Origin of the sequence: Terrabacter terrae, from assembly GCF_039529575.1 — a bacterium.
Lineage (GTDB): Bacteria > Actinomycetota > Actinomycetes > Actinomycetales > Dermatophilaceae > Terrabacter > Terrabacter terrae.
On the sequence record NZ_BAAANB010000021.1, the window covers coordinates 205,834 to 262,055 of the forward strand.

Genomic DNA, 56,222 nt, shown 5'->3' on the forward strand with positions numbered 1-56,222 from the left:
TCTCCACGCGGCATCTTCGCGAGGAATGTGACTGCTCCGGGTCGTCCTCCACGCCATCTGGATGGTCCTCGCCGGTGCCTTCCTCGAGCCACTGGTGATCCGACGCCTGCGGCGGTGGGGCCCAACTGCTTGTCCACGACGAGATGCCCGCGCGCGAGGGCCGGCAACGTGCGTGGTGGTGTAGACGTTGTTGTGTCCGGCGGCGTCCCGGATCCTCACAGAACGGGACCGTGGAGGCATCCTGCAGGGCGACGACGCCCATGCGTGGCGGTCTGACCCAACCCATTTCGGGAGAGCATCTCCCCTGTTGGGGCGGCGGACTAGTCGACCGCGAGCAGGATCAGCGGGCTGTGGCGCAGCATCTCCGGGACATCCGTGCGACGCCAGCGCCTAGCGGCCGCCTCGATGAACGGTCGACGCTCGTCGGGGTCGGTCACCACTCGTGCCGTCGCGGGCACGTCGTCAACCACTGAGTGCTTCAGATGGATCACGACGCGGGGATCGGCCTCGATGTTGTAGATCCAGTCACGCGTCTTGTCTGATCGGGGCATACCTGTGATGAACAGCTGGTCACCGTCGTGGTGCAAGAAGATCTCGATGCGCCGAGGGCGACCGGTCCGCCGCCCAGTAGTCGTGAGGTCGATGATCTGGCTATGGTTCAACGCGGCTCGGGTCGCTTCACTGATACCGCTGGCACGGTCCATATCCGGTTCCTCTCCACTGGAGCCGACCCACGAAGCCTACGGCGAGCCGCGACCCCAGCGCCCTGACGCGGCGGAAAGACTCATCTCCGCGGGCATCGGGATCAGGGCCGGAAAGGACGGGGTGGGGATCGGCGCGCAGTCGTCCGGGCTGCGCCCTACAGTCGGCCTATGCGGAAGGCGGGGAGCATGCACCGGCTGGCCGATGCCGCAGCCGCCTTCACCAGCAATGCCCGCAACCCCGACCTGCGCCGCGCCCAGTTGAGTTTCCTGGGGGCATGGACGGCCGAGTGGGCCTTCACGGTGGCGCTGGGCATCGTGGCCTACCGCGACGGCGGGGCAACGGCCCTCGGCCTGGTTGGGCTGCTGCGGATGGTCCCCTCCGCGATCTGCGCGCCACTGCTCTCGCCGCTCGCCGACCGCGGACGCCGCGAACGCGTCCTGGTGGTGGTGTCCAGCCTGCGCGGCGTCGTGACGGCGGCCGCCGCCGTAGTGGCCGCCAGGGGCGGTGCGCCGGCAGCTATCTACGCGCTCGCCGTGCTCTCGACGATGGCAGCCACGCTCTTCCGTCCGGCGCACTCGGCCCTGCTTCCTTCCTTGTGCCACACCGGGCACGAGCTGGCCAGCGCCAACGTTGTCCGCGGCATGCTGGACTCTGCCTCCACGGTGGTTGGACCGCTCGTCGCGGCGGTGCTGCTCGAGGTGGCCGACGTCGCAATGGTGTTCACGGTCGCCGCCGCGGCTTCGCTGTGGTCCGCCGGGCTGCTGCTGGGGCTGCGGTACGAGGCCCCACCGCGCCCGTCGGCGCCGGTCCGGCCCCGCCTCGTTCGGGAGGCCGCTGAAGGGCTGAGCGTGGTCGTCCACAACCGCGACTTGGCCCTTGTGCTGGGTCTGGCGGCCGCGCAATCCTTCACGCGCGGGGGACTCACCGTCCTCTCCGTGGTGACGTCAATCGAGCTTCTCGGCCGGGGTGAACCGGGCGCCGGCACCCTCATGACGGCTGTTGGCGTGGGGGCCGTCCTAGGGTCTCTGGCGGCGTCGCTCCTCGTCGGCACTCGACGGCTCGGCGCCTGGTTCTCGGTCGGAGTCACGCTGTGGGGCCTGCCGATCGCGCTCGTCGGTGTGGCGCCCCGGGATCCCGCGGCGCTCGGCCTCTTGGCCCTTGTGGGAGTCGGCAACGCGCTGATCGACGTCGCGGGGTTCACCCTGCTGGGGCGGATGGCCCCCGACCAGGTGCTGGCCCGCGTCTTTGGGGTGCTGGAGAGCCTGGTCGCCGTGTCCATCGGGATCGGGGCCGTTGCGGCGTCGTGGGCGGTCGAGGCTTGGGGTCCACGTCCCGCGCTGGTCGCCATCGGTCTCCTGTGCCCCGTGCTGGCCGCCGCGTCGTGGTAGCGGCTGCGTGCACTCGATCGCGCCGTCGGCGTGCACGACCAGGACGTCGCCCTGCTCCAGAGGATCCCCATGCTGCGGACCCTCCCGCTGCCCTCCGTCGAGCAGCTCGCGCGCGGGCTGGAGCCGGTCAATCTTGCTGCGGGTGAAGTGGTTTTTCGTCAGGGCGACGTCGGCGACCGCTACTACGTGATCGAGTCCGGTGACGTCGAGGTCGTCGGCGACGGGCGGGTGGTCGCCACAATCGGCCCGGGCGAGGGCTTCGGCGAGATCGCTCTGCTGCGGCGTACCCCCCGGACGGCGACGGTGGTGGCCCTCAGCGACGTGCGGCTGCGCGCGTTGCTCTCGAATCGGTTCCTCCCGGTCGTCCTTGGGTTCACCCCGAGCGCGCGCGAGGCCGCGCTGGGTGTCGAGGAGATGCTCGGCCGCTTCGACCCCGGGCAACCGCCCATCGACCCGCCGGCCCCCCACGCTTGAGGGTCCCCCCGGACTCTGTCATCGTGAGTCATGGCCGCCGTCCGGGGACTCCTCCTCATCGCTGACATGGGTGGCTACACCGAGTACATGAGCACCCACCGGATGAGCCTCGCCCACGCCCAGGTGAACACAAGTCGACTCCTCGAGCGGATCATCGACGCCGTGCCGAAACTCGAGCTGATCGAGGTGGAGGGCGACGCCGCGTTCCTCTACCGCCAAGCCGACTCGGAGGACCACGAAGACCTCGTCGGCGAAGTCGTCCGCTCCGCCGTCGCCATGCACCGGGCGTTCCACCTCGAGCGGGAACACGTCGCGAAGAACCTGTGCCCCTGCGCGGGGTGCAAGCAAGCCGCTAACCTCACGCTCAAGTTCGTGGCGCACGTGGGCGAGGTCGCCACCCAGACCATCCGACATCGGCTCAAGCTGGTGGGCATCGATGTCATCGTGGTGCACCGGCTGCTGAAGACCCCGGTCCCGGTGCGCGAGTACGTGCTGCTGACCGAGGACCTCATCCGGACCGGCTCGTCCACCCTCCCAAAGCCCATGCACGAGATCGAGCCCGAGCTCGACGGCATCGGCCCGGTCCGCGCCTTGTACGTCGAGGTGGCCAACCTGGAAGGGACTGACATACCGTTACCAGCCCCGACTTGGCCGGCCCGCTTGAAGCGCACGGCGTACGCCGCTGGCGCGGGGCTCCCGTACATGCTTGGCCGACGACGCCGTCACCCCGCCGCAGTGGCAGGGGCGTAGCGTCGGATGCGCCCCGGGCGAGGATCGTCGGTCCTTTGGCTCCCCGGACCGCGCGCCTTCCGCCGTCGGATCACCGTGTGCAACGTGCGAGCGTCTCGAGCCGGCCGATGGACGGCATCCTGAGCGGAACGGATCAATATGCACGCAAGATCGACCTCGCGAAGTCTCCACGTCCCTGCAGGCCGAGGGGCATCGGCTCATCGAAAGGTCCTCGGAGCCATGTGCTTAACAAGTAGATCCGCACGCCGAGAGGCGGCGAAGTGACACACCGCCTGGCCGCTGGCGGCACCCTCTAAGCCGGTCTGGGAGGCGGCACGGGGGCTGCCGCTTGGGCCACCGCCGCTGAGAGCGCAACCTTCCGCGGATGCGTCGTAGCAGCCGCCGTCCGACGTAGCGGTGCGTATCCCCAGGAGTCGCGCCGAAGCCTGTGCCCGCGCGTCTTTTGCGGCACAACCGCCGGAGTCCAACCTGCTTGCACTGGAGTCGCCGGACCGCTACCGACGGCTCGGAACCGCTGCGGCTGGAGAACCAGATGGGGGACAGTCGTCGCATGACAGACCGGGACTTCACCGGCCTCAAGGCCACCTTCGTCAACTGCACGCTCAAGAAGAGCCCTGAGCTGAGCCACACGCAAGGCCTCGTCGACGCGAGCGCGGCCATCATGCGCCAGCACGGAGTCTCGGTCGACGAGGTCCGCTTCGTCGACCACGACGTCGCCACCGGCGTCCATCCCGACATGCGCGAGCACGGCTGGCCGACCGACGCCTGGCCGGAGATCTACCCGGGCATCCTCGAGAGCCAGATCCTCGTGGTGGCCGGGCCGATCTGGCTCGGCGACAACTCAAGCGTCACCAAACGCTTCATCGAGCGGATGTACTCCCTGAGCAGCCTTCTCAACGACAAGGGCCAGTACCTCTTCTACGGGCGCGTCGCCGGGTGCCTCATCACCGGCAACGAGGACGGCATCAAGCACTGCGCCCAAAACGTCCTGTACAGCCTGCAGCACATCGGTTACACCATCCCGCCGAACGCCGACGCCGGCTGGATCGGCGAGGCCGGCCCGGGACCGAGCTACCTCGATCCGGGTAGCGGCGGCCCGGAGAACGACTTCACCAACCGCAACACCACCTTCATGACATGGAACCTCATGCACCTCGGGCGAATGTTGCAGGCCGCCGGCGGAGTGCCGGCCTATGGCAACCAGCGGTCTGCCTGGAACCAGGGCGAACACTTCGGCTGGCACAACCCCGAGTACCGCTGACGGGTATCCACAGTCCAAGTTCGTTGGCCGACGGCGGGTTGAACTAAGACTGCGCTACGCGGCGGTAGGCCGTAACTCGTGCGGCAGTGCAGAGAGGGGTTCCGGCTGCGATGCCCGGCCTGACTTCGCTGGCGTGAGCCACCAGCAGCGTCACTTGTGAGGGCGCCGGTTCAGGAGCCGCCGGCCCGTTGGAGGCCGGCTCGCATCGTCTCGAGCGTGAGCCGGAAGTGTGCCTGCGCGCACCGGTTCGCCGCGTCCGCCTCGCCCTGAACCACGTGCCCGACGAGCTCGACGTGCTGCGCCAGCGCCTCGTCGTAGAACTCCTGTGTGTACGGCTCGACGCCGAAGCCCAGGGTGGCGGCCGCCGTCAGGTGGGCGCTCAGTGACGTGAGGTGCGGGTTGCGCGCAGCCGCCGTGATGAGCCCGTGCAGCCGCCGGTCGGCGTTGCGCGCCTCGGTCATCGACGTCGCGGCCCCGAACTCCTGAAGCGCCTGCTCCAGGGCCGCGACGTCTTCCGCCGTGCGGCGCTCGGCGGCGGCGCGCGCGATCATCCCCTCCACCATGCACCGGTAGTCGTAGAGGTCGAGCAGACGCGGTATCTCCGTCTCGAGCGTGCGCCGCGCGACCTCCGGCGCGACGTCCTCCCACGACGCCGAGGCGACGAAGGCGCCCCCCGCCCGCCCCCGTCGGATCTCGATGAGGCCGAGCTCGGTCACGTGCTGCAGCGCCTGGCGCACCGTGGCCCGGCTGACACCGAGCGAGGCGGCCAGGTCGCGCTCGGGCGGGAGGCGCTCACCGGGGGAGTACTCGCCCACCGCGATGGCCGTGATGAGCCGGTCGGTGAGCGACGTCGCCTTCGTGCGGGGCTCGCCGAGGAGGGCGACGGAGTCCCCGTCCTCCCACTCCGAATGGCTCTGCACGCACGCAGTCTAGGTCCGGTCCGCCTAAAGGTCTTGTCACCGGACCATTTGCGTGGTCCACTTTGGTCCGGTTCCCCCGAGGAGGATGCATGGCAACGACGCGCGACGCGCGCTTTCCCGACCCGACCACCGAGGGTGAGGTCGACTTCCGTGGTCACCGCACCTGGTACCGCGTCACCGGCGAGCTCGACCCGGACGCCGAGCAGGCGCCCCTCGTCGTGCTCCACGGAGGCCCCGGCGCGGCCCACAACTACACGCTGACGATCGCCAACCTTGCGCTGCAGGGACGCTCGGTCATCCACTACGACCAGCTGGGCTGCGGCGGCAGCACCCACCTGCCCGACGCCCCCGCTGACTTCTGGACGCCGCAGCTCTTCGTCGACGAGCTGCGCAACCTCGTGCGGGCGCTCGGCATCGACCGGCGCTTCCACCTGCTGGGCCAGTCGTGGGGCGGGATGCTGGGTCCCGAGGTCGTCCTCGCCGACGACTCGGGCATCCGCAGCCTGACCATCTGCGACTCGCCGGCGTCCATGGAGCTGTGGCTCAAGGCGGCCAACACCCTGCGTGGCGAGCTCCCCGACGACGTGCAGCAGACCCTCCTGGAGCACGAGCAGGCCGGCACCACCGACTCCAAGGAGTACGCCGACGCGGAGAAGGTGTTCTACGACCGGCACGTATGTCGGGTGGTGCCCAACCCGCCGGAGGTGGCCGACTCCTTCGCCCAGATCGAGGCCGAGCCCACCGTCTACCACACCATGAACGGCCCCTCGGAGTTCCACGTGGTCGGTTCGCTCAAGGACTGGTCGGTCGTGGACCGACTGGACGGCATACGCGTCCCGACACTCGTCATCGCGGGCGCGCACGATGAGGCGATGCCCCTGGTGTGGGAGCCGTTCGTCGAGCGCATCCCCGACGTGCGCTCGCACGTCTTCCCCGAGTCGAGCCACATGCCGCACGTCGAGGAGCCCGAGGCCTTCCTCGACGTCGTCGAGTCCTTCCTCGCCCAGCACGACTGACCCTGCGCCCACCTGACGCCCCCAGCGCCCACCTGACCCGGAGGTCACGCATGTCCAACTTCGACAGTCACACGCTCGGCGAGGGAGACCTCACCGAGTTCGGCTACAAGCAGGAGCTGAACCGTGGCCTCTCCACGACCGACCTGCTCATCTACGGCCTCGTCTTCATGGTGCCGATCGCGCCGTGGGCCATCTACGGCACGGTCTACAACGAGGCGAAGGGCATGGTGCCCCTCGTCTACCTGATCGGCCTCGTCGCGATGATCTTCACCGCGCTGTCCTACGCCCAGATGAGCCGGGCGTTCCCGATCGCCGGCTCCGTCTACGCCTACGTCGGACGGGGGATGCACCCGAAGCTCGGCTTCATCGCCGGCTGGACGATCCTGCTCGACTACCTCCTCGTGCCGACGCTGCTCTACGTCTTCGCCGCGGAGTCGATGTCGGGCATCTTCCCGGCCGTGCCGAAGTGGGCGTGGATCCTGGTCTTCCTGGCCATGAACACCGCCATCAACTACGTCGGCATCTCCTTCACCGCCATCGTGAACCGGCTCTTCCTCACGGCCGAGGTGCTCTTCATCGTCATCTTCGCCGTCATGGCCATCGTCGCCATCGCCCACGGGACCGGCGGCGCCCACGTCACGACGAAGCCGATCTTCGACTCCGCCAACTTCTCGGCGCCCCTCGTCGGCACGGCCCTGTCGATCGCCGTGCTCTCGTTCCTCGGCTTCGACGGCATCGCCACCCTGGCGGAGGAGAGCAAGGGCGGCCACCGCTCGGCCGGGAAGGCCATGATCGGCGGCCTCTTCCTCGTCGCCTTCTTCTTCATCAGCCAGACCTGGCTCGCCGGCATGCTCATCCCCAACACCACGTCCTTCCCGGAGGCGGAGGCTGGCAACGCGTTCTTCGACATCGTCGGCAAGATCAGCAACAACGGGTGGCAGATCGCGTTCCTCGCCATGAATGCCCTCGCCGTCGGCATCGCGAATGCCGTTGCGGCACAGAGCGCCACCTCGCGCCTGCTCTTCTCGATGAGCCGCGACGGCCAGCTGCCCCGCTTCCTCGCCCACGTCAACACCCGCAGCAAGGTGCCGGAGCGGGCCATCCTGCTCGTCGCCGGCATCACCCTCGTGCTCGGCCTCTTCTTCGTCGGCCAGATCGGGCTCATCACCTCGCTGGTGAACTTCGGCGCGCTCACCTCGTTCCTGCTGCTGCACCTGTCGGTCATGACGTACTACGGCGTGCGCCGCAAGTCGCGCAACGTCGTCCTGCACTGGGTCGGCCCGGTCATCGGCTTCCTCATCATCGGCTTCGTGCTCTGGAACGCCGAGCCGGCCGCCAAGATCGGCGGCCTCGCCTGGCTGGTCATCGGCATCGGTGTGCTGGCCTACTACAGCCGCAAGGGGATCGGCATCCTGCCCGAGCACCGGGCCGACGCCGCCGACACCGCCGACGCCGCCGAAGCCGCCGACACGTCGCAGGTCGCCACCGCCGGTTTCCGCACCGCCGCCGACCGGAAGGGCTGAGACATGACCACCACGCACCTCATCACCAAGGACCACGCCCACGCCGGCTACTCCGCGGACCACGAGCCGGTGCTGACCGTCGAGCCCGGCACGGGCGAGCGCATCACGTTCGAGACGGACGATGCGGCATACGCCCAGATGGAGGAGCTGCGCGACCTGTCGAAGATCACGGCGACGCTCAACCCCGTCACGGGCCCCGTGCACGTCACGGGCGCCGAGCCCGGCGACGCGCTCGCCGTGACGATCCACGACATCCAGATGGCGGATTTCGGCTGGTCCGTCTACATCCCGGGCGCCGGAGCGCTGGCCGCGCCGATGGGGGACGAGTGGTACGTGCGGCGCGTCCCCGTTCGGGACGGGACGGCCCAGCTCACCGACCGGGTCAGCTGCCCCGTCGCTCCGATGATCGGCTGCATCGGCGTCGCGCCCGCGCAGGGTGAGATGTCCACGGTCATGCCCTCGTATCCCACCGGGGGCAACATGGACCTGACCGACGCCCGCCCGGGATCCACCGTCTACCTGCCGGTCGAGGTCGAGGGGGCACGGCTCGCCGTCGGCGACCTGCACGCCGTGATGAGCCGGGGCGAGAGCTCCTTCGTCGCCATCGAGATCGCCGGCCGTGCGACCGTCAGCGTCGACCTCCTCAAGGGCATGGACCTGCGCGCGCCGAGGATCGACACCGGTGACGAGCTCGTCTGCGTGGGTCTCGGCAACCCCGTCCAGGAGTCCATCGACAACGCCTACGTCGACCTCTTCGCCGTGCTGACCGGCGAGCACGGCTACAGCCGGGAAGACGCCTTCACGGTCATGAGCGCCCTGGCGCACACCGAGCTCGGCGGTCCGACGGGATCGGTGGCACCGGACCCCCTGCACCCCTTCCGGGCCATCGGCCAGGTGACGCTCGCCCGCATCGGGAAGCGCTACCTCGACCTCGCCTGACCCCGCCACACCTCTGACACCCCGCGGTCCGACCGGCCGCTGGGCTGCTCGACCGCCACCCCTCCGACGGACATCGCCGCGGAGGGGTGGCGCCTGTCAGGGTGCAAAAAGGGACGGCCTTCGCGAGTCACCCACCAGCCGCCGGAACACGTCACAAAAATCGTTCATTCAGGCGGCATGGAGATTTCACCGATGTGACACTCAAAAAAGCCGAACTCACCTCAACGGACCGGGGGACGGAGCCGTGGGACTGGTCGGCGGCGAGTCAGGGGGGTCTCGTGAAACTCGTACTGGTCACCGGTGCGGCGGGCTTCATCGGAAGCCACGTCGCGGAGCTGTTGCTGAGCGAGGGCTGGCAGGTCCGGGGGGTCGATGCTCTCACGGACGGCTACGCCCCTGCGGCGAAGCTGCGCAACATCTCGACCTTGGCCCACCACCCGTCGTTCACCCTGGTCCGGGAGGACCTGGCGACGGCGCCGCTCGGGCCCATCGTCGACGGCGTGGAGGCCGTCGTCCACCTGGCGGCGGAGCCGGGCGTCAGCACCTCGTGGGGGGACTCGTTCCCGACGTACGTCGAGCGCAACGTCGTCGCCACCCAGCGCCTGCTCGAGGCGGCCGCGCGCGGGCACGCCCCCCGCGTCGTCTACGCGTCGAGCTCGTCGGTGTACGCGCCGACGCTCGAGGCGATGCGCGAGTCGAGCCCGCTGGCGCCGCTCAGCCCGTACGGCGTCAGCAAGCTCGCCGGCGAGTGCCTGGTCGGCGCGTATGCCCACGAGCGGGGGGTGCCCACCGTGTCGTTGCGGTTCTTCTCCGTCTACGGCCCGCGCCAGCGCCCCGACATGGCCATCCACCGCTTCACCGAGGCGCTGCTCGACGGGCGCGCGGTCTCGGTGTACGGAGACCGGACGCAGCGGCGGGACTTCACCTTCGTCGGTGACGTCGCGCGCGCGGTGGTGTCCGCCGTGACCGCGCCGGTTCCCTCGGGCACGATCCTCAACATCGCGCGCGGCGCCCCGGTGGCCATCCCGGACGTCCTCCGGATGCTCGAGGAGGAGGTGCGGGGAGAGGCGACCGTCGCCCCGATGCCGCACCGTCCGGGAGACACGGAGCAGACCTTCGGCGACAGTCGGGCGGCCGCGGCGGCCCTGGGCTGGCGTGCGACGACGGACCTGCGGCTCGGGCTCAAGCACCAGGTGGCGTGGCACCGCGCGCTGCGCGAGTCGCCACGGGACGGGGTGCCGCCGGTGGTGCCGGCCGAGGGCCCTCCCACCTCTGTGCAGGGTGGGTGGGCGCGGTGAGGCGCCACGAGCCGAGGCTGCTCATCTACTCCCAGGACGGCCTGGGGCTCGGCCACATGCGCCGCACCTCGTTGCTCGCCGCCGAGTTCCTGCGTCAGGTGCCCGGGGCCAGCGCGCTCACCCTCTCCGACTCGCCGCTGGGACAGTACTTCTCCACCGCCCCCGGCCATGACTTCCTCAAGCTGCCGAGCATCCGCAAGTCGGGCCCGGGGGAGTGGGAGGCCGTGTCGCTGTCGGCATCGTTCCGGGACGTCCTCGGCCTGCGTCGGCGACTCATCGCCACCGCCGTGCGTGAGTTCGACCCGGACATCCTCCTGGTCGACCACATGCCGCACGGGGCGATGGGTGAGCTGGTCCCCGCCCTGCGCAAGCTGCGCGGTCACCGGGCACACGTCGTGCTCGGCCTGCGGGACATCATCGACGACCCCGGGGTCGTGCGGCGTCGCTGGACGGCCGAGGGAGCCTACGAGGCGCTCGAGGAGTTCTACGACGAGGTGCTCGTCTACGGCTCCAGCGACGTCCTCGACGTGGCCAGCGAGTACGCCTGGCCGCAGGGCCCGTCGCAGCGGCTGGCGTACGCCGGCTACGTGTGCGGCAGACCGCACCCTCGCGCTCGGCGCCTGGCGGTCGTGTCCGACGGCTGTGCGGAGGGGAACGGACGAGCCCGGCAGGACCCGATGCGGCCACCGACCGTCGTCGTCGTGGCCGGCGGAGGGGCCGACGCGCACCCGATGATGGCCGGGGTCCTCGACGCCGCAGAGGCCGTGCACGAGGAGACGGGGGCGCGGTTCGAGCTCGTCACCGGCCCCTTCATGCCGCGGGAGAAGGTGGCGGAGCTGCGGCGGCGCTCGAAGCAGCTGCCGATGACCGACCTGCGGCGCCGCGTCCACGGCCGTGGTCGGGTCGCGCGGGCCGACCTCGTCGTCTCGATGGCGGGCTACAACACCACGATCGAGCTGCTCAACGACGGCACCCCGGCCCTGCTCGTGCCCCGCAGCGGACCCAGCGCCGAGCAGCGCATCCGGGCGAGCCTCTTCGCGCAGCGCGGCTGGGTGCACTGGCTCGATCCCGACCTGCTCGGGTCCTCGGCCGTGGCCGACGCGATCGTGGGCGCCCTCTCGACCCCGCTGTCCCCGGCGGTCGGGACCGACCTTGGTGGCCGCACGACCGCGGTGGCCCGGCTGACGAGCCATCTCGAGAGCTGGCCCAAGCTCGAGCTGGAGCCGGTCGGCACATGACGGGCACCCCGGCGGTGACGGCAGGCCCGAGGCGCCCGCACGTCGACGCACACGACGTGCTGGCGGGTCGCAGCAGTCCCGAGGACGTATGCCGCTTCCTGACCGAGGCGGTGCCGGTGACCGTCGCCACGGCGCTCGCCCCGCTCCTGCCGGAGGGAGCAGGAAAGCTGCGTGCCGTCGTGACGCGCACCACGCTGAGGCTCGGTCGCAAGCTCACCGTCGGTGTCGCGCTCTCCGGCGGGGCCGTCGGCACACGACAAGCCGTCCTGACGTGGCAGTCGGGCTCGGCGCCCGCTCCGGTCCCGGCTGACCTGCGGTCACGGGTGAGTCCCTCGCTGCGCTCACCGTTCTCCACCCTGGTGCCGCCTCCCGGCCCGGGGGGCCTGACCGTCCTGCTCGCCCCCGTCGACCCCGCGTTCCCGCACCTCGTCGACGTCCACGACCCCGCACGGGTCGCGCGCCTGCTCCGCGGCGCTGGGGTGCCCGGCTTCGAGGACGGGCTTCGCGTCACCGCCCTGCGCTACCGGCCCGGACAGCGCCACGTGCTGAGGCTCGAGAGCACCGACCGGCAGCACCGGCTGTTCGCCAAGTGCTATCGGGACGACTCGGGTCGACGCGCCCTCGACGCCAGTAGCGCTGTGGCGCAGGCGCTCTCGGACCGCTCGGCGCCTGCGGGCACCGCCCGTGCGGCCGGCTACATCCCGTCGCACCGGCTGGTGCTCTGGGCGGGCCACGACGGGATCCCGCTCTCCCGCGTCCTCTGCGCGGAGAGCCCCGGCAGGGACGAGCGGCGGGCGCAGATCGGCCGTGCGGGTGCCGCGCTCCGCGCGATCCACGACGGCGAGGTCCACAGCGGCGGGGGACGGGACGGCGCGGTCCGAGACGGTCCCGTCCGAGACGGCGGGCACCGGCCGGCCTGGTTCCTCGGCAGCGGTCGGGCGGACCCGGCGGCGGAGGCTGCCGCCACACGACGGGCCACCGAGCACGTGAGGGCCCTCGCCCCTGGGGCGGGCGCACGGCTGGACGCCCTCCTCGCCGAGGCGGTCGCCGGGCTGGAGGCGCTGCCCTCCGAGTCCGGTCACCTGGTCCACGGCGACTACAAGGGCGACAACCTCCTCGTCGACGGCGAGCGTCTCGTCGTGCTCGACTTCGACCGCGTCTCGGTGGGGGACCCTGCCGCCGACCTCGGGAAGCTCCTCGCGGACCTCCGCTGGTGGGCGCAGGAGGCGGGGCAGGAGGCGGCACCCTTCGTGGAGGCCGCGCTGGACGGCTACGGCCTGTGCCCGCCCGTGCGGGTCGCGCGGGCGCTGCACTACGGCGTCGTCTTCCAGCTGCGGGCGGTGGGGCGGCGGATCCCGCTGCACCGGCCCGGGTGGGCCCAAGCCGTCGAGGCCTGCCTCGAGACCACTCGAGCAGCGGCGCGTGAGTCGGCGCCCGAGGCGGTGCACGCGAGTGCGCGGCAGACGGGGAGGGGCCCCCGGGGGAGGTCGCGATGACCACCACGTGGCCCACGGCTCCCTCGGGTTGCCTCTGGACCGACGTGGACCGCCTGGTCGGGCTCGTCCAGCCACTCGTCGAGACGGAGGGCAGGCCGGGCGGTGTGCACCAGATCCGCTGGGAGCCCGAGCTCACCACCAGGGTCGCCTTCGAGGCCGGGAACGGCGAGGTGCGCGTGTGCGAGGCGACGCCGACCGGCGTGAGCCGCACCAGCCTGTCCGAGGACCCGTCACTCTGCGGTGCGGCCGCGGTCCTCGACCCGGTCCAGGTTCGACCCCGGCTCGAGCACCTCCTGAGGAGACCGGTCCGCAGCTGCACCACCACGCCGGTCAGCTACCGGCCGGGATCGAGCTGCGTCGTCCGCTGCGATGTCGGGATGCCGACGGGTCGGCGCATCCTCTTCGTCAAGCTGCTCGCCGGCGGGTGCGACGACTATGCTGTGAACCTCCGAGCGCTCTCGTCCCGCCGGAGCGGGACGGCCGCACTCGTCCCCGCGCTCGTGGGGTGCTGGCCGGACCTCGGCGCGGTCGTCACCGCCGGGGTGCGAGGAGCGAGCGCGTCGAGGCTGCTGTCCGACGTGTCCTCACCCGTGCGCGGCCGGCTCCGCCTCGCCGCGCGCCTCGGGCACCTGCTGGCGGACGTCCACCGCGCCGTCCCCGTCCCGGGAGCCCCGGTGCAGGGACGCGGGGTCGTCGACGCGCTCGACGAGCTCACGGCATACCTCCCTGCGGCCTGGCACGCCGACCCGCCGACGGCGCTCTCCCTCGGCTGGGCCCTGGACCGGCTGCGGGACCGGCTGCCGGTGCAGGACGCGCTCGTCTTCGGCCACGGCTCGTTCCGTGCCGGTCAGGTCGTGGTGGGCGACGAGCGCCTCACCGTGCTCGATCTCGACGGGGCCGGCCCGGCCGACCCCGGCCGAGACCTCGGCAACGCCATGGCGTACCTCGAGTGGGAGCGCCTCCGTGCCGGCACCACTCGAGCTCCCGATCTCGGCGGCGCCCTGCTGCAGGGCTACGCCGACGCGGGAGGCCGGGCCGACCCGGACTCCGTCGGCTGGTGGCAGGCCCTGGCCCTGCTGAAGATCGCGGGCCGCCGCTACCGCAGCCTCGACACCGCCCACTGGGAGGCCGTGCCCTCCCTCGTCGCCACCGCCTCCGAGGTGCTCGAGCGCCGCCGGCGCCGCACGCGCGGGTCCGGGAACGGCCGACTGGCCCGGTGGTCGCCGGAGCTCACCGACCCGCGTGCGATGACCGCGCTGCTCAAGGAGCAGCTGCGCGCCGGCGGCCTCGGGAAGGGCCGCATCGTCTCGGCGGAGACGCTTCGGCTCTCGCCCGGCAGGAGGGTGGTGGTCCGCTACCGGGTCACGGGCGGCTCGGAACGGCCGGTGGAGGTCATCGCCAAGGCGTACGCCGAACCGGTGCGGGCGGTCGTGGCGCACGAGAACCTCGTGCTCTTCGACCGGGTGCGTGAGCCGGCCCTGCAGTGCGGCACCCAGACGCCGATCGGGGTGAGCCCGCCCCTCGGCATCGTGCTGTGCCGGTCGGCCCCCGGGCATCCCGTGGTGCCCCTGCCGGCCGGCCCCCGGCGCGGGCCACCGCGCACCCTCGCGCCGTCACAGGATGGCGAATCCCCTTCGAGCGCAGACGTCGTCATCGCAGCCGGGCACCTGGGTCGCTGGCTGCGCACCGTCCACACCACGGGAAGCGGCGCAGGCAGGCGGCTCGACCTGGGCCACGAGGCCGACAACTGCGCGGTGTGGGCAGAGCGCGTCGGCTCGGCCGATGCGACGCTCCTGGCACCCGCGCGCGAGCTGGCGGCCCTGCTGCAGGCGCGCGCGACGACGCTTCCCGTGGTGCTGGACGCCCTCATCCACAAGGACCTGCACCTGGCCCACGTCATCGTCGACGAAGGTGGGGCCGCCACGGTGATCGACCTGGACGAGGCCCGGATGGGAGACCCCGCGTTCGACGTGGCCCACCTGTGCACATACGCCGAGGAGACCGGCTCCGCGCCGGCCGAGCTGGCCCTGCGGGCCTTCCTGGACGCGTACGGCCAGGTCGGCGGCCCGGACCCCGAGCGCCGGCTCGCCTTCTTCCGGGCCTACGCGCTGCTGAAGTTCACCCGTCAGGCGCTGGCGGCCCAGGCCGGCGACGAGGTCGTGCGGGCGAGCCGGCGCCGTCTCGCCGAGGGGGTGGCATGGCTGCGCGAGTGATGTACCTGACGCGCAGCTGGCCACGGCTGTCGCAGACCTTCATCGTCAACGAGGTGCTCGCCCTCGAGCGCCTCGGGGTGGGTCTCGACATCTGGGCGATGACGCCGTCGGGCGAGCAGGTGCGCCAGCCACAGGTGCACCGGGTCCGGGCGCCGGTCAGCTTCGCCGCGGCGGCGGCGCGTCCGGAGGACCACGCCCTGGTCGCGGAGCTCGGGGCCCAGCGGTATGCCGACACCGCCCGGTTCGCGAGCAGCCACCCCGAGCTGTCCACGGGCTACGCGAACGCGAGCACGACCGAGTGCTTCGAGGTGGCGGTCCAGCTCGCTGCGCGGCGGGCGCGCCTCGAGCCGGAGGGCGCACCGGTCACGCACCTGCACGCGCACTTCGCCCACGACCCGGCGCTCGTCGCCCTGCTGGCCCACCTGCTCACCGGGCTCACCTACAGCGTGACCGCGCACGCCCGCGACCTCTACCAGATCCCCCGCGCCAGCCTCCGCGCTCGCGCCGAAGCGGCCACGAGCGTGCTGACCTGCTGCGGGGCGAACGTGGACTTCCTTGCGGCGCAGCTCGGTCCGCAGGCCATGACGAAGGTACGCGTCATCCACCACGGCATCGACCTGCGGCAGTTCACGCCCGGTCAGACCCGTGACGACGGGATCGTCCGGATCGTGTCGGTGGGCCGGCTCGTGGAGAAGAAGGGCTTCCCCGACCTCCTCCGTGCGTGCGCCTGCCTGGTCGGTGTCGGGCCCTTCCACCTGACTGTGTTCGGCGACGGCCCGATGCGCGGCGAGCTGGAGGCGGACCGGCGCGCCCTGGGCCTCGACGACGTGGTGACGTTCGCGGGGGAGCAGGACAGCACCGTCATCGTGGAGGCGATGCGCGATGCGGACGTCTTCGCGATGACGCCGTTCGTCACCACCGACGGCGACCGCGACGGCGTGCCGAACGCCATCGTCGAGGCCCTCGCGTCGGGGCTCCCCGTGGTCTCCACGGCCGTCGGTGGCGTGGCCGAAGCGGTCCAGCACGGGCACAACGGGCTGCTGGCCCCGGCGCGTGACGTCATGGCCGTGTCAGACCACCTCGAGAGCCTGCTGCGCGACCCGGTCCGGCGTCGGATGATGGGGAGGAGAGCACGGCAGACCGCCGAGCGGGCCTTCGACGTCGACCGTGCGGCCGAGCAGCTGGCGCACGTCTTCGGTGTGGCGGAGGTGACCTCATGACCGGCTGGACCGGAACCAGGACCGCCGCACCCGATGCCCCGCACGTCCGCGCCGCCCTGCAGGCCCAGCATGCCGCAGTGCTCGAGGCCCTGGACCCCGACCGCAGCGGCCCGCTGCTGGCGCGGGCCCTCGGGGAGGACCCGTCGACGCCTTGCGTCGTCGTCGACGCGAAGTACGAGCCGGGTCGGCGCGCGACGGTGCTGTACCGGTTCGGCGCCGGGCTCGTGCTGGCCACCGTGCCGGCGCCGGGTCAGCGGGCACCCGGCGAGCTGCTGCCGGACGGCACGGGCGTCAGCAGGTTCCCGGCAGACCCGGGCCTGCCCACCCTGGCCCACGTCCTCACACCCGGTGTCCTCGGTGCAGCACTGCACGACGAGCTGGACGGCGAGCCGGATTCTGAGCTCGACCGTGAGCTCGACCGTGAGCTGGACCGCGAGCCGGACGGCGGGCTCGACGACGCGCTGGACCTCCGACTGCTGCGCTACCGGCCCGGCCGCAGAGCCACCCTCCTCGTCACCGTGCCGGTGGCGCCGAGCCGGATGCGGACCTACGTCGCGAAGGTCTACCACGACAGGGCCAAGGCGGCGGCCGTGGCGAGCGAGGGCCGGGCCCTGCAGGCCCAACCCCTACGGCCGCCGCTGGTCCTCGCACCCGTGGTGGCGCACCTGCCGAGTCTCGCCGTCGTCGTGCAGGGTCGCCTGCCGGGCCACGAGCTCGTCGTCGGCCTCCGCGACCCGGACGTGGTGGTGCGTCGGGGGCCGGACGTCGCGCGCGCGGCGCAGGCGCTCGCCGCCTTCCACCGCGCCGCCGTGCCCAGCGGCCGGCCCCGGCCGCTGAACCGGGAGCTGCACCGCTTCGTCGCCAGGAGCACGGCCATCCGGGCCGTCGACCCGGCCAACGGCGAGCCCCTCCTCGCGCTGGCCCACGAGCTCCTTGACCGGCAGCCGGTGCCCGGACCGGTCTCCCTCGTGCACGGTGACTGCCGGCCGAGCCAGTTCCTCCTCGACGACGACCGGGTCGCCCTGCTCGACCTCGACCACTGCGGGATCGCCGAGCCGGCCTGCGACGTGGGCAACGTCGTGTCCTCACTGCTCCAGTCGGCGGTGCGGGCCTCGGAGGTCGGCCCGACGCGGGACGGTGCGGCGGCGAGCGCGGCCGAGGCGCTGGGTGAGATCTTCGTGACGGCATACCTCTCCCGGGCGCGGGCGGCGGCGCGCGGGGAGAACGGTGGGGTCGATGAGCCCACCGATCCCACCCAGAGGATCCGCTTCCACGTGGCGGTCTCGCTCCTGCGCAAGGCGCTGCGCGCCTGGGCGAGGTCGCCGGTCGCGTCGCTCGCCGAGCAGTACGTGGCCGAGGCGCGGCGAGCTGTTGCCGAGCCGGAGGGGAGGCCCTGTGGTCGCCGTTGACACGAGGGTGGAGACCCCGAGCGAGCAGACGCGACGGCCGTCGCCGCGCCACGCGAAGCAGTCCGACACGTCTCGGGCCTTCGCCCTCATCCGGCGTTACCACGGCGCCAACCGGCCCTTCGTGGTCGGCCTGCTCCTGCTCGTGCTCGAGGCCGTGACGGCCGTCCTCGAGCCCTTCCCCATCGCGTACGCGACCGACTTCGTGGCGGGCAAGGCGCCGAGCCTGCGCGAGCACGGGTTCCCTGCCGTGCTCTCGAACGAGCGTGTCGAGACGATCGTGCTCCTCGGGCTCGCGATCATCCTCATCGCGGCCGTCAACAAGGGCGCCGACTCGCTGTCCGAGGTGTTCCTGGCGCGCGGCGGCCGCGAGCTCGGCTACAACATCCGCGTCACCATGTACGACCGGCTCCAGAAGCTGTCGATGGCCTTCCACGACAAGCGCCGCACCGGCGACGTGCTGACAAGGGTCACCGGCGACGTGCTCGTCGTCGAGGAGTTCATCGTCGACTCCCTGAGCAACATCGTGGCCAGCGCGCTGCTGCTCGTCGGCTCCCTCGTCGCGCTGGTGATGCGCTCGTGGCAGGTGGCCCTCGTCGCGGTGGTCATCGTGCCGGTGCTGGCGCTGGTCGCGAACTACTTCTCGCTGCGCCTCAAGCGCTTCTCGAAGGACCAGCGCGCCAAGGAGGGTGACCTCGCCTCGACGGCCCAGGAGATGCTCTCCTCGATCCGCCTCGTGCAGAGCTACGGTCGCGGCCACGTCGACCTCGAGAACTTCTCGCGGCAGAGCGACCAGAGCATGCGGGCTTCGCTGCGCATCGCGACGGTGCAGGCGCAGTTCAGCTTCGCCATCGCGGTGTTCGAGGGCCTGACGATCGCGGGCGTCGTGTGGCTCAGCTTCTGGCTCGTCGAGACCGGCGTGGTCACCCCGGGGACGCTCGTGCTGTTCGTGCTCCTCATCCAGAACATGTTCAAGCCGTCCCGCAAGATCGTCAGCGAGTGGTACAAGGTCGGCAAGCTCATCGCCAGCACCGAGCGGATCGCCGAGCTGCTGGAGCGCCAGCCCACCGTGCAGGACACGCCGCTGTCGAGGCCGGCCCCCCGGCTCGACGGCCGGCTGAGCTTCACCGACGTGACGTTCAGCTACCGCTCGGAGCTCGACGGCTCCGAGCACGAGACCACGACCACGGGGACCCTCGGGAGCCCGGCGGCCGGCGCGGTGCCGCGCCCCGTGCTCGACGGCATCACCTTCAGTGCGGAGCCGGGCGAGGTCGTCGCCCTCATCGGGTCGAGCGGCGCCGGCAAGAGCACGGTCGCCCAGCTGGTGGCGAGGCTCTACGACCCTGACTCGGGCGTCGTGGCCATCGACGGGACGGACGTCCGGGAGTTCACGCTGGCCTCGCTGCGCAGCCAGGTCAGCCTCGTGCTGCAGGAGACGCTGCTGCTCACCGGGACGGTCGCCGAGAACATCGCCTACGGCATCGACGAGCCCGATCCGGAGCGGATCGAGCGGGCTGCCCGGCTCGCCCAGGCGCACGAGTTCATCGAGCGGCTGCCTCTCGGCTACCAGACGGTGCTCGGCGAGCGGGCCTCGACCTTGTCGGGCGGTCAGCGACAGCGGCTCGCGATCGCCCGCGCGTTCATCCGCGACGCCCCGGTGCTCGTGCTGGACGAGCCGACGACCGGCCTGGACCCGGAGGCCTCGGCCCAGGTCATCCAGGCCCTCCGGACCCTCATCGACGGGACGACGACCCTCGTCATCTCCCACGACGTCGAGCTGGTCCGGTGTGCCGACCGCGTCCTCGTCCTCGACCAGGGGCGGATCGTGCAGGAGGGCAGCCCGGGGACTCTGGCGCAGAGCTCGGGGACGTTCGCCGAGCTCTTCGGCGGACCGGCGTCGGCCGGCAGGGGCGACCGGACGGGCGGCTCCGCAGACCGCAGCCGGGGGTACGCGTGAGGACTGGTGCGCGCGCCGAGCGGATCGAGCGAGGTCTGCCGGCCTGGGCGACCGACCCCTCGTCCGCCGAGCAGCTCGCGCGGGAGTGGGTCACCGAGCGCCGGCCCGGCGTGGTGGTCGCGGCAGCGAGCGCCCACTCCGTGCTCTACCGGGGTCCGGGCGACCTGTCCATGCGGATCGGCGTCCGGCTCGACGGGGCCGGGCCCGCCGTCGTCGGGGACGAGCTCACCCTCATGGTCCACGACCGCGCCGGCGAGGTGTCGGTGACCGCGCTGCCCGACGACCCCTTCCTGCCGACCCTTGCCAAGGTGCTCGAGGGCCGCACGGTCGAGCTGCTCCTGCGCGACGCCGGGCTCGAGCCCGCCGACGGCGCAGGGCAGACCGTGTGCCGGGCCGAGGTCGTGCACCACCCGCGCGAAGGAGCGTGCGTGCTGCGGCTGCACCGGAGCGGGGTGGAGGCCTACGCGAAGGTGTACCCGCGCGAGGAGGACGCCACCGCGGCGGCGGAGGCGGCAGAGGCGGTGTATGCGGCGGGGCGCGGTCAGGCGCTCGGGCGCGGTGGCGAGGTGGTGCGGCTGCCCCGGGTGCTCACGGTGTGCGCGCCGCTGCGGACGACCGTCCTCGAGTCGGTCACGTCTGCCGGCTCCTCGCCCACGGCCATGGACAGGCCCGTGGGCCCGGCGGAGAGTGCCCGGGCACTCCGGGCCTTCCACGGGCTCCGTCCCGCCGGCCGCCTCCCGCGAGTGACCGCAGGATCCCACCTCGACCGCGTTCGCCGGGAGCAGGCGCTCGTCGCGACCGCGTGGCCCGACGTGGCGGAGCAGGTCGACGGGGCGGTCTGCGAAGCCGCCTCCGTCCTGGAGGCCGTCGCATCTCGAGGCCCGGAGCCGGTGCTCTGCCACGGCGACTTCACCCCCGGCCAGCTCGTCAGGGCTCGTGAGGGTCTGGCCCTGCTCGACCTCGACACGCTCGCGCTCGGGGACCCGGCCGCCGATCTCGGCCGTTTCCTTGCCTACGAGGCGGTGCGCGCTGCCCGTCTCTCGCACCCCCCGGCGGTGGCGAGCGCGACCCGCGAAACCGTCCTCGCGGCATACGGGACGCCGCCCGGGGACGAGGAGCCCGCCCGACTGCGAGTGCGCGTGGCGGCATACGAACGGCTCAACCTGGCGCTCGTGGCGCTGCGGGCGACCCGACGGCTCAAGGCTGCCCGGTCCTCGCTCGCCCTGGCCCTTCTCGACTCGACCGACGCGATCCCCGGGAGGCCCGCATGACCACCAGCACGCGTGACCAGTCCATCGATGCGCTCGAGGCGTTCGCGGAGCTGCCCGACTGGCTGTCGGCGCTCATGCGGCCCGGGCGGCTCGAGGCTTCCCTGCGCGAGCACGTGCCCGAGCTGCGCGACGGACGGTTGGCGCTGGTCGAGTGCCGGGCCGACCGCCTGCGCGCGAAGGAGGCGAGCTGGCTGGCCCGCTGCCGCGTGGTGGTCAGACCGGCCTCCGGGGTGGACGGGGCCCTGGCAGAGCCGGTCGAGGTCGTCCTCGTCGGTGAACTGCATCCACCGTCGCGCGCCCTTCCGACGGCACCGCAACGCGGGACCACGTTCGGTGAGCCGGGCCATGAGCTCGTCCTGCCCGACCTGCGCGTCCACCTGCGCACCGAGGAGGCGGACCCGGGCCTGCCGAGCCTCGGTGCCCTGTCCGACCCGCAGGCGTCGGCCCGCATCATCGAGCGCCTGCTGCGGGGGAGCGGGTATCCCGAGGCCACGGTCGCGTCGAGCAGTCCGAGGGTGGTCCGCTACAAGCCGGGCAGCCGCTGCACCATCGTGTACGACGTCGACTACGACCCGCCCGCGGACGGGCTCCCCGACCCGGTGGTGGCCAAGACCCACCAGGGTGACAAGGGTGCGGTGGCGCACGAGGCCATGACCGCGCTGTGGCACACCGACCTCGCCCACGGCGAGCACGTGCTGCTCGCGGAGCCCCTCGGCTACCTGGCCGCCGAGCGCATCCTGCTGCAGGGCCCGGTGCCCGAGGAGCAGACGCTGAAGGCGCTGGCCCGTCAGGCGTTCGAGAGCCTGGACCCGGATCTGCTCGAGACGCTGCGGGCCCAGCTGCGGCGTACCGCAGTGGCGCTCGCCGCCCTGCACCGCAGCGGTGCGCGCTACACGCGCTCGGTCCGGTGGGGCGACGAGCTTGCCGAGACCCGCGAGGTGCTCGACCGCCTCTCGCAGTCCGTGCCGGGGCTGCGCGACGCGGGCGAGCCCATGCTGACGCGCCTCGAGGCGTTCGACCGCGCGACCGGTGCCGACCCGACGGTCAGCGCCCACCACGACTTCCGGCCCGCGCAGGTGCTCCTCGGTGGCGGCCGTCTCGGCTTCATCGACTTCGACGGAGCGGCGATGGCCGAGCCGGGCCTCGACCTCGGGCGGTTCCGCGGCAAGCTGCGTGATATCGGTGTCACGGCCCTCGCCGCGTCGCCGGACGGCTACCGCCCCGACCTGCTCGAGGAGCGGCTGGAGCTGCTCGACGGGTTCTGCGACCTGTTCCTCGACGAGTACCGCGCCCACGCGCCGGTCACGCCGGGGCGCGTGCTGCTCTGGGAGACGATCGACCTGCTCACGGCCCTGCTGCACGCCTGGTCGAAGGTGCGCCTGCTGCGCGTCGAGCCGCGGCTGGCGATCCTCCTGCACCAGCTCCGCACCGCCGACCTCAGCGCGCTGCCGTGAGACGGTGCTCGACGAGGGGCCACCAGTGCCGGGTGACGAGCGTCTCGCGGGCACTCTCGAGGTCGAGCCATTGGCCGTCGACGACCGGGTCGGCGACGCCGTCCACGGCCAGCACCGGCACGTGAGCCCAGGGGCGACATGCCGAGCAACCTGAGATGACCTCGGCTCCTGGTGTCCGCGCCGGATGGCGCGGCGAGGTCACACGTCGGCGGGCAGCGCCTCCAGCTGGTCAGCCAGACGAGGGAGCGACGGCGCGACGAGGTCTGCGGCATACATCGTGTCGGGGTAGGGGACGCCGGTCCGGTTGATCCACGCTGCGCGGAGGCCGGCGGCCTTGGCGCCGTGGACGTCCCACGGGTGAACGGCGACGAGCATCGCCTCGTCGGCGTCGACGTCGCACTTGCCCAACACATACCGGTACGCGGACGCGGCCGGCTTCCACGCGGGCGTGTCCTCGACCGAGAACACGCCCTCGAAGGAGTCCCGTATGCCGCCGCGCTCGAAGAGCCCCTCCGCGACGTCCGCGGAGCCGTTGCTCAAGGTGACGAGCCGCAGCTCGAGCGAGGCCAGGGCGCGGATGCCGTCGCGTACGTCGTCGTGCAGCGGCAGCTGCAGGAAGCCGGCCATGATGTGCCGGGTCGCGGCCTCGACGTTCGCCTTGTCGTGCAGCACCGTGTGCAGCGCCGCCCGGGCGACGTCGGCGAAGGACGGGTTGTGCCCGGTGACCGTCAGGGCGAACCCGTCGCGCAGCAGGCCGGCGAACCACGGGGCGGCGAGGTAGGGCGGCACGCCGACCTCGACGAAGCGGTCGCCGAGGTGCGTCATGTCCGACAGCGTCTCGTTGACGTCGAAGACGAGCAGCCGGGGTCGGCGCTCGAGGGGCGCGAACGGCTCTGGCGGCTCGGGACACTCGGGGAGCGGGCGGCGCGCGATGGGCTCCTCCGGGTCGGAGGCAGGGGTCGGGGTCATGCCCCATCGTGCGCCCGCGACGTGCGGCTCGTCACGCAACCGCCGCAAAAGCCTCGCACTCTGCCGGCTCGGGTCACGGGTCCCGGTGCTGGGTCTCGGGAGGGTGGAAGGTCACGTCTACGTCCTCGAACCCCTTGGTGCGTTCGGCCTGCGCCTGCTCGGTGTAGGCGCGGCGGTCGGCAGGCGTCAGCCGCACGTCGTCGGTGAAGGGGGTCAGCAGCGCCCGTGGGTGCAGCCCGTCCACCCGGACCACGTTGACCTCCACGCACAGCACGACCATCGCGGCGGTGAGGTACAGGAAGGCCAGCATCCCGAGGACGATCGCGAACACGCCGTTGGTGGCGCTGGCGTGCCTCACCACGTGCGACACGTAGGCGACCCCGAAGGACTGGAGCAGCTGCCACCCCACGGCGGCACCGACAGCCCCGGGGAGGACGTCCCGCACCGACAGCTGACGGGTCGTGGCGAACCGGAAGGCGAAGACGAAGAGCAGCCCGTTGAGCAGCACGCCGCCGGCCAGCGTCAGCATCCGGACGGCGACGCCAGAGGACCCGGACCCCGGCGTGCTCACCGTCGACAGGGCCATCGTGCCGAGCACCGCCACGCCCACCGTCCCCAGCAGGACGAGGCTGCGGCCGCGGGCCTTGAACGGGTTCGGCCGGCTGTTGCGCGGCACCCGCCAGGCGCTGTTCATGGCGTACTGCGCCGCCTGCGCCACCCCGAGGCCGCCGTAGAGCGACCCGAGGATGCCGATGACGAGCCCGGCCGCGCCGCCCCCGAGCCGCCTGGGCTCGCCGAGCTGCTCACCCACGACGGGGAACTGTGCCAGCGCCGAGTGGAGCACCTCCTGCTGGAGGTCGGGGTTGCCCGCCAGCACGAAGCCGAGCACCGTCGCGAGGAGCAGCAGCAGGGGGAAGAGGGACACGAACGCGTAGTAGGCGATCAGGGCCGCGAGGTACGGGCCGGTGTCGTCGAAGTACTTGTAGAGCACCGCGATCGGGAAATTCGCGCCCGGGTGCCGACGCTGGAACCGATCGACCCGCTCCAGGACCACGTCAGCCTCCCATCCGCGGCTCGGTCGGACGTTCGACAACGTACCCCGCGACGTCCTCGGAGCCTCGGTGTCGGAGCGGCTGACCTCGCGGCACGGCGTCGGCGCGGTGCGGCCGGCGGCCTAGCCACTCCGGGACTCGGTGGCGGGCTCCTGGGTGGCGGGCTCGCTCGGCTCGGTGGGCTCGATGGGCTCGCCCGGCTCGGCGGCCTCGGCGGGCTCGGCGGTCGGGACAGGGGTGGCACCGGCCTCGTGGCGCCCTGCACGGCGCAGCCCGATGGGCCACCAGATGCGGTCGCCCAGGTCGTAGGAGACGGCCGGCACGAGCAGGCTGCGCACCACGAGCGTGTCGAGGAGCACGCCGAAGGCGACGATGAAGGCGATCTGCACGAGGAAGAGGATCGGCAGCACCGCGAGGGCCGAGAACGTCGACGCCAGGACGATGCCCGCACTCGTGATGACACCGCCGGTGACGGCGAGCCCGACCAGGATCCCGGGCCGCGTGCCCCGGGAACGGGACTCCTCGCGTACGCGCGTCATGAGGAAGATCGAGTAGTCGATGCCCAACGCGACGAGGAAGACGAAACCGTAGAGCGGCGTCGACGGGTCCGAGCCCGGGAAGCCGAAGACGTGGTTGAACGCGATCGCCGAGACGCCCATCGTCGCAGCGAACGACAGCACGTTGGCGCCGACGAGGACCAGCGGCGCCACGAGCGAGCGCAGCAGCAGCATCAGCACGACGAAGATCACGGCGAGGATCGTCGGGATGATGACCTTGAGGTCACGCTCGCTCGCGAGGCGCACGTCGAGGTTCGTCGCCGTCTGGCCGCCGACCAGCACGTCGGTGCCCACCCTGTCGAGGGAGGAGCGCAGGGTCTCGATGGTGTCCTCTGCGGCGATGCTGTCGGCCTGGGCGTCGAGCGTGGCCTGCACGACGACCTGGCCGTCGACGACCTTCGGTGGCTGGCCGGGGACGAGGCCCACCTGCGGGTTGCTGACGCCCGGAGCGGACGTGAGGACCTGTACGACAGCCTCCGCCTTGCCCTGCGGTGCCGCGACCTGCACCGGTGAGCCCGAGCCGGCCGGGAAGTGCCGGGCGAGCACCTCCTGCCCCGTGACCGAGTCGACCTTGGTCAGGAAGAGATCGCTCTGGGCGACGCCGCGGGCGTTGAGCGTCGGCAGGAACGCCGCGCACGCGGCGAGGGCGAGCAGGGTGGCCACCCAGGTGCGCCGCGGGTGCCGGCCGACCACGCCGGCGACCCGGCCCCAGATGCCGCGGGTGCCGACCGCGTCGGCGCTGTGCACGTGGTCCACGCGGGGGACCTGCGGCCAGAAGATGCGGCGCCCGATGAGGAGCAGCACGGCCGGCAGGAAGGTCAGGGACGCCACGAAGGCCCCGACGATGCCGAGCGCCCCCACCGGACCGAGACCCTTGGTGCTGCCGAGGTCCGACAGGCGCAGGCACAGCAGGCCGAGCACCACGGTGGCGGCGCTCGCCGCGATCGGCTCGAGGGCGGCGCGCCAGGCGATCTTCATGGCGGCCCACGTGGAGTCCGTGTCGTGCAGCTCCTCCTTGAAGCGCGCCACGAGCAGCAGTGCGTAGTCGGTGGCGGCGCCGACGACGAGGATCGACAGGATGCCCTGGCTCTGTCCGCTGAGGCTGATGGCGCCGTTCTTCGCGAGCGGGAAGACGACGAGGGCAGCGAGGGACAGGCCGAACATGGCCGTGATGAGCACCGCGAACGGCAGGATCGGGCTGCGGTAGACGATGAGCAGGATGACGAAGACGACGCCGAGGGCGACGAGCAGCAGGATGCCGTCGATGCCGCTGAAGGCGGTGATGAAGTCGGCGAAGAACCCGCCCGCGCCCGTGACGTGCACGGTGAGCCCCGACGAGCCCAACGTGGACGACGCGGATTCACGCAGGGCCTGCGCGACGGCATACAGCGCGGTGTCCCCGGCGATGGTGTCCTCGGCCTTGTCCGCGAGGAAGGAGACGGGGATGAGGGCCGCCTGCCTGTCCTGGCTGGGGACGGCGCCCCGTGGCGGGGCCTGTAGGAACTCGCCGACCGTGCGCGTCTTGTCGGCGAGGCGCAGCCCGGGTATGCCGGCGACGTACTTCTCCACGGCCGAGAGGTCGGCGGGCGTCAGGCCGCTCGGACGCTCCACGACGACGAGGTAGGGCAGCGTCTGGGTGTCGCTCGTGCGCTGGACCAGCTTGCTGACCGTGGTCGACTCCGCCGAGGGTGGAAGGAAGTTCGCGTTGTCGTTCGTCGCGACCTCCGAGAGGCGTCCCACGAGCGGGCCGCCGATGGCGCCGATGGCGAGCCAGGCCAGCACCGCGAGGGCGGCGACCCACCTCACCGCGGAGCGGCCCCGAGGTTTCGTCGATCCGCGCCCGACCCGGGATGCGTCGCTCATGGACCCATTCTGGGGCAGGCGCGAGCCGCAACGTTGGACAGCGCGTCAAGCCGGGTGGAGCGGGGACGTCGGTGGTCAGCGCCAGCGGGCCGGTCACCGGGACACGACGTAACGCGGCTCGGTGAACCCGCCCTTGCCCCGCAGCTGGACCTCAGGCTGCACGGCGGTGCAGGCCAGGGCGAGGGAGCAGTGCTGGAGGGCGTTCCTCGTCGCGGGCGGCACCGGCTTCGAGGTGTTGCGCGAGATGACGAAGGTCGACTCGTCGTCGTCGAGGTGCCAGGTCCAGCCGGAGACGACCGCATCGCCGTTCCCACCGAGGACCACCGTCCCATCGCTCACCCGGACCACGCCTGCGCTGAACCAGAACCCGCCGTCGACGTAGTTCGAGCCGACCAGGTAGGTGCCCCTGCTGGAGAAGGCGGTCGGCATGAACATCGTCGGGTTCTCACCCGGGCCGCACTTCTGGATGGTCGTGGGGAAGGCCGGCCTCCCCAGGTCGACGACGGCCCAGCACGCCTCGTCCTGCACGTCGGTGGTCACCATCCATCCGAGTGCTGCCCGGGTGCCGTCCGGCGAGACGGCGACGACGTGGGGCGGCAGCAGGCTCGTGGCGCCCGTGGCGAGGTCCCAGGCGAGCGAGCCCTCGGACGGCCCACCGTTGAGGTATGCCGTATCGCCGACGATCGCGCCGACCTCACGGGCGTCCCGCCTCTGCCCGACCACCGCGCCGTTCGGCGCGTACACCACCAGCGTGCTGCCCGTCCCGTCCTTGGCCAGCACCCGGGTGCCGTCCGGCGACACGGCATACGCACCCGATGCGCCCAGGGTGCGCACCGTGCGGCCGGCGGGGGAGAGGATCTCCATCTCGCTCTGTGACGAGCCGGTGGACAGGTGCGACTGGACGACGAAGCCACCGTTCGAGAGGACGGCGAGGCTCTCCACGACGGTGCCCTTCTCGAGGTGGAGCACCGTGTCGCCGAAGCGGATCGTGTCGTCGAGGGCGTACGCGTCGGCGCGGGTCGCGACCGTCGGGGACGGTGTCGTCGTCGGGGCCGTCGAGGAGTGGCCGGTCGGTGGGCTGGTCGCTGCTGAGCCGCTGGGGGAGGGTAGCGAGGCCGTCGCGGTGGGTAGGGCGGGGACAGGCGGTGCCGAACCGCGGGCCGACAACAGGCCCGGCACGGTCAGAGCGACGATCGCCACGGCGGCGACGGCGACGACGGCGACGAGGGTGCGGGTGCGCCTGTTGCGGTGTCGGCGCGCGACGGCGACCGGCGCGAAGTCACCGGAGACCTCGACGGACGCCGCACGCTGCCGGAGCAGGGCCTGCAGCTCTTCCTCGTTGTGGTGGTCGGTCGTGTTCACGGCGTGACCTCCTTCATGGTGCGGCGCAGGGAGCTGAGCGCCCGGCTCGTGTGGCTCTTGACGGTGCCCACCGACACCCCGAGGATCTCGGCCGTCTGGGCCTCGGTGAGGTCCTCGTAGTAGCGCAGGACCACGGCTGCCCGCTGTTGCGGTGCGAGCGAGCACACGTGCGCCCACAGCTCGCTGTCGTGCGGTGTCGCGGGAGGGCCGGCCGGGTCGAGCACCCGGATCAGCTCGCTGTCGGTGCGTTCCCGGTGCCGCCAGGCGCGGCGCCACCACGTGGTGTGCTCGTTGACCATCACCTTGCGGACGTAGGCGTCGGGTGAGTGGGCCGCGCTGACGTGGTCCCACCTGCCGTAGACCTTGGCGAGCGAGGCCTGGAGCAGGTCCTCGGCGCTGTGCGCGTCGCCGGTCAGCAGGTAGGCGAAGCGCGCGAGTGAGCCCTGCCGGGCCCGCACGAACGCGGAGAAGTCGGACCCGCGCTCGGTCTCTCCCACGGTTCCCCCCGTTCGAGTGGTCTCACGCACCCTCGACGCGGTGGGCGCGCTCAGACGTTGTCATCACCGTCGATCTTCCTGGGCCGGCCCGCCGTCAGGAGCAGCTTCGTGACCTCCCCGGGCGTGGGCCTCAGCCGTGGATGAAACCCTCGAGCACGCCGGCGAACCGGTCCGGCTGCTCGAGGTGCGGGAAGTGGCCGGCGCCCTCGAACAGGACGATCTCCGCCTCGGGGAACACCTCCCGCGCCCGCTGCGCGTGACCGACCGGGATCATCCGGTCGCGGGTGCCCCAGATGACAAGGGTGCGCAGGTGCTCGGCGGTGACCAGCTGGCCGCGGGCACTCACCGTCTGGCCGCCCGGGTCGATGACGCCCCGGGTCGTCGCGAGGAAAGCGCGCCGGCTCTCGCCGTCCGACAGGGAGGTGAAACCCTTCCACGCCGCCGAGGCGTCGGCGCTCGGACGCCAGCCGAGGCCGCGCACCGCCTTGCCGACGCCCTCCACGCGCTCGCGCACCCAGGTCGAGGCGATGACGGGCAGCACGAGCTCCGCACCGGGCAGGGTGGCCGAGCGCAGCAGCGGGCTGACGGTGCGGCCCAGCCCTCCGCTCGCGACGAGGACGAGTGCCTCGACGCGCTCGGGGAAGAGGTAGCAGAACTGCATCGCGATGCCGCCGCCGAGGGAGTGGCCCACGAGTGTCACCTTCGGGATGCCGAGCTGGTCGACGAGGTCGCGCAGGATGGCCGCGTGCGACCCCAGCGAGTAGTCCCCGACCGGTTTCGCCGAGGCCCCGTGCCCGAAGAGGTCGGGGATCAGGACGCGGTGGGCGTTGTCGAGGCGGTCGAGCAGGTGCGTCCAGTTGTCGTGCGAGCCGAGCAGGCCGTGGATGAAGAGGATCGCCGAGCCGGACCCCGTGTCGACGTAGGACAGGTCGTGACCGCGCAGCCTCACCACCTGGGCCGGGAATCCCGGCGCGGGGCTCTCCCGCGATCCCTGTGCGCTCACCATGCTCTTGTCCTCCCGGCGGGCGCGCCCTCCGCCGCTGCGGTGGGCGGCGCTCCCACCTCCAGCGTGCCCCCGTCGGCCTTGTCCTGCAGGGCATCTGAGACAGTCGTCACCGGGCTCCCGGGCAAGTTGGTAGCGTCGCTGGCCATGATCTACCACCTGGCCGAGCAGGCCGACTGGGAGCAGGCGCAGCGTGACGGCAGCTACACGCGCTCCACCCGCGGGCGCTCGCTCGCCGAGGAGGGCTTCATCCACGCGTCCTCGGCCCAGCAGTGGCCGGTCGTCCGGTCGCGCTTCTACGCCGACGTCGCGGAGCCGCTCGTGCTGCTGCACGTCGACGAGACGCGACTGGCGTCGCCGGTCGTGCACGAGGTCGGTGACCCCGCCACGGGGGAGACGTTCCCGCACGTCTACGGCCCGATCGAGGTCGAGGCCGTCGTCGACACCACGATCCTCGAGCCCCCGCACGCCTGACCCGTCGAGGGGCCACGGGTGGCCCTCGTGACCCGTCGACAGGCCACGTCCGGCCCATCGGCTCACTCGGGGCGGATGCGCCCGCGTCCGGACTTCACCTGGGCGCGCCTCTTCTTGCCCTCGATCCGGCGCTCCTTCGACCCGCGCGTCGGTTTCGTCGCCCGGCGCGGTGCGGGCGGGGGAGCCAGGCCTTCGCGCAGCAGGTCCGCGAGGCGCTCGCGGGCCGCAGCGCGGTTGCGCAGCTGGGAGCGGAACTCGGACGCCACGACCGTGACCCGGCCACCGACCAGGCGGGGTGCCAGTGCTGCCGCGAGGCGGTCGCGCTGAGCCGCGGTCAGCGCGTCCGACGTTCCCGGCTCGAAGACGAGCTCGACCCGGCTGTCCGTCGTGTTGACGCCCTGCCCGCCGGGCCCGGACGAACGGCTGAAGCGCTCGACGAGCTCGGCGGCGGGGATGACGACGCCGTGTCGCAGCCCCGGACTGGGCGCGAGCACGAGGTCACCGCTGGGCTCGTTCACCGCTCCATTGTCCCGCCACCGCGGCCGGCCAAGAGGTCATGGGCGCCGCCGGACTCAGCGGGGCGGCATGCGGAGGGCGCCGTCGAGGCGGATGACCTCACCGTTGAGCATCGGGTTGTCGACGATGTGGCGCACGAGGCTCGCGTACTCCTCCGGGCGGCCGAGGCGCGAGGGGTGCGGCACCTGCTTCTCGAGGACCTCCTTGACCTCGCCCGGCAGGCCGGCGAGCATCGGCGTCTCGAAGGTGCCCGGGGCTATCGTCATGACGCGGATCGCCTTGTCCGCCAGGTCGCGAGCGGCCGAGAGGGTCAGCCCGACGATGCCGCCCTTGCTCGCGGCGTAGGCCGCTTGGCCGATCTGTCCGTCGAAGGCCGCGATGCTCGCGGTGTTGACGATGACGCCGCGGTCGCCGTCGACGGGCTCGTTGGCGAGCATCGCGGAGGCGGCGAGGCGCAGCACGTTGAACGAGCCGACGAGGTTGATGTCGATGACCGTCCTGAAGGTGTCGAGCGCGAGCGGGCCACCGCGACCGATGACGCGGCCGGGGGTGGCGACGCCGGCGCAGTTGACGGCGATGCGCAGCTGCCCGAGGCCCGTTGCGCGGTCGACGGCCGCCTGCACCCGGGCCTCGTCACGGACGTCGGTGGCGACGAAGACGGCGCTGCCGTCACGCTCGGCGTTGAGCTCGTCGACGAGCGCGGGGGCCGTCGATCCCTCGAGGTCGAGGATCACGACGGTCGCCCCGTCGGCGACGAGCCGGCGTGCGGTCGCGCCGCCGAGGCCGGAGCCGCCGCCGGTGACGAGGGCGACGGTGGACGAGTTCAGCTGCATGGCAGGCCTTTCGGGCGTATGCGGGGTGGTCGAGTTCGGGGCGCCGGCTCAGCGGGTGAGGAGCTGGCGGGAGATGACGAGCCGCTGGATCTGGTTGGTGCCCTCGAAGATCTGGGTCACCTTGGCCTCGCGCATGTAGCGCTCGAGCGGGAAGTCCTCGGTGTAGCCGGCGCCACCGAGCACCTGGACCGCGTCGGTCGTCACCTTCATCGCGGCGTCGGTGGCGACGAGCTTGGCGACCGCCGCCTCCGTGCCGAACGCACGCCCGGCGTCCTTGAGTCGCGCGGCGTGCAGGTAGGTGGCGCGCGCCGAGGTGACCGCGGCCTCCATGTCGGCGAGGAGGAAGGCCAGGCCCTGGAAGTCGGCGATCGGCCGGCCGAACTGCTCGCGCTCCCGGGCGTAGCCCGCGGCTGCGTCGAGAGCGGACTGCGCCAGTCCGGTTGCGGCGGCGGCGATCCCGAGCCGGCCGGCCTCGAGCGCGGACAGCGCGATCTTCATGCCGTCGCCCTCGCGGCCGATGAGGCGGGCGGCCTCGACGGGGACGCCGTCGAACATGACCTGCGCTACCGGGTCGCAGTGCAGGCCCATCTTGCGCTCCGGCGCCGCGAAGGACAGCCCCGTGGCGTCGCCCGGGACGACGAACGTCGACAGGCCCCTGCCGCCCTCGTCGGACGTGCGGGCGAAGGTCGTGTAGTAGTCGGCGTGACCGGCGTGCGAGATCCACGCCTTCGTGCCCTTGAGCGACCAGCCCTCGCCGGTCCGGCTCGCACGGGTCGTCATCGAGGCGATGTCGGAGCCGGCCAGCGGCTCGGAGAGGCAGTACGCACCGAGCTGGTCACCGGACAGCATCCCGGGCAGCAGCGCCTCCTGCTGCTCGCGCGTGCCGTGGGCCGCCACGGGGTAGGCCGTCAGGCTGTGCACGCTGACGCCCACCGCGACGCTCATCCAGACGGAGGCGATCTCCTCGACGACCTGCAGGTAGACCTCGTACGGCTGGGCCCCGCCGCCGAACTCCTCCGGGTAGGGCAGGGACAGCAGGCCCGCACGGCCGAGCGTGCGGAACGTGTCCTGGGGGAAGGTGTGCGCGCGCTCTGCGTCGTCGACCTTCGGCGCGAGGTCCTTGCGGCAGATCTCGCGGGTGAGCTCGATGAGATCGGCGGCGTCCTCGGTCGGCATCAGCCTCGTCGCTGGCATGGCTCAGATACTAGGACGTCCGAGCATTCCGTCCAAAGTGTGAGACGGAGGCCGTCCGCGGTGGGCGGACGCGCTGGGGGCCGGACGGCATACGGCCAGAGGCACGGCGGCACGGCCTCGGAAAATGGCACGACGGCACGAGCGTCACGCCCCTACCGTCGTGGGGTGCTCACGCTGCTGCGGCGGCCGCCGCGCGAGGCGGGCGCGACCTCGACCTTCTACGTGCTGACCGCGGTCGCGGCCTCGGCCTTCGCGATGTGCTTCACGCTGAACCTCGTCTTCCAGTACCGCGTCGTCGGGCTCGACCCGTTCCAGATGGTGCTCGTCGGCACGGTGCTCGAGGCGACCTGCTTCCTCTTCGAGGTGCCGACGGGGATCGTCGCCGACCTCTACAGCCGGCGCGTGTCGGTCATCATCGGCTTCCTGCTCGTCGGGGTCGGCTTCGCCGTGGAGGGGGTCGTGGCGACATTCGCTGCGGCGCTGGTGGGCAACGTGCTGTGGGGGATCGGCTACACCTTCACGTCCGGCGCGCTGCAGGCGTGGATCACCGACGAGGTGGGCGAGGAGAACGTCGCCCCCGTGTTCACCCGCGAGACGCAGCTGGACCTGGCCTTCGGCGTCGTGGGCACGCTGGTCGCCGGCGTGCTCGGACTCGTGAACCTGCGGGTCCCCGTCATCGCGGCCGGCGCCATCCTCGTTCTGCTCGCCGTCGGCCTGTGGGTCGTCATGCCCGAGCGGCACTTCCATCCGACGCCGCGCGGTGACCGGGAGACGTTCGGGCACATGAGGGAGCAGCTCGTCGCCGGGCTGCGGATCGCTCGTCGGCGCCGGGTCGTCCGGGTGTTCCTGCTCGTCAGCCTCCTGGTCGGCCTCGCGAGCGAGGTGTTCGACCGGCTCTGGCAGGTGCGCGTGCTCGACACCTTCGCGATGCCGGCCGTGTTCGACGGCGACGAGGCGGTCGCGTTCACCGTCTTCGCCCTGGTCGGCACGATGGTGTCACTGGGCGCTTCCCTGGCCAGTGGGCGCTGGCTCCCGCAGCGACTCGTGGACAGCAGTCCGGGTCTGCCCGTGGCGCTCGCGATGCTCCTGCAAGTGCTCGCGGTCGTCGGGGTGGCGGTGCTCGGCAACCTGTGGCTCGTCCTCACCTGCGTGTGGCTGCGCAGCGCGGCCATGGCCTTCAGCCGCCCGATCGAGTCGACGTGGGTCAACCGCAACCTCGACGGGCCGACGCGAGCCACGGTGCTCTCGCTGAACAGCCAGGCCAACGCCCTCGGCCAGGTCGCCGGTGGCCCGCCGCTCGGGGCGCTGGCGTCGTGGGCCTCGATCCCGGTCGCGCTCCTCGTGTCGGCCGTCGTGCAGGCGCCGTCGGTGGCGGCCTTCCTCCGCGTGCGCCACGTCGTCGGCGGCGCCCCCACGGGGCGCCCGCTGGAGCCGTTCCTCGAGGAGTGAGCTGCCGGCGTCAGCGCGGGTAGGTGCGGACCTCGGTGGCCTTGACCGCGGCCCACACCTGCTGGCCCACCTGCAGCCCGAGGGCGGTGACCGACTCGAGCGTCACCTCTGCGGTGAGCGGGAAGGCACCCACGAGACCGACCCGGGCCGACTGGCCCTGCATCGTGACGGAGGCGATGCGCAGTGGCCAGGTGTTGCGGGCCGAGCCCTCCGGTTCGTGCCGGTGCAGCGACACCGCGCTCGGGGCGATCGTCGCCCACACGGAACCCTCGGTCGGCGCCGTCGTGACGAGGAGCCCGCCGTCGCCGGTGTGTACGTGTCCGTGCGAGTCGCCCTGTGCGGCATACAGGTTCAGCCCGACGACCGTGCCGACGTAGGGGCTCCGGGGCTCGCGCAGCACCTCGGCGGGGCTGCCCGTCTGGGTCACGCGGCCGTCCTCGACGAAGACGAGGTGGTCGGCGAGCGTGAGGGCATCGAGTGGGTCGTGCGTGACGAGCACCGTCACCCCGGCGTATGCCGTCAGGCGGACCGCGAGGTCGCTGCGGGTCCTCGCGCGCGTGTCGGGGTCGAGAGCCGAGAGCGGCTCGTCGAGGAGCAGTAGGGCAGGATCCGTTGCGAGGGCACGGGCCAGGGCGACCCGCGCCTGCTGGCCGGAGGAGAGCTCGGCGGGCTTGGCTGTGGCGCGGTCGGCGAGCCCGACCCGGGCGAGCTCGTCGCGGGCGCGGTCACGGGCGCGGCGTCGGTCGACGCCGCGGCTGCGGGGTCCGTAGGCGATGTTGTCGAGGGCGCGCAGGTGCGGGAAGAGGAGGCTGTCGGCCAGCATGAGCCCGACCGCGCGCTGCTCGGGGACGAGCCGGCGGTGACCGTCGTCCCACACGTCCCCGTCGACGCGGATGTGACCGTCGGCGAGGGGGAGCACCCCGGCCAGGGCGAGGACGCTCGTCGTCTTGCCGCCACCGTTGGGCCCCAGCACGCCGATGACCTGGCCGGGGCGCGCGCTGAGCGACACGTCGAGCTCGACTGCGCCGCGCTGCAGGCGGATCCGCGCGTCGAGGCCCTCGCCGTCGTGCTGCGGCGCGGTCACTGCAGCCACCGGCCGCGCAGCACGCCGAGCACGAGGACGCTGACGGCGAGCAGCAGGATGCTGATCGAGATGGCGACCTGCGGGTCGCGCTCCAGCTCGACGTAGACGAGCAGCGGCAGCGTCTGCGTGCGGCCCGGGAAGTTGCCGGCGAAGGTGATGGTCGCTCCGAACTCGCCGAGCGCCCGGGCCCAGGCGAGTGCCAGGCCGCCGGCGATGCCGGGCAGGACGAGGGGCAGGCCGACGGTGCGCAGGTAGCGCAGGTCGCCGGCGCCGAGAGTGCGGGCGACGTGCTCGAGACGGGGGTCGAGGCCCCGCATCGCACCTTCGACGGCGAGCACGTAGTAGGGCATCGCCACGAAGGTCTCGGCGAGCACGACGGCGGCCGTGGTGAAGGGGATCTGGATGCCGAGCGGCGTCAGGTACTGGCCGACGACGCCGTTGCGTCCCCAGGTCATGAGGAGCGCGACGCCACCGACGACCGGTGGCAGGACGAGCGGCACGGTCAGCAGGGCGCGCACCCAGCTGGTGGCCCGACTGTCCGAGCGGGCCAGGAACCAGGCCAGGGGAGTGCCGAGCAGCAGGCACAGCACCGCCGTGGTCGAGGTGGTGGTCAGCGAGAGACGCAGCGCGGGAACGACGCTCGGGGTCGCGAGGTCGGACGGGATGCGTGCCCAGTCCGCCCGCAGCAGGAGCGCCACGAGCGGGACGACGAGCAGCAGCAACGCCAGCGCGGCAGGCAGGCCGAGGGTGACACGCGAACGCCACGTGGCGGCATACCTCATGTCGTCACTCTCCCCGGTGCCCCGCGAGCGGCGCTCAGGGCGCGCCGAAGCCGAACGACTGGACGGTCGACCGACCCTTTGCGCTGACGACGTAGGCGACGAAGGCCTTGGTGGCGGCGTCGTCGGACAGCGTGATGACGGGGTAGTCGAGGCGGGTGTTCACTGCGGACGGGATCTCGACGCCCTTGACGCTGCCCTTCGCGGCCACGACGTCGGAGTGGTAGACCACGGCCGCGTCGGCCTCGGCGAGCTTGACCTTGGCGAGGGTCGCCTTGACGTCGATCTCCTTGCTCACGACGTCGGGGACGACGTGTGCCTTGGCGAGGGTGGCCTGCGCGGCCTTGCCGCAGGGGACGGTGTCGGCGCAGAGGACGACCTTGGCGCTGGGCTTGGCGAGGTCGTCGATCGAGGTGATGCCTGCCGGGTTCGCAGGGGGGACCGCGATCTCGAGAACGTTGGAGGCGAACGTCCTCGTGTCTTTGGCCAGGCCCTTGTCGAGCGGCTGGGCGGCGGCCGTGCCGGCGAGGGCCAGCACGGAGGCGGGTGCGCCGTTGTCGACCTGCTGCACGAGGGTGGCGCTCGAGCCGTAGGACGGCTGCACCGTGACTCCGGGGTGCGCGGCCTCGAAGTCCTTGGCCAGCGCGTCGAAGGACTCCGTCAGCGACGCGGCGGCGAGCACGGTGACGGTGCCGTGCAGGTTCGCCGTCGAGGCGCCGCCGGCCCCCGGCTGTGCCGCCCCGCCGGAGAGGGCGCCGGTGGTGCCGCCGCACGCGGTGAGGAGCAGGGCCGCCACGGTGGTGACCGCCGCCGGCGCGGTGCTGCGGCGAAGGGTCGCCTGCCGGGCGGTCACGCGGGAACCTCCACGACCACGTGGGTGGACTTCACGCTCGCGACGGCGACCGAGCCGACCTCCAGCGCCAGGTCGTCGACGGACTCGCTCGAGAGCAGCGAGACGATGCGGAACGGGCCGCACTGCAGCTCGACCTTGGCCATGACCGTGTCACGCGTGATGGCGGTGACGATGCCCCTCATGCGGTTGCGGGCGGAGGCGCCGCCGATGGTGCCCACCGCAGCCGGGTGGGCGAGCTCCTGCGCGACCCCCGCGAGCTGCGCCCCGTCCACGGTGCGCCGACCGCCGTCGTCGGTGGCGCCGTCGAGGCGGCCGGAGTCGACCATCCGCCGCACGGTGTCGTCGGAGACGCCGAGCAGGGCGGCGGCCTCGGTGATGCGCAGGTGCGGCATGAAGGCGACGCTACACCCGCATCTGCGGCTTGACGGCCACTGATTGCGGAAGATTCGGCAGAGGGGTTGACGGCGTCCGGGGTGCGGGTCTGTAATCAACGTATTAGTTGATCAAGGAGTTGGTTGAACATGGCACGACGGGCGTCCGACGACGACCTCGACCGCGCGTTCGCGGCCCTGGCCGACCCGGTCCGTCGCGCCATCGTGGCGCGGCTGAGCCGCGGCGCCGCCACCGTCAACGAGCTCGCCGAACCGTTCGAGATCAGCAAGCAGGCCGTCAGCAAGCACATCCAGGTGCTCGAGGCGGCGGGCCTCGTGAGCCGCACGCGTGACGCCCAACGGCGCCCGGTGCACCTCGAGGCCGACCGGCTCGAAGCGCTGACGGCCTGGATCGACCGCTACCGCCTGCTCGCCGAGCAGCGGTTCCGCTCGCTCGACGCCGTCCTCGAACGCACCACGTCGGCGACGGCAGCGCCACCGGCCTCCCCGACCGTCACCACGCGCTTGCCGAAGCAGCGTGCCGCTCACCGCACAACTCACCGCACGACTCGCGACACGAGTCACGAGACGACTCACGACAAGGAGCAGCAGCCATGACCCACGCACTCGCCCTCGACATCCCGGCCGGCGTGCCCTGGATCGACTTCACCCGGGAGTTCGACGCGCCCGTCGAGGCCGTCTTCAACGCGCACCGCGACCCGGAGCTGGTCCGCCAGTGGCTCGGCCCCCGGGGCTACGAGATGCAGATCCAGCGCTGGGACTTCACCTCCGGCGGTGGCTACCACTACACCCACCACGACGGCGACAACGTCTACGGCTTCCGCGGCACGTTCCACACCGTCCGCGACAACGACATCGCCATCCAGACCTTCGAGTTCGAGGGCGCTCCCGACGAGGTCGCCATCGAGTTCATGCGGTTCGTCGACCTCGGTGACGGACGCTGCCGGCTCGAGGGCCGCAGCGTCGGCCGCACGGTCGAGGGGCGGGACATGATGGTGGCGAGCGGCATGGAGAAGGGCATGGCCGAGGGCTACGACCGCCTCGAGGAGATCGTGGCGCAGGCCGCCGTCACGCCCTCGAGCGCCCCCGCTCTCGGCTGACCACCGTGGACTGACCCCGCGAGCCACCGCCCGCACCACGCGTTCGGTCGCGAACCTCGTGCTCCACCGCCGAGTTCGCGACCGAACGGACCGTCCGGGTGCGGAAAGCGAACGTATGCGGTCCGGCACCCGGGTTCCCCGGGGACGCCGGCGGGCGGCATACTGACGAGCATGAGCAACGTCCCCCAGCAGCGGCTCGTGCAGACCGCGATCCCCGGCCCCAAGTCGGCCGCGCTCCAGGCCCGCAAGGCGGCGGCCGTGTCCGCCGGAGTCTCCACCGGCCTGCCGGTCTACGTCGAGCGCGCCGGCGGCGGCATCCTCGTCGACGTCGACGGCAACCAGCTCATCGACTTCGGCTCCGGCATCGCCGTGACCACGGTGGGCAACTCCGCCCCGCGCGTCGTCGAGCGCGTCACGCAGCAGGTGCAGGACTTCACCCACACCTGCTTCATGGTCACGCCCTACGAGGAGTACCTCGACGTCGCCGAGGCCCTCAACGAGCTCACGCCGGGCGACCACGAGAAGCGCACGGCGCTGTTCAACTCCGGCGCCGAGGCCGTCGAGAACGCCGTCAAGGTCGCCCGCCACTACACCGGCCGCAACGCCGTCGTCGCCTTCGACCACGCGTACCACGGCCGCACCAACCTCACGATGGCGTTGACGGCCAAGAACATGCCGTACAAGCACAGGTTCGGCCCGTTCGCCGGCGAGGTCTACCGCGCGCCGATGAGCTACCCGTTCCGCTGGCCCGGCGGTCCCGCCGACTGCGCCAAGGAGTCCTTCGACGTCTTCGTGCAGCAGGTGCACGCGCAGGTCGGCGAGGACAACGTCGCCGCCGTCGTGCTCGAGCCGATCCAGGGCGAGGGCGGCTTCATCGTCCCGGCGCCGGGCTTCGTCAAGCAGGTCGCCGAGTGGTGCACCGACAACGGCATCCTCTTCATCGCCGACGAGGTGCAGTCCGGCTTCTGCCGCACCGGTGACTGGTTCGCCAGCGAGCACGAGGACGTCGTGCCCGACCTCATCACCACGGCCAAGGGCATCGCCGGGGGCCTGCCGCTCGCCGGCGTCACCGGCCGCGCCGACGTCATGGACTCGGTCCACGGCGGCGGCCTCGGCGGCACCTACGGCGGCAACCCCATCGCCTGTGCCGCCGCGCTCGGCGCCATCGAGACGATGAAGGAGGAGGACCTCTGCGCCCGCGCCAGGCAGGTCGAGGCCCTCTTCGTCCCGCGCCTGCAGGCCCTCGCCGAGCGCTACCCGCAGATCGGTGACATCCGCGGCCGCGGGGCCATGCTCGCCGTCGAGCTCGTCAACGGCCCCGGCGACCTCACGCCCAACGCCGCCCTGACGGGCGCGGTCAACAGGGCCTGCCACGCCGAGGGCCTCGTGACCCTCACCTGCGGCACCTACGGCAACGTCTTCCGCTTCCTGCCGCCGCTCGCCGCCAGCGACGAGCTGCTCACCGAGGGCCTCGACATCTTCGAGAAGGCGTTCGCCGCCTCCGTCTGACACGCAGACCACCCGAGCACGTATGCCGTCCCGCTGACCCAGCGGGACGGCATACGTCGTCCTGGGGCTGAGGCGGGACCGATGACGGGAGGTTCCGTGGGTGTCGCGCGAAGGAGGGCCGCTTCATCGCCCCGCGTCCCGTCATCCGTCCCGTTGCCGCGGAGGCTGTGGACGCTGAGCCAGGCGTGGCTGCGGGACGGGCGAGTCTGGTGCGGTGCGCGAGGAACGTTCGGTGGCGGTTGCCGTGCAGAGGCTGGGTGGCACCTGCTCGTGGCGCGAGCTGCGCCGGGCGGTCCCGTGGCGCGCCATCGGACCGGCCGTGGCGGCCGGCGAGGTCGTGCGTCACGGCCACGGCGTCTATGGGCTTCCGGGCGCCGAGGCCGCAGGAGTGGTGGCGCGTCGACTGCATGCGACGGTGTCGCACCGCAGCGCCGCTCTGCACTGGGGGTGGAAGGTCAAGACGGTGCCCGCCCGTCCGGACGTCACGATCCCGGCCAACCGCAAGCTGCGGGAGAGCCAGCGTGGGCTGGCGATCCTGCACTGGCGGTCTCTGCCGGCGTCCGAGGTGGCAGGCGGTGTGACGTCGCGGTCGCGCACCGTCGTCGACTGCTGCCTGGACCTGCCGCTCGACGAGGCACTGTCCGTCTTCGACTCGGCCTTGCGTTCGGGAATGCGGAGGCGCGAGGTAATCGAGCTCGCGATGACGTTGGGCCCGCGGCAGCGGGCGCGCGTGCAATGGGTCGCCCGACACGCCAGCTCCCGCGCTGCCAACCCCTTCGAGTCGGTGCTACGCGCCATTGCCCTCGACGTGCCCGGCCTGTCGGTCGACCCGCAGGTGCGACTGCGTTACGACAGCGTCTACGCGCGGGTCGACCTGGCCGACGAGTCGCTGCAGATCGTGGCCGAAGCCGACAGCCACGAGTTCCACACCGAGCGAAGTGCCTTCGCCCGCGACTGCCGGCGCTACGACGAGCTGACCGTCCGCGATTGGATCGTGCTGCGCTTCACGTGGGAGCAGGTCATGTTCGAGCCTGACTGGGTGCGAGCGATGCTGACGGCGGCGGTCGAGCTCCGACGTCGTGGCCGTGCCCGGGACAGGGGACCGATGACGGGACGCAGGCTCGCGGCCCAGGCAGTGTGAGCGAGCGGGCTCCTGAGCCTCCCGTCATCCGTCCCGCCCACCGGGGGCGTATGCCGTGTCGCGGGCTCCGCCACACGGCATACGGCGGCGGGCGGCTCGGTCTACGACGGGTCGAGCGGGGTCACGTCGGGGCGCTTGGCCTGGCGGTGGTCGCCGGAGGAACGGCCGGTGAGGCGGCGGTGCACCCACGGCCCGACGTACTCCTTGGCCCACTGGGCGTTGGCCTGCAGCGCCTCACGTCGCCCGATGGGAGGCGCCGGCTCGAGCGGCGTCGCCCAGTCGGTCTCGGCCGGGGTGTGGCCCAGGGCCTCGAGGGCGGCGAGCGCGACCCGGCGGTGGCCCTCGGTCGTCATGTGGATGCGGTCCTCCGACCACATCCGCCAGTCGCGCAGCGCGTGCAGTCCCCACTGGTCGATGACGTGGGCCCCGTTGCGGCGGGCGATGCTCCAGATGTTCGCCGAGTGGATCGCCGCGCGACCCCGGGTGGCCTTGACCAGCGGCGCGTCCGCGGGATCGACCGGCGTGGCCATGAGCACGTCGGCGCCGGTGGCCCGGATGCGCGCGACCGCCGCCTCGAGCCGGGCGGCCAGCCCGTCGAGGTCCGCCTTGGGGCGCAGGATGTCGTTGCCGCCGCCGACGATGCTGACGAGGTCCGGTTGGAGCGAGAGCGCGTCCTCCAGCTGAGGCCCCACGACGTCGGCGAGCTTGCGGCCGCGGACGGCGAGGTTGGCGTAGCCGAAGTCGAGGCCCTGCCTCCGCGCGATCTCCGACAGGTGCGAGGCGAGCCGGTCGGCCCACCCGGCGTACTCGCCGTCGTGGCCGAAGGTCGGGTCGTCGTCGCACATGCCCTCGGTGAACGAGTCGCCGATCGCGACGAAGCGGGTCCAGACGGTGGGGCCCGAGCCGTCGGGCGCTGGCTGGGTCATGTCAGGCTCCAGTCGATTGGTGGGGCGCCCTGCTGGGCGAGGAGGTCGTTGGTGCGGCTGAACGGCCGCGAGCCGAAGAAGCCGGAGCGCGCCGACAGCGGGGACGGGTGGGCCGTCTCGATGCGCGGCACGTCGCCGAGCACGGGGGCGAGCGACTGCGCCTGCCGTCCCCACAGGATGGCCACGAGCGGACCGCCGCGCTGGGCCAGAGCCGAGATGGCCTGCGCGGTGACCGCCTCCCAGCCCTTGCCGTGGTGGCTCGCCGAGGCGCCCGGCCGCACGGTCAGCACCCGGTTGAGCAGCATGACCCCACGCTCGAACCACGGCGTCAGGTCGCCGTTCGCCGGCGTCGGCAGCCCGAGGTCCGTGCCCAGCTCCTGGTAGATGTTCTGCAGCGACCGGGGGACCGGACGCACGTCGGGCGCGACGCTGAAGCTGAGGCCGACGGGGTGACCGGCGGTCGGGTAGGGGTCCTGGCCCACGACGAGCACGCGCACGTCCGGAAGCGGCAGCGAGAACGCGCGCAGCACGTGGTCGCCGGCCGGCAGGTAGCCGCGCCCGGCCGCGACCTCGGCCCGCAGGAAGTCGCCCATCGCGGCGATGGTGTCGGCGACCGGCTCGAGCGCCGGGACCCACGTCGGGTGGACGAGGTCGCGAAGGGGGCGGGCGGGCACGGGCACACGCTACCCGCGCTCCCTGCGGCCCGTTCCACGTGATCCCGCCGCAGGCACCACTCCGGGATCACCTCGAACCGGCAGCAGGGCGGGCGACTGCGACACAATCGACCCCGATGAACCCCACACTGCGCGGACCAGCCCTCGTCGACGACACCGTGCTCCCCGACGTGCTCGTCCACGTCGAGGGCGAGCGCATCACGGCCGTCACCCCGATCGCCCCCGGAACCGAGCCGCCGCCCGGCGCCGACGCGGCCGAGCAGGTGAGCGGGACGGTGGTGCCGGCATACGTCGACCTCCACTGCCACGGCGGCGGCGGGACCGCCTTCACCGACCTGCGTGACGACGCGGCGGCCGCGGCGGCCGTGCACCACCACGCCCGCGGGTCCACGAGCCTGCTCGCCAGCCTCGTCACGATGAGCCCGCGCGACCTCGAGCGTGGCGTCGCGATGCTCGCCGAGCTCGCCGACGACGGTCTGGTCGACGGCATCCACCTCGAGGGCCCATGGCTCGCCGAGGCCCGGTGCGGCGCGCACGACCCGATGCTGCTGCGCGACCCGTCGCTGACCGAGGTGGAGCGGCTCATCGAGCTCGGCCGCGGACACATCCGGCAGGTGACGCTGGCCCCCGAGCGCACCAACGGCCTCGACCTCGTCCGCTGGCTCACCGCGGCCGGCATCCACGCAGCCGTCGGGCACACGACTGCCGACTTCGGCCAGGTCGAGGAGGCGGTCGCGGCGGGTGCCGACCTCGGCACGCACCTCTTCAACGGCATGGACCCGATGCACCACCGCAAGCCGGGTGCCGTTGCAGCACTGATGCGCTCGGCCGCACGGGCCCAGGTGACCGTCGAGCTCATCGCCGACGGCGTGCACGTCGCCGACGACACGATGCGCACGGTGCTCGACCTCGTCGGCGTCGACCACGTCGCCTTCGTCTCCGACGCCATGGCGGCGGCCGGCGTCGGCGACGGCGCCTACGTGCTCGGTGGCCTCTCGGTCGTCGTCGACCACGGCGTCGCCCGGGTGGCCCGTCCCGACGGGGAGCCCGGCTCGATCGCGGGGGGCACCAGCCACGTCGCCGACATCGTCGCGCGGGCCGTTGCCGCCGGCATACCCCTGCCGTATGCCGTCCGCCCCGGCACACGCACCCCGGGCCGCGCGCTCGGGCTGGCCGACCGCGGCGTGCTGGCGCCCGGGGCGCGCGCCGACCTGCTGGTGCTCGACGGGTCGGCGCGGCCCAGCCGGGTCATGAGGCGGGGCCGGTGGCTGGACGCGGACGGGTCCTAGCCGCCCCGGGAGTTACCGGCGCCGGAGAACCGCCAGCTGGGCCGCGCTGTGGACGAGCGGGCTGTCGTAGGTGGCGACGAGCTCGAAGCCGCGTCGCTGGAACATCTCGATGATCCGGCCCGAGGTGACGGGGTCGATGACGCCCGGCTCCTCCTCGGAGTGGAGCTGCTTGCCCAGGCGTGAGTTGAGCGAGACGGCCCAGGCGATCCCCCTCGCCACGACGAGGTCGACGTAGTTCTCGACGACGTCCGGCTCCATCTCCTGGAAGGAGTAGGAGTTGACGAAGACGTCGAACTCGGCGGTGACGTCGGGCAGGCGGTAGTTGGGCATCACGGCCGAGCCGGCGAGCTCGAGCCGGCCGCTCGACGCGACGCTGCTGTCGTAGACCGCCACCCGGTCCCCGAACAGCTCGCGGAGGTACCAGGACGCGACCGTCAGCAACGGAGGGATGTCGACGTTGACGTAGACGGCCTCCGGGTCGCGGGTCAGCAGGAACTCGCCGAGGGAGCCGAAGCCGCCGCCGATCTCCAGGAACCGCCGCGGTGGGGCCTCGACGTGCCGGGAGAGGGCCGCCATGCACAGGGCGTAGTTGAGGTAGGGCCGGGTCCACCCGTGTGCGGCGCCGGTGAGCCGGTAGTACTGCCACGGCTTGCCCACCGTGGACTCGCCGAGGCCCTCGAGGTCGCACGGCCAGCTGCGCTGGTCCCAGGCGAGCCGCAGCGCGTCGAAGTCCCGCCTGGCCTCGGGGGTCGCGGTGAGCGCCGACCGGGTCCACTGGGGCGCGGTCTTCTCGGTCAGCAGCGGCTGCGTGAGGGCGACCACCTTGTCCATGACCGCGTTGGTGTAGCCGACCCCGTAGCGCGGGTAGAACCACCACGACGCCGTGGGCCACGACTTGAACGTCTCCAGGCCCCTGCCGCGCAGGTCCGCGAGCAGCGCCTCCAGGCCCGGGCCCCAGAAGCTGGTGGGTCGGTAGAGGGCGTCCGCGGCGGCCAGCTCGTCGAGGGATCGCTGGGTCAGGGCGGACCAGTCCAGCACGGCGGTCTCGGTCATGGAGTGCATGGTGCCCGGCCGAGGCCATTCCTGGCGACCCGAGATGCACAAGTGTGAGATGCGCCGTCGGGGCTGTCCGGGCTCTGTACGGTTCGAGGTCCGGGGGCCGGCTGTCCTAGGCTCGGGCGGTGACTTCTCCCCGCTGGTCCACCGCCGTCTTCGACCTCGACGGCACGCTCGCCGACACGATCCACCTCATCGTCGAGTCCTACCAGTACGCGTTCCGGACGATCCTCGGCCACGAGGAGGACCCGAACGTGATCCGCTCGTGGATCGGCCGGCCGCTCATCAACGCCTTCCGCGACCACTCGCCGGAGCACGCGGACGAGCTGTACGAGACGTACCTGAAATGGAACGCCGACAACACCGAGCGCCTCATCAGCGGCTACGACGGCGTGCGCGAGGTCCTCGCCGACCTGCGCGCGGCCGGGGTGCACGTCGGCGTCGCGACGTCGAAGCGCCGTGAGTCGGCGCAGCAGGCGATGGACATCCTGGGCCTGAGCGAGCACGTCGAGGCGCTCGTCGCGATGGAGGACACCGACCGGCACAAGCCCGACCCGACGCCGCTGCTGCTGGCTCTCGAGCGGATGGGGCGCGGCTCCAACAACGCCGTCTACGTCGGTGACGCCGTGGTCGACGTGCTCGCCGGCAAGGCGGCCGGAATGGACGCCGTCGCGGTCACCTGGGGTGCGGGTCGCGAGGAGGCGCTGCACGAGGTGCGGCCCACGGCCGTGGTCACGACGGCGGCCGAGCTGCGCTGCACGCTCCTCGGCTGACCTGCACGGCTGGCCTGCTGGGCTGACTGGCCCAGCTGTGCTCGGGCCGCTCGCCGTTCCCGCAGCAGGCCCTAGCATCTGTGCGTGCACAGCTTCGACAAGGACGCCGACCACCTCGCCGTCGACAAGGTCCTCGACTACGCCCGTGAGCGGCTCCTCATGGACCCGATCCCGCTCGACGGCGCGCAGACGCAGGACTACCTGCGCGCGGTGGCCGGCGAGACGATCACCAGGCAGGGGCTGGGGTCGACGCGGGCCATGGAGCTCTTCGAGCACACCCTCGCCCCCGCCTGCCTCTCGACCGACCACCCGCGCTACCTCTCCTTCATCCCGTGCGCGCCGACCCGCGAGGCCGCTGCGTTCGACGTCGTCGTCGGCGCCTCCTCGGTCTACGGGGGGTCCTGGATGGAGGGGGCCGGTGCGGTCTACGCCGAGAACCAGGCGCTGCGCTGGATCAGCGACCTCGCCGAGCTGCCGGAGTCTGCTGGTGGCGTCTTCGTGCCCGGTGGCACGGTCGGCAACCTGTCGGCGCTCGTGGTGGCACGGCATACGGCACGGGTTCGCGCGACGGAGGCCGGCACGGGAGCCCGCCCGTGGCGCATCGCTGCCACCGACAACGCGCACTCGTCCGTCGTCTCGATGGCCGCGGTCATGGACGCCGAGGTCTGCGGCGTGCCCGTCGACGAGAAGCTGCGCCTGACCGGGGCCGAGCTGCGCCGGACGCTGGAGGAGTACGGCCCCGAGACGTTCTTCGCGGTGGTCGCGACGAGCGGCACGACCAACTTCGGCGTCGTCGACGACCTCGCGTCGGTCGCCGAGGTCTGCCGCGAGTACGGCCTGTGGCTGCACGTCGACGGCGCCTACGGCGGTGCGGGCCTCGCAGCGCCCTCGGTGCGCCACCTGTTCGACGGCATCGAGCACGCCGACTCCTTCATCGTCGACCCGCACAAGTGGCTCTTCGCGCCGTTCGACTGCTGTGCCCTCATCTACCGCGAGCCCGAGCTCGCCCGCATCGCGCACACCCAGGAGGCGGGCTACCTCGATGTCATCACCAAGTCCGCCGAGTGGAACCCGACCGACTACTCCATCGGCCTGACCCGCCGGGCCCGAGGCCTGCCGCTCTGGTACTCCCTCGCCGTTCATGGCACCGACGCCTACGTCGAGGCGATCGAGAGCACGCTCGAGGTGTCCCGCTTCGCCGCCGACGAGATCGGCCGGCGCGACTACCTCGAGGCGGTGCGTGAGCCCGACCTGTCGGTGGTGGTCTTCCGGCGCATCGGCTGGGAGCCCAAGGACTACCAGGCGTGGACCGACCGGCTCCTGGCCGAGGAGTTCGCGTTCGTCGTGCCGACGACCTTCCGCGGGGAGACCCTGACGCGCTTCGCGATCGTCAACCCGCACACGACGAAGGAGGACGTCAACGCCATCCTCGACACGATGTCGTGAGCGAGGGGCAGGCGCCGGCGGCACTACCATGAGTGGCGCCGCCACGCCATGCCGAAGCGAATGACACCCCTGTCATTTGGGTCTAGGGTATGAGCGGAGCCAACGCCATACGCAGCATCACGTCAGGTGAGACGGGGACATGAGCACAGAACACGCCACGGCGCAGCCGCAGCGCCAGCAGCCCGAGGACGGCCTCAGCCCGCGCGACCTCGAGATCCTGGCCTTCGAGCGCCAGTGGTGGAAGTACGCCGGCTCCAAGGAGCAGGCCATCAAGGAGCTCTTCGACATGAGCTCCACGCGCTACTACCAGGTGCTCAACGCGCTGCTCGACAGCCCGGCCGCCCTCGAGGCCGACCCGATGCTCATCAAGCGCCTGCGCCGGATGCGCGCCAGCCGCCAGCGTGCGCGCACGAGCCGCCGCCTGGGCATCAACGTCTGACCGGAGTCCCGACCTCCGACCGAGGTCCGAGGCTCACCCCGGGTGAGCGGTCTGCCCCACCCGCGCCGTGGCAGCGCGCCACCGGGGCGCTCGCGTGGTTCACTTCCCTCATGGCCGAGGTGACCATCCGTCGTGCATCGGCCGACGACGCCCTCGTCGTCGCTGCCCTGCACCTGCAGTTCGCGCGCGAGCTCGGTATGCCGTCCGAGCCGGGCTACCTCGACCGCTTCGTCGACGCGTGGCTGGCCGAGCGGCCCGACCGCCCGACGTGGATCGCCGAGAGCCGGGGCGAGCACGCCGGCATCCTCGAGACGCGCCGCATCCGGGCCCTGCCGTGGCCCGGTCGCAAGGACGTCTCCTGGTTGCACGTCGGCGGCCTCTTCGTGACGCCCACCTGCCGCGACCGTGGCGTGGGACGGGCACTCACCGAGGCGATGATCGAGTGGGCGCGGACGACCGACGTGCAGTGGATCCGGCTCAAGGCCCCCGACGAGCAGGCCCAGGAGTTCTACGAGCGGCTCGGCTTCACCTCGCCGGGGCGGCTCATGGAGTTCGACCTGGGAGAGCCGCGATGAGCGTTGTCGGGCCGGGCCCGACCAACTCGCTCGTGGATGTCGCCGGCCTGCGCGTCGGCCACTGCACCCGCGACGAGCCGGGATGGCTGACCGGCGTGACCGTCGTCCTGGCCCCGGAGGGTGGCGCCGTCGCCGGGGTCGACGTGCGCGGAGGCGGTCCGGGCACGCGCGAGACCGACCTGCTCGACCCCCGCAACCTCGTCGACCGGGTCGACGCCATCGTCCTCGGCGGCGGATCCGCCCTCGGCCTGGGCGCGGCCGACGGCGTCATGGGGGCGCTGCTCGACGACGGGATCGGCTGGCCCATGGGCGAGCCCGGCCTCGTCGTGCCGATCGTGCCGACCGCGATCCTCTTCGACCTGGGCCGAGGGGGCACCTGGGGTCACCACCCGCGCGCGGAGGACGGGAGGGCGGCATATGCCAGCGCGTCGTCCACGGCCGTGACCCAGGGATGCGTCGGCGCCGGGACGGGCGCGAAGGTGAGCGGCTTCAAGGGTGGCATCGGCTCGGCGAGCGTCGTGCTCGAGTCGGGCACCACGGTCGCCGCCCTCATCGCCGTGAACGCCGTCGGATCGGCCGTCGACCCCTCGACGGGGCTGCCGTATGCCGTGGGCCTGGGTCTCGGGGACGAGCTGGCCCACGTGGGCCGACCGAGTGCGGCCGAGCTCCATGAGTCGCGGGCGCGGGCGGAGGCCTTGCCGGCCGCCGCCGGCCGTCCCGGCATGGCGACGACGATCGGGGTCATCGCGACCGATGCGACGCTGACGAAGGCCCAGTGCCAGAAGATGTCGGGCATCGGTCACGACGGCTACGCCCGGGCGCTCAAGCCGGTGCACACGCTCTTCGACGGCGACACCCTCTTCACGCTCGCGACCGGCGACCGGCCGGCTCCCGACCCGGTCGAGCAGACCCTGCTGATGGAGGCCGGCGCGGACTGCGTCGCCCGGGCGATCGTCCACGCCGTGGTCGCGGCGACGTCGGTCGACCGCTCCGCCGACGGGGGAGTCGCGCTGCGGTCCTGGTCCGACGCCTTCCCCTCGGCCTTCAGCGGCTGAGCACGCCGTGCGGGGCGCGTGCGCCAGTTGGAGGACGGTTGGGGCCAGGCTCAGGGTGAAGGCGCCGGCAGCTGGGTCCAGACGCGGCGGACGGCGGCCTCGAGGTGGTCGAGCGGGTAGGGCAGGCGGGCGTCGGGCTCGCGCAGCGCGTCCGCGAGCGCCATCCCACCGAGCCGGCGCTCGCGCAGCACCGTCGCCACCAGGGCCACCTCGTCACGCTGCCGCTCGACGAAGGCGACGTCCACAGGCCGGCCGTGCCCGGGCAGGACGACATCCGGCTCGTCAGCGACGACGAGGTGGGAGGTCAGCGTGTCGGCCCACTCGAGCGGCCACGAGTCGCCACCGAAGGACGGATGGTCGCTCTCCTCGACCAGGTCACCGAGGAACATCGCGCCTGCGTCGGGGACGAGCACGGCCACGTCTCCGTCGGTGTGGCCGCGACCGGCATACGCCATCGTGACGACGCGGTCGCCGAGGTCGATGGTCGCGCTCGAGCCGAACGTGCAGTCCGGCAGCCGCACGGGCGTGGCCAGCACCTGCAGGAGGTCCACCTCGGTGTAGCCGTACTCCGGCGCCGCGCTCGGGTCCTCACGCACGGCTTCCCTGATGTGCGCGGCGTGGACCTCGAGCGTCCGCGCCACGTTGTCGTGGGCGTGCACCGTGGCGGTGTCGAAGGCGACGTTGCCGAAGGTGTGGTCGAAGTGGACGTGGGTGTTGACGACGTGACGGACCTCGATGTCGCGCCCCAGGCCACGGACGTCGTCCAGCACCTCGCCGCCCTGCGCATCGCTGGCGCGGGTGTCCACGACGACGGCCCCGTCACGGCCGAGGACCAGCCCGACGCCGACGTCCCACTGCCGGTAGCGAGCCACGAAGACACGGTCGGCGACCTCGACGAACCCAGGCGCCACCGGCGGAGTCACCGAGGTCCTCCGCCGTGATCCACCTCTCGCACCGCTGCGCCACCGAGCATGCGACCACCGTAGCGACGATCGGCCGGATGGGCGGTTCTGCGGCTCTTCCCCTACGGTGTGATGCCATGCCCAGCGAGACCCGCAACTCCCTCCCTCCCTCGGAGCGTCGACGGCAGCGCGTCGTCGTCGCCGGTATGGCCGGCGTCGCCGTCCTGACGGCCGGGGCGATCGCCTACTGGCCGGGGGACGGCGCCCGAGCAGGTGCCTCGATGGCCGGTGCGACGTCGTTGCAAGACAGCGACTCGACCGGCGGCGCCGCGGGACAGATCTGGGACCCGACCACCACGCCGAAGGCCACCGCGTCGGTCGACCCGAACAGCATCGCGCGCATCAGCCGCGACTCGACGAGGACGCCGGTCGCCCCGAGCGCCGCCCCCGCCGCGGGCACGACCGACGCCACGACCTCGGCCGAGGCCGGCTCCTCTGCGCCCGCTGCCCGGCCGTCCGCCGCCCGGCCGTCAACCGCGACGGTGCCCGTGCTGCCGTCGACCTCCGAGCCCCGCCCGAGCATCGGCCACGGCAGCGCCACGCCCAAGCCGACGGCAACGACCGCAGGGACGTCGACGCCGACCGGTACGCCTACGCCCACCAGCAGCCCCACCTCGACGGCGGTGCCGCTCGCGCCCACCCCGACGACCAGCACCGCCACCCCGACGCCGACGCGCACCCGCTGGAAGGACCGCTGCCTCATCCTGCTCCTCTGCTGAGCGGGGTCAGCGCCGTGTCGGAGCTGGACCGCACGCCCGACCGCGAGGCGACCGCGTGGCAGCCTGTCACCCATGGACTGCGTCTTCTGCTCGATCGTCGCCGGTGACCTCCCCGCCGACGTGGTGCTCGACGAGGGGGACTTCCTCGGGTTCCTCGACCGCCGGCCGGTCTTCAAGGGCCACGTCCTGCTCGTGCCGCGCAGCCACGTGGACACGCTGCTCGACCTGCCGGTCGAGCTGCACGCCGGCCTGCTGGGGGCTGCCCAGCGCCTCGCGGCGGCGGCCGTCGACGGCCTCGGCGCCCAGGGCAGCTTCGTCGCCGTGAACAATGTGGTCAGCCAGTCGGTGCCGCACCTCCACGTGCACGTCGTGCCCCGCACCAAGGGCGACGGGCTGCGGGGCTTCTTCTGGCCGCGCACGAAGTATGCGTCGGAGCTGGAGTCGGCCGAGTACGCCGCCCGCATCGTGGGTGCGCTGTCCCCAGCCGTGGACGCCTGAGCCCGGCGAATGGCATACGCCCTCTTCTGTGCTTGCCGAACGTTTGCACTCTCACCCTGCGAGTGCCAATAATGGCGTTAGCACTCTCCCGGTGGGAGTGACAGAAAATGGGCCGTATGCCGAGGGGCTGGGTTCGCAGCGACATGAAGCTGGGAAGACCGGTCCCGTCCGTCGCGGGCGTCATGCGGGCCACCACCAACGTTTCGTGTGGGAGGAACCACCCGAATGGCCAAGACCATTGCTTTTGACGAAGAGGCGCGCCGCGGTCTCGAGCGGGGCATGAACATCCTCGCCGACGCCGTCCGCGTGACCCTCGGCCCGAAGGGCCGCAACGTCGTCCTGGAGAAGAAGTGGGGCGCCCCCACGATCACCAACGACGGCGTCTCGATCGCCAAGGAGATCGAGCTCGACGACCCGTACGAGAAGATCGGTGCGGAGCTCGTCAAGGAGGTCGCCAAGAAGACCGACGACGTCGCCGGTGACGGCACGACGACGGCGACCGTCCTCGCCCAGGCCATGGTGAAGGAAGGCCTGCGCAACGTGGCCGCCGGCGCCAACCCGATGGCCCTCAAGCGCGGCATCGAGAAGGCCGTCGAGGCCGTCTCCGCCCGTCTGCTCGAGCAGGCCAAGGAGATCGAGACCAAGGAGCAGATCGCCTCGACCGCCAGCATCTCGGCGGCCGACGAGGAGATCGGCGGTCTCATCGCCGAGGCGATGGACAAGGTCGGCAAGGAAGGCGTCATCACCGTCGAGGACTCCAACACCATGGGCCTCGAGCTGGAGATGACGGAGGGTATGCGCTTCGACAAGGGCTACATCTCCGCCTACTTCGTCACCGACACCGAGCGCATGGAGGCCGTCCTCGACGACGCCTACGTGCTCGTCGCCAACAGCAAGATCGGCAGCATCAAGGACCTCATCCCGCTGCTCGAGAAGGTCATGCAGTCCGGCAAGCCGCTGCTGATCATCGCCGAGGACATCGAGGGTGAGGCCCTCGCGACGCTCGTCGTCAACAAGATCAAGGGCACGTTCAAGTCCGTCGCCGTCAAGGCCCCGGGCTTCGGCGACCGCCGCAAGGCCATGCTCACCGACATCGCCATCCTCACCGGTGGCCAGGTCATCTCCGAGGAGGTCGGTCTCAAGCTCGAGAACGCCACCCTCGACCTGCTCGGCAAGGCTCGCAAGGTCGTCGTCACCAAGGACGAGACGACCATCGTCGAGGACGCCGAGGACCGCTCGCAGATCGAGGGTCGCATCGCCCAGATCAAGGCCGAGATCGAGAAGTCGGACTCCGACTACGACCGCGAGAAGCTCCAGGAGCGCCTCGCCAAGCTCGCCGGCGGCGTCGCCGTCATCAAGGCGGGCGCGGCCACCGAGGTCGAGCTCAAGGAGCGCAAGCACCGCATCGAGGACGCCGTCCGCAACGCGAAGGCTGCCGTCGAGGAGGGCATCGTCGCCGGTGGTGGCGTGGCCCTCATCCAGGCCGCCAAGGCGCTCGAGGAGCTCAAGCTCGAGGGCGACGAGGCGACCGGCGCCAACATCGTGCGCGTTGCGACCGAGGCCCCGCTCAAGCAGATCGCGATCAACGCCGGTCTCGAGGGTGGAGTCGTCGCGGAGAAGGTGCGCGGTCTCGACGCCGGCCACGGCCTCAACGCCGCGACCGGTGAGTACGGCGACCTGCTGTCCGCCGGCATCATCGACCCGGTCAAGGTGACGCGCTCGGCGCTGCAGAACGCCGCCTCGATCGCGGCGCTCTTCCTCACGACGGAGGCCGTCATCGCCGACAAGCCCGAGAAGGCCGCTCCGGCCATGCCCGGTGGCGACGACATGGGTGGCATGGGCGGCATGGGCTTCTGAGCCCTACCGCTCCACCTGGCTCGCCAGCACGTCCGAAGGGCGGTTCCTCCTCACGGGGGAGCCGCCCTTCGGCGCGCTCGTGGGTGCGTATGCGTCGGGGTGGCGGTTGCGCGACGCCCTCAGCGGATGAAGAGGGCCCGCGTGGCGTTCTCGTGCTCGGCGTAGGCGGTGGAGGCCTTGAGCGTCAGGCGGCCGACGTCGGCGAGGGCCTCGGTCATCTGTGCCTGGATGCGCTGGTAGTCGTGCATGACCCGCTCGAACTCGACCTTGGCCGGGCCCTGCCAGTCGGCGCCCATCCCGGCCAGGCGGCCACGCAGCTCGGCCGTGCTCGAGGTGATGGTGTCGGCGAGACGGTGTATGTCGCCGGCCGCGGCGGCGATGCGTTCGGTGTCAACGACGGAACGGGACATGGGTCTACTCCTCGATCGGTGGGCCGACCGGACGGTGGCCGCGTGCGTTCGAGGCTAGGTCGGCGGGGGCGGCGGGGTCGGGCGTCATCCACAGGGCTTGCGGGGACGGCCGTGGCGGGCGGCACGGGCTCGTCCGGCTGGCCTAGGCTTCCCGCATGACCGTGTGGATCGACCAGCCCATCTGGCCCGCGCACGGTCGGCTCTTCGCCCACCTGGTCAGCGACGCCTCCTACGACGAGCTGCACGCCGTCGCACGGGCTGCGCAGCTGCACCCGCGCTCGTTCGACGGTGACCACTACGACGTTCCGGAGGGGCGCTGGCGGGACGCCGTCGACGCGGGGGCGACGCCGACGAGTGGGCTCGACCTCGCCCGCCGCCTCAACGCCTCGGGGCTGCGGCTGCGCAAGCGCAAGCGCGACCGCGGAGTGCGGCGCGTCCTCGACGTGAACTTCCCCAATGGGGCCAGCGACGTCGACCTGGTGGCGTCCGACGAGCCGCTCGACCCGGCACGAGTGCTGGCGGCGATGGTGTTCGTGCGCGACCGGCGCGGCGACTTCGTCGTCGTGCACAGCGTGCGTCGCGCGGAGTGGGGTTCGCCCGGCGGGTGGCGCGAGGACGATGAGACGCCGGTCGAGAACGCCGTGCGCGAGACCTTCGAGGAGACGGGCCTGAGGCTGCGCCACTCGGACGTGCTACCTTGCGGCTACGAGAGATTCACGGCGCGAACGGACGACAACGTCTTCGGCCGGGACAGGCCCTACCTGCAGGTTTTCCGGACGCGGCTGGACGAGGCGCGACCGCCGATCAACGACGGCGACGACGGCATCCACGAGACGCGTTGGGTGACGCCGGAGGAGTATGCACAGCTCTGCAGCCACCTCTTCTGGTGGCCCCTCGCGGTCGAGGTCTTCCCCGACCTGCGGGGGCTGGGCGCCCCCCTCTAGACGCGCGTATGCCGCCCGGCGCAGCGGACGGCATACGTGGTCTGTCGTCGTGGTCCGCCTGTCTGACAGGCGAACCCGCCGGGTCAGCGCTGGTTGGTGAAGGTCAGCGCGACGTCGAGGTCGGCCTCGCGCAGCATCCGCTGGACGGCCTGGAGGTCGTCACGCGACTTGCTCGACACTCGGAGCTCGTCGCCCTGGATCTGGCTCTTGACGCCCTTGGGGCCCTCGTCGCGGATCAGCTTGTTGATCTTCTTCGCGTTCTCCTGCGAGATGCCCTCCTTGAGGGGCGCGTCGAGGTGGTACTCCTTGCCGGAGATGCGCGGGCCGGCCTCGGGCACGTCGAGGTGCTTGAGGCTGACCTTGCGCTTGACGAGGTGGGTCTGCACCACGTCGAGGACTGCGAGACAACGCTCCTCGGTGTTCGCCTTCATCTTGATGACGTCACCGGCGAGGTCGACCGAAGCGCCGACGTTCTTGAAGTCGTAGCGGGTCGCGATCTCCTTGCTGGCGCTGTTGACCGCGTTCGCGATCTCCTGCTTGTCGAACTTGCTGACGATGTCGAAGGAGGAGTCGGCCATCGGTGGGGTCCTTCCAGATGCGTGTGGCTGGGCTGTCGGGCGGTGAGCGAGGGGCTGTGGACATGCCGGATACGTCGCCGTGGTCCCGATTACGGACCGCGCCCGATCTCTTGCTATCCTTCCAGACGCACCAAGGCAGGTTGTCCGAGCGGCCAATGGAAGCGGACTGTAAATCCGTCGCGAAAGCTACGAAGGTTCGAATCCTTCACCTGCCACCCAGTGCTCAGAAGGGCCTCTGAACAGCGGAAACGTCGGTTGGAGGCCCTTCTGTCGTGCGACGCCACTGTCCCGGCCACCGGGGCTCAACGGGCGTTCTACGGGTGGTCGCGGGGAAAACGTGGGAAGTTTCGCCAGGCGTCGGCGCTTCGGTCGAGGAGCTGGTAAGCCGAGCGCAGAGCCGCCTCTACCCGGCGACGCGACGGCTCGTCCTCCCCGACGATGCATGACGCGCAGGAGCACGTTGACGCTGTGGCCAGCCCACTGGGCCACCTGGGTAGCCGGCACTCCAGAGTTGAGCCAGAGCGAGACCGCGGCATACCGGAGGTCATACGGGCGAGTCGCCAGGGGCGAGGCGTACTCCTCCGCCGTGAAGACCTGTCGGCGCGCGCCAGCTCCCAGACTCGATACACGATGCCCATGGACTGAGGGCTAGCGTATGGCGGTGGCACAGGTATACCGGGGTACGCCGGTGCTAGGCAGTTGGCGGCCGTACTGTTTCCACGTGACCCTGCCGTCGATGTCGCTGTGGTAGCCGATCGGCGACGGCGCTCTGAGCCGAGCGCGTGGTCCTACGGATTCTCCGCGCTGCTTTTGGGTTGGTGGTCATTGGATCGCTGGGTCGGGACGATCCAACATGGGGACTCGC

General features: G+C 72.0%; 53 protein-coding genes, 1 tRNA gene and 1 pseudogene. 32 read left to right on the plus strand and 23 right to left on the minus strand.

Annotated elements, in window-relative coordinates; genetic code table 11:
• Positions 1-320 precede the first annotated feature (320 nt).
• The gene (locus ABD194_RS11105) at positions 321-704 is read right to left on the minus strand and encodes a nitroreductase family deazaflavin-dependent oxidoreductase (RefSeq protein WP_343991248.1); all 384 of its coding nucleotides are present in this window, start codon (positions 702-704) and stop codon (positions 321-323) included.
• Between the two features lie 186 nt (positions 705-890).
• On the opposite strand from ABD194_RS11105, the gene ABD194_RS11110 reads away from it, so the two are divergent.
• The 4 genes from ABD194_RS11110 (at position 891) to ABD194_RS11125 (ending at position 4,578) form a co-directional block, all read left to right on the plus strand.
• Positions 891-2,093 carry an MFS transporter gene (locus ABD194_RS11110; RefSeq protein ID WP_343991250.1) on the plus strand — a complete coding sequence of 401 codons (1,203 nt, stop codon included), beginning with the start codon at positions 891-893 and terminating at the stop codon, positions 2,091-2,093.
• 69 nt (positions 2,094-2,162) lie between these two features.
• The gene (locus ABD194_RS11115; protein WP_343991252.1) at positions 2,163-2,567 is read left to right on the plus strand and encodes a cyclic nucleotide-binding domain-containing protein; all 405 of its coding nucleotides are present in this window, start codon (positions 2,163-2,165) and stop codon (positions 2,565-2,567) included.
• Between the two features lie 30 nt (positions 2,568-2,597).
• Positions 2,598-3,317 carry a DUF2652 domain-containing protein gene (locus tag ABD194_RS11120; protein WP_343991254.1) on the plus strand — a complete coding sequence of 240 codons (720 nt, stop codon included), beginning with the start codon at positions 2,598-2,600 and terminating at the stop codon, positions 3,315-3,317.
• Positions 3,318-3,867: 550 nt separating this feature from the next.
• Positions 3,868-4,578, plus strand: a complete 711-nt coding sequence (locus tag ABD194_RS11125) for a flavodoxin family protein (RefSeq protein ID WP_343991256.1) — start codon at positions 3,868-3,870, stop codon at positions 4,576-4,578.
• 170 nt (positions 4,579-4,748) lie between these two features.
• Here ABD194_RS11125 and ABD194_RS11130 read toward each other — a convergent pair whose 3' ends face one another.
• Positions 4,749-5,498, minus strand: coding sequence for a FadR/GntR family transcriptional regulator (locus ABD194_RS11130; RefSeq protein ID WP_343991258.1), 750 nt, complete (start codon positions 5,496-5,498; stop codon positions 4,749-4,751).
• 89 nt (positions 5,499-5,587) lie between these two features.
• Between ABD194_RS11130 and ABD194_RS11135 the strand changes: the two genes are divergently transcribed.
• The 12 genes from ABD194_RS11135 to ABD194_RS11190 all read left to right on the plus strand — a co-directional run bounded on the left by ABD194_RS11135 (position 5,588) and on the right by ABD194_RS11190 (position 22,529).
• Entirely contained in the window at positions 5,588-6,514 is a 927-nt protein-coding gene (locus ABD194_RS11135; protein WP_343991260.1) for a proline iminopeptidase-family hydrolase, read from the plus strand.
• A gap of 50 nt (positions 6,515-6,564) precedes the next feature.
• The gene (locus tag ABD194_RS11140) at positions 6,565-8,037 is read left to right on the plus strand and encodes an APC family permease (RefSeq protein WP_343991262.1); all 1,473 of its coding nucleotides are present in this window, start codon (positions 6,565-6,567) and stop codon (positions 8,035-8,037) included.
• Positions 8,038-8,040: 3 nt separating this feature from the next.
• Complete coding sequence (locus ABD194_RS11145; protein ID WP_343991264.1) at positions 8,041-8,976, plus strand: acetamidase/formamidase family protein; 936 nt, start codon at positions 8,041-8,043, stop codon at positions 8,974-8,976.
• Positions 8,977-9,254: 278 nt separating this feature from the next.
• Positions 9,255-10,274, plus strand: coding sequence for an NAD-dependent epimerase/dehydratase family protein (locus ABD194_RS11150; RefSeq protein ID WP_343991266.1), 1,020 nt, complete (start codon positions 9,255-9,257; stop codon positions 10,272-10,274).
• The gene (locus tag ABD194_RS11155) at positions 10,271-11,512 is read left to right on the plus strand and encodes a glycosyltransferase family protein (protein WP_343991268.1); all 1,242 of its coding nucleotides are present in this window, start codon (positions 10,271-10,273) and stop codon (positions 11,510-11,512) included. Before ABD194_RS11150 ends, ABD194_RS11155 begins: the two co-directional genes overlap by 4 nt.
• Positions 11,509-13,008: a phosphotransferase family protein gene (locus ABD194_RS11160; RefSeq protein WP_343991270.1), complete on the plus strand. Its 1,500-nt coding sequence runs from the start codon at positions 11,509-11,511 to the stop codon at positions 13,006-13,008. The genes ABD194_RS11155 and ABD194_RS11160 overlap by 4 nt, the downstream gene beginning before the upstream one ends.
• Positions 13,005-15,221 carry a phosphotransferase gene (locus ABD194_RS11165; protein ID WP_343991272.1) on the plus strand — a complete coding sequence of 739 codons (2,217 nt, stop codon included), beginning with the start codon at positions 13,005-13,007 and terminating at the stop codon, positions 15,219-15,221. The genes ABD194_RS11160 and ABD194_RS11165 overlap by 4 nt, the downstream gene beginning before the upstream one ends.
• Complete coding sequence (locus tag ABD194_RS11170; RefSeq protein ID WP_343991274.1) at positions 15,206-16,441, plus strand: glycosyltransferase family 4 protein; 1,236 nt, start codon at positions 15,206-15,208, stop codon at positions 16,439-16,441. Before ABD194_RS11165 ends, ABD194_RS11170 begins: the two co-directional genes overlap by 16 nt.
• Complete coding sequence (locus ABD194_RS11175) at positions 16,438-17,850, plus strand: aminoglycoside phosphotransferase family protein (RefSeq protein ID WP_343991276.1); 1,413 nt, start codon at positions 16,438-16,440, stop codon at positions 17,848-17,850. Before ABD194_RS11170 ends, ABD194_RS11175 begins: the two co-directional genes overlap by 4 nt.
• On the plus strand, positions 17,837-19,804 hold the full coding sequence (locus tag ABD194_RS11180; RefSeq protein ID WP_343991278.1) for an ABC transporter ATP-binding protein: 1,968 nt from the start codon (positions 17,837-17,839) through the stop codon (positions 19,802-19,804). Before ABD194_RS11175 ends, ABD194_RS11180 begins: the two co-directional genes overlap by 14 nt.
• The gene (locus ABD194_RS11185; protein WP_343991280.1) at positions 19,801-21,075 is read left to right on the plus strand and encodes a phosphotransferase; all 1,275 of its coding nucleotides are present in this window, start codon (positions 19,801-19,803) and stop codon (positions 21,073-21,075) included. The genes ABD194_RS11180 and ABD194_RS11185 overlap by 4 nt, the downstream gene beginning before the upstream one ends.
• Positions 21,072-22,529, plus strand: coding sequence for an aminoglycoside phosphotransferase/kinase family protein (locus ABD194_RS11190; protein WP_343991282.1), 1,458 nt, complete (start codon positions 21,072-21,074; stop codon positions 22,527-22,529). The genes ABD194_RS11185 and ABD194_RS11190 overlap by 4 nt, the downstream gene beginning before the upstream one ends.
• Here ABD194_RS11190 and ABD194_RS11195 read toward each other — a convergent pair.
• From ABD194_RS11195 to ABD194_RS11225, 7 genes are all read right to left on the minus strand, one after another.
• Positions 22,513-22,650 carry a hypothetical protein gene (locus ABD194_RS11195; protein WP_343991284.1) on the minus strand — a complete coding sequence of 46 codons (138 nt, stop codon included), beginning with the start codon at positions 22,648-22,650 and terminating at the stop codon, positions 22,513-22,515. The genes ABD194_RS11190 and ABD194_RS11195 overlap by 17 nt on opposite strands.
• Before the next feature lie 77 nt (positions 22,651-22,727).
• On the minus strand, positions 22,728-23,498 hold the full coding sequence (locus ABD194_RS11200; RefSeq protein ID WP_343991286.1) for a haloacid dehalogenase type II: 771 nt from the start codon (positions 23,496-23,498) through the stop codon (positions 22,728-22,730).
• Between the two features lie 73 nt (positions 23,499-23,571).
• Complete coding sequence (locus tag ABD194_RS11205) at positions 23,572-24,552, minus strand: YihY/virulence factor BrkB family protein (RefSeq protein WP_343991288.1); 981 nt, start codon at positions 24,550-24,552, stop codon at positions 23,572-23,574.
• A 120-nt stretch (positions 24,553-24,672) separates the two neighbouring features.
• A complete protein-coding gene (locus tag ABD194_RS11210) occupies positions 24,673-26,970 on the minus strand; it encodes an MMPL family transporter (RefSeq protein ID WP_343991291.1) in 2,298 nt (765 codons plus the stop codon).
• A 93-nt stretch (positions 26,971-27,063) separates the two neighbouring features.
• Positions 27,064-28,332: a hypothetical protein gene (locus tag ABD194_RS11215; protein ID WP_343991293.1), complete on the minus strand. Its 1,269-nt coding sequence runs from the start codon at positions 28,330-28,332 to the stop codon at positions 27,064-27,066.
• Positions 28,329-28,829 (minus strand): SigE family RNA polymerase sigma factor, encoded by a 501-nt coding sequence (locus ABD194_RS11220; RefSeq protein ID WP_343991295.1) that lies wholly within the window; start codon positions 28,827-28,829, stop codon positions 28,329-28,331. The genes ABD194_RS11215 and ABD194_RS11220 overlap by 4 nt, the downstream gene beginning before the upstream one ends.
• A gap of 130 nt (positions 28,830-28,959) precedes the next feature.
• Entirely contained in the window at positions 28,960-29,835 is an 876-nt protein-coding gene (locus tag ABD194_RS11225) for an alpha/beta fold hydrolase (protein WP_343991297.1), read from the minus strand.
• Between the two features lie 144 nt (positions 29,836-29,979).
• Between ABD194_RS11225 and ABD194_RS11230 the strand changes: the two genes are divergently transcribed.
• Positions 29,980-30,306 carry a DUF952 domain-containing protein gene (locus tag ABD194_RS11230; protein ID WP_343991299.1) on the plus strand — a complete coding sequence of 109 codons (327 nt, stop codon included), beginning with the start codon at positions 29,980-29,982 and terminating at the stop codon, positions 30,304-30,306.
• 62 nt (positions 30,307-30,368) lie between these two features.
• Here ABD194_RS11230 and arfB read toward each other — a convergent pair whose 3' ends face one another.
• Genes arfB through ABD194_RS11245 form a run of 3 tightly spaced genes read right to left on the minus strand, consistent with a single transcriptional unit; the run spans position 30,369 to position 32,849 of the window.
• The gene (arfB, locus tag ABD194_RS11235) at positions 30,369-30,824 is read right to left on the minus strand and encodes an alternative ribosome rescue aminoacyl-tRNA hydrolase ArfB (RefSeq protein ID WP_343991301.1); all 456 of its coding nucleotides are present in this window, start codon (positions 30,822-30,824) and stop codon (positions 30,369-30,371) included.
• Between the two features lie 54 nt (positions 30,825-30,878).
• A complete protein-coding gene (locus ABD194_RS11240) occupies positions 30,879-31,655 on the minus strand; it encodes an SDR family NAD(P)-dependent oxidoreductase (RefSeq protein ID WP_343991303.1) in 777 nt (258 codons plus the stop codon).
• A gap of 48 nt (positions 31,656-31,703) precedes the next feature.
• Positions 31,704-32,849, minus strand: coding sequence for an acyl-CoA dehydrogenase family protein (locus tag ABD194_RS11245; protein WP_343991305.1), 1,146 nt, complete (start codon positions 32,847-32,849; stop codon positions 31,704-31,706).
• A gap of 165 nt (positions 32,850-33,014) precedes the next feature.
• On the opposite strand from ABD194_RS11245, the gene ABD194_RS11250 reads away from it, so the two are divergent.
• Entirely contained in the window at positions 33,015-34,298 is a 1,284-nt protein-coding gene (locus ABD194_RS11250; RefSeq protein WP_343991307.1) for an MFS transporter, read from the plus strand.
• Positions 34,299-34,308: 10 nt separating this feature from the next.
• On the opposite strand, the gene ABD194_RS11255 is transcribed toward ABD194_RS11250, so the two are convergent.
• The 4 genes from ABD194_RS11255 to ABD194_RS11270 are packed head-to-tail and all read right to left on the minus strand — an operon-like array spanning position 34,309 to position 37,406.
• Positions 34,309-35,391 carry an ABC transporter ATP-binding protein gene (locus ABD194_RS11255; RefSeq protein WP_343991309.1) on the minus strand — a complete coding sequence of 361 codons (1,083 nt, stop codon included), beginning with the start codon at positions 35,389-35,391 and terminating at the stop codon, positions 34,309-34,311.
• Positions 35,379-36,164: an ABC transporter permease gene (locus tag ABD194_RS11260; RefSeq protein WP_343991311.1), complete on the minus strand. Its 786-nt coding sequence runs from the start codon at positions 36,162-36,164 to the stop codon at positions 35,379-35,381. Before ABD194_RS11260 ends, ABD194_RS11255 begins: the two co-directional genes overlap by 13 nt.
• A gap of 34 nt (positions 36,165-36,198) precedes the next feature.
• On the minus strand, positions 36,199-37,014 hold the full coding sequence (gene modA, locus ABD194_RS11265; RefSeq protein WP_343991313.1) for a molybdate ABC transporter substrate-binding protein: 816 nt from the start codon (positions 37,012-37,014) through the stop codon (positions 36,199-36,201).
• Positions 37,011-37,406, minus strand: coding sequence for a TOBE domain-containing protein (locus ABD194_RS11270; RefSeq protein ID WP_343991315.1), 396 nt, complete (start codon positions 37,404-37,406; stop codon positions 37,011-37,013). Before ABD194_RS11270 ends, modA begins: the two co-directional genes overlap by 4 nt.
• A gap of 129 nt (positions 37,407-37,535) precedes the next feature.
• On the opposite strand from ABD194_RS11270, the pseudogene ABD194_RS11275 reads away from it, so the two are divergent.
• The 4 genes and pseudogenes from ABD194_RS11275 to ABD194_RS11290 all read left to right on the plus strand — a co-directional run.
• Positions 37,536-37,880 (plus strand): annotated as a pseudogene (locus ABD194_RS11275) (ArsR/SmtB family transcription factor); the annotation flags it as partial.
• Positions 37,881-37,999: 119 nt separating this feature from the next.
• Entirely contained in the window at positions 38,000-38,506 is a 507-nt protein-coding gene (locus ABD194_RS11280) for an SRPBCC family protein (RefSeq protein ID WP_343991317.1), read from the plus strand.
• Between the two features lie 171 nt (positions 38,507-38,677).
• Positions 38,678-40,015, plus strand: coding sequence for a 4-aminobutyrate--2-oxoglutarate transaminase (gene gabT / locus ABD194_RS11285; RefSeq protein ID WP_343991319.1), 1,338 nt, complete (start codon positions 38,678-38,680; stop codon positions 40,013-40,015).
• Positions 40,016-40,247: 232 nt separating this feature from the next.
• The gene (locus tag ABD194_RS11290) at positions 40,248-41,156 is read left to right on the plus strand and encodes a hypothetical protein (RefSeq protein ID WP_343991321.1); all 909 of its coding nucleotides are present in this window, start codon (positions 40,248-40,250) and stop codon (positions 41,154-41,156) included.
• Positions 41,157-41,257: 101 nt separating this feature from the next.
• Here the strand turns inward: ABD194_RS11290 and ABD194_RS11295 are convergent, their stop codons facing one another.
• Both ABD194_RS11295 and ABD194_RS11300 read right to left on the minus strand, forming a co-directional pair.
• Positions 41,258-42,082 (minus strand): SGNH/GDSL hydrolase family protein, encoded by an 825-nt coding sequence (locus ABD194_RS11295; protein WP_343991323.1) that lies wholly within the window; start codon positions 42,080-42,082, stop codon positions 41,258-41,260.
• A complete protein-coding gene (locus ABD194_RS11300) occupies positions 42,079-42,756 on the minus strand; it encodes a uracil-DNA glycosylase (RefSeq protein ID WP_343991325.1) in 678 nt (225 codons plus the stop codon). Before ABD194_RS11300 ends, ABD194_RS11295 begins: the two co-directional genes overlap by 4 nt.
• A 116-nt stretch (positions 42,757-42,872) precedes the next feature.
• Between ABD194_RS11300 and ABD194_RS11305 the strand changes: the two genes are divergently transcribed.
• Entirely contained in the window at positions 42,873-44,045 is a 1,173-nt protein-coding gene (locus ABD194_RS11305) for an N-acetylglucosamine-6-phosphate deacetylase (RefSeq protein WP_343991327.1), read from the plus strand.
• 12 nt (positions 44,046-44,057) lie between these two features.
• On the opposite strand, the gene ABD194_RS11310 is transcribed toward ABD194_RS11305, so the two are convergent.
• Positions 44,058-45,098, minus strand: coding sequence for a putative sugar O-methyltransferase (locus ABD194_RS11310; RefSeq protein ID WP_343991329.1), 1,041 nt, complete (start codon positions 45,096-45,098; stop codon positions 44,058-44,060).
• A gap of 128 nt (positions 45,099-45,226) precedes the next feature.
• On the opposite strand from ABD194_RS11310, the gene ABD194_RS11315 reads away from it, so the two are divergent.
• The 5 genes from ABD194_RS11315 (at position 45,227) to ABD194_RS11335 (ending at position 49,389) form a co-directional block, all read left to right on the plus strand.
• Positions 45,227-45,874 carry an HAD family hydrolase gene (locus ABD194_RS11315; RefSeq protein ID WP_343991331.1) on the plus strand — a complete coding sequence of 216 codons (648 nt, stop codon included), beginning with the start codon at positions 45,227-45,229 and terminating at the stop codon, positions 45,872-45,874.
• Positions 45,875-45,958: 84 nt separating this feature from the next.
• Positions 45,959-47,320, plus strand: a complete 1,362-nt coding sequence (locus tag ABD194_RS11320) for a pyridoxal phosphate-dependent decarboxylase family protein (protein WP_343991333.1) — start codon at positions 45,959-45,961, stop codon at positions 47,318-47,320.
• Positions 47,321-47,459: 139 nt separating this feature from the next.
• Positions 47,460-47,759 carry a nucleoid-associated protein NapA gene (napA, locus tag ABD194_RS11325; RefSeq protein ID WP_343991335.1) on the plus strand — a complete coding sequence of 100 codons (300 nt, stop codon included), beginning with the start codon at positions 47,460-47,462 and terminating at the stop codon, positions 47,757-47,759.
• Between the two features lie 110 nt (positions 47,760-47,869).
• Positions 47,870-48,334, plus strand: a complete 465-nt coding sequence (locus tag ABD194_RS11330) for a GNAT family N-acetyltransferase (protein WP_343991337.1) — start codon at positions 47,870-47,872, stop codon at positions 48,332-48,334.
• Positions 48,331-49,389: a P1 family peptidase gene (locus tag ABD194_RS11335; RefSeq protein ID WP_343991339.1), complete on the plus strand. Its 1,059-nt coding sequence runs from the start codon at positions 48,331-48,333 to the stop codon at positions 49,387-49,389. The genes ABD194_RS11330 and ABD194_RS11335 overlap by 4 nt, the downstream gene beginning before the upstream one ends.
• A 50-nt stretch (positions 49,390-49,439) precedes the next feature.
• Here ABD194_RS11335 and ABD194_RS11340 read toward each other — a convergent pair whose 3' ends face one another.
• Together ABD194_RS11340 and ABD194_RS11345 are read right to left on the minus strand one after the other, a co-directional pair.
• Positions 49,440-50,300, minus strand: a complete 861-nt coding sequence (locus tag ABD194_RS11340) for an MBL fold metallo-hydrolase (RefSeq protein ID WP_343991341.1) — start codon at positions 50,298-50,300, stop codon at positions 49,440-49,442.
• A gap of 235 nt (positions 50,301-50,535) precedes the next feature.
• Positions 50,536-51,054: a hypothetical protein gene (locus tag ABD194_RS11345; RefSeq protein ID WP_343991343.1), complete on the minus strand. Its 519-nt coding sequence runs from the start codon at positions 51,052-51,054 to the stop codon at positions 50,536-50,538.
• 88 nt (positions 51,055-51,142) lie between these two features.
• Here ABD194_RS11345 and ABD194_RS11350 point away from each other — a divergent pair, with 88 nt between their 5' ends.
• Both ABD194_RS11350 and groL read left to right on the plus strand, forming a co-directional pair.
• Entirely contained in the window at positions 51,143-51,568 is a 426-nt protein-coding gene (locus ABD194_RS11350) for an HIT family protein (protein WP_343991345.1), read from the plus strand.
• 225 nt (positions 51,569-51,793) lie between these two features.
• Positions 51,794-53,425 (plus strand): chaperonin GroEL, encoded by a 1,632-nt coding sequence (gene groL / locus ABD194_RS11355; protein ID WP_343991347.1) that lies wholly within the window; start codon positions 51,794-51,796, stop codon positions 53,423-53,425.
• Positions 53,426-53,544: 119 nt separating this feature from the next.
• Here the strand turns inward: groL and ABD194_RS11360 are convergent, their stop codons facing one another.
• Positions 53,545-53,835 (minus strand): WXG100 family type VII secretion target, encoded by a 291-nt coding sequence (locus tag ABD194_RS11360; protein WP_142204009.1) that lies wholly within the window; start codon positions 53,833-53,835, stop codon positions 53,545-53,547.
• 155 nt (positions 53,836-53,990) lie between these two features.
• Here ABD194_RS11360 and ABD194_RS11365 point away from each other — a divergent pair, with 155 nt between their 5' ends.
• Complete coding sequence (locus tag ABD194_RS11365) at positions 53,991-54,779, plus strand: DUF4031 domain-containing protein (protein ID WP_343991352.1); 789 nt, start codon at positions 53,991-53,993, stop codon at positions 54,777-54,779.
• Between the two features lie 83 nt (positions 54,780-54,862).
• On the opposite strand, the gene ABD194_RS11370 is transcribed toward ABD194_RS11365, so the two are convergent.
• Positions 54,863-55,357, minus strand: a complete 495-nt coding sequence (locus tag ABD194_RS11370; protein ID WP_343991354.1) for a YajQ family cyclic di-GMP-binding protein — start codon at positions 55,355-55,357, stop codon at positions 54,863-54,865.
• Positions 55,358-55,491: 134 nt separating this feature from the next.
• Here ABD194_RS11370 and ABD194_RS11375 point away from each other — a divergent pair.
• A tRNA-Tyr gene (locus ABD194_RS11375) sits at positions 55,492-55,572 on the plus strand.
• Positions 55,573-56,222: the final 650 nt, after the last annotated feature.

Coding starts and splice junctions, on each gene's coding strand:
- ABD194_RS11165 (WP_343991272.1), top strand. CDS start 13,005: ATGACCACCACGTGGCCCACGGCTCCCTCGGGTTGCCTCTGGACCGAC.
- ABD194_RS11345 (WP_343991343.1), bottom strand. CDS start 51,054: ATGAGGCAGCGGTCCTTCCAGCGGGTGCGCGTCGGCGTCGGGGTGGCG.
- ABD194_RS11135 (WP_343991260.1), top strand. CDS start 5,588: ATGGCAACGACGCGCGACGCGCGCTTTCCCGACCCGACCACCGAGGGT.
- ABD194_RS11200 (WP_343991286.1), bottom strand. CDS start 23,498: ATGACCCCGACCCCTGCCTCCGACCCGGAGGAGCCCATCGCGCGCCGC.
- groL (WP_343991347.1), top strand. CDS start 51,794: ATGGCCAAGACCATTGCTTTTGACGAAGAGGCGCGCCGCGGTCTCGAG.
- ABD194_RS11280 (WP_343991317.1), top strand. CDS start 38,000: ATGACCCACGCACTCGCCCTCGACATCCCGGCCGGCGTGCCCTGGATC.
- ABD194_RS11225 (WP_343991297.1), bottom strand. CDS start 29,835: ATGGTGAGCGCACAGGGATCGCGGGAGAGCCCCGCGCCGGGATTCCCG.
- ABD194_RS11240 (WP_343991303.1), bottom strand. CDS start 31,655: ATGCAGCTGAACTCGTCCACCGTCGCCCTCGTCACCGGCGGCGGCTCC.
- ABD194_RS11145 (WP_343991264.1), top strand. CDS start 8,041: ATGACCACCACGCACCTCATCACCAAGGACCACGCCCACGCCGGCTAC.
- ABD194_RS11330 (WP_343991337.1), top strand. CDS start 47,870: ATGGCCGAGGTGACCATCCGTCGTGCATCGGCCGACGACGCCCTCGTC.
- ABD194_RS11370 (WP_343991354.1), bottom strand. CDS start 55,357: ATGGCCGACTCCTCCTTCGACATCGTCAGCAAGTTCGACAAGCAGGAG.
- ABD194_RS11115 (WP_343991252.1), top strand. CDS start 2,163: ATGCTGCGGACCCTCCCGCTGCCCTCCGTCGAGCAGCTCGCGCGCGGG.
- ABD194_RS11210 (WP_343991291.1), bottom strand. CDS start 26,970: ATGAGCGACGCATCCCGGGTCGGGCGCGGATCGACGAAACCTCGGGGC.
- ABD194_RS11360 (WP_142204009.1), bottom strand. CDS start 53,835: ATGTCCCGTTCCGTCGTTGACACCGAACGCATCGCCGCCGCGGCCGGC.
- gabT (WP_343991319.1), top strand. CDS start 38,678: ATGAGCAACGTCCCCCAGCAGCGGCTCGTGCAGACCGCGATCCCCGGC.
- ABD194_RS11110 (WP_343991250.1), top strand. CDS start 891: ATGCACCGGCTGGCCGATGCCGCAGCCGCCTTCACCAGCAATGCCCGC.
- ABD194_RS11175 (WP_343991276.1), top strand. CDS start 16,438: ATGACCGGCTGGACCGGAACCAGGACCGCCGCACCCGATGCCCCGCAC.
- ABD194_RS11295 (WP_343991323.1), bottom strand. CDS start 42,082: ATGACCCAGCCAGCGCCCGACGGCTCGGGCCCCACCGTCTGGACCCGC.
- ABD194_RS11260 (WP_343991311.1), bottom strand. CDS start 36,164: ATGAGGTATGCCGCCACGTGGCGTTCGCGTGTCACCCTCGGCCTGCCT.
- ABD194_RS11105 (WP_343991248.1), bottom strand. CDS start 704: ATGGACCGTGCCAGCGGTATCAGTGAAGCGACCCGAGCCGCGTTGAAC.
- ABD194_RS11140 (WP_343991262.1), top strand. CDS start 6,565: ATGTCCAACTTCGACAGTCACACGCTCGGCGAGGGAGACCTCACCGAG.
- ABD194_RS11170 (WP_343991274.1), top strand. CDS start 15,206: ATGGCTGCGCGAGTGATGTACCTGACGCGCAGCTGGCCACGGCTGTCG.
- ABD194_RS11160 (WP_343991270.1), top strand. CDS start 11,509: ATGACGGGCACCCCGGCGGTGACGGCAGGCCCGAGGCGCCCGCACGTC.
- napA (WP_343991335.1), top strand. CDS start 47,460: ATGAGCACAGAACACGCCACGGCGCAGCCGCAGCGCCAGCAGCCCGAG.
- ABD194_RS11120 (WP_343991254.1), top strand. CDS start 2,598: ATGGCCGCCGTCCGGGGACTCCTCCTCATCGCTGACATGGGTGGCTAC.
- ABD194_RS11125 (WP_343991256.1), top strand. CDS start 3,868: ATGACAGACCGGGACTTCACCGGCCTCAAGGCCACCTTCGTCAACTGC.
- ABD194_RS11305 (WP_343991327.1), top strand. CDS start 42,873: ATGAACCCCACACTGCGCGGACCAGCCCTCGTCGACGACACCGTGCTC.
- ABD194_RS11245 (WP_343991305.1), bottom strand. CDS start 32,849: ATGCCAGCGACGAGGCTGATGCCGACCGAGGACGCCGCCGATCTCATC.
- ABD194_RS11365 (WP_343991352.1), top strand. CDS start 53,991: ATGACCGTGTGGATCGACCAGCCCATCTGGCCCGCGCACGGTCGGCTC.
- ABD194_RS11335 (WP_343991339.1), top strand. CDS start 48,331: ATGAGCGTTGTCGGGCCGGGCCCGACCAACTCGCTCGTGGATGTCGCC.
- ABD194_RS11190 (WP_343991282.1), top strand. CDS start 21,072: ATGACCACCAGCACGCGTGACCAGTCCATCGATGCGCTCGAGGCGTTC.
- ABD194_RS11350 (WP_343991345.1), top strand. CDS start 51,143: ATGGACTGCGTCTTCTGCTCGATCGTCGCCGGTGACCTCCCCGCCGAC.
- ABD194_RS11310 (WP_343991329.1), bottom strand. CDS start 45,098: ATGACCGAGACCGCCGTGCTGGACTGGTCCGCCCTGACCCAGCGATCC.
- ABD194_RS11270 (WP_343991315.1), bottom strand. CDS start 37,406: ATGCCGCACCTGCGCATCACCGAGGCCGCCGCCCTGCTCGGCGTCTCC.
- ABD194_RS11230 (WP_343991299.1), top strand. CDS start 29,980: ATGATCTACCACCTGGCCGAGCAGGCCGACTGGGAGCAGGCGCAGCGT.